The sequence below is a fragment of the Demequina sp. NBRC 110057 genome, assembly GCF_002090175.1.
Taxonomy (GTDB): Bacteria; Actinomycetota; Actinomycetes; order Actinomycetales; family Demequinaceae; genus Demequina.
In genome coordinates this window covers 628382-685386 of the sequence record NZ_BBRN01000003.1, presented here as the reverse complement: position 1 = coordinate 685386, position 57005 = coordinate 628382, and the positions used below count along the sequence as shown (strand labels likewise).

At 72.0% G+C, this 57005-nt stretch carries 50 protein-coding genes and 1 riboswitch (2 of these 51 running past the window's edge); of the genes, 32 read left to right on the top strand and 18 right to left on the bottom strand.

All coding sequences use genetic code 11. The features are described from left to right. The 8 genes from B7K26_RS03085 to B7K26_RS03050 form a co-directional block, all read left to right on the top strand. On the top strand, window positions 1-684 hold the 3' portion of the coding sequence (locus B7K26_RS03085) for an extracellular solute-binding protein (protein ID WP_084077193.1). Its footprint begins 639 nt before the window's first position; 684 of the gene's 1323 nt are visible here — the last part of the coding sequence; its start codon lies off the left edge, out of view; it ends in the stop codon at window positions 682-684. Between the two features lie 112 nt (window positions 685-796). Continuing rightward, complete coding sequence (locus B7K26_RS03080) at window positions 797-1768, top strand: carbohydrate ABC transporter permease (protein ID WP_084077192.1); 972 nt, start codon at window positions 797-799, stop codon at window positions 1766-1768. Then, window positions 1768-2613 (top strand): carbohydrate ABC transporter permease, encoded by an 846-nt coding sequence (locus B7K26_RS03075; protein ID WP_084077191.1) that lies wholly within the window; start codon window positions 1768-1770, stop codon window positions 2611-2613. Before B7K26_RS03080 ends, B7K26_RS03075 begins: the two co-directional genes overlap by 1 nt. Next, window positions 2610-4052, top strand: coding sequence for a beta-N-acetylhexosaminidase (gene nagZ, locus B7K26_RS03070; protein ID WP_084077190.1), 1443 nt, complete (start codon window positions 2610-2612; stop codon window positions 4050-4052). The genes B7K26_RS03075 and nagZ overlap by 4 nt, the downstream gene beginning before the upstream one ends. Further along, window positions 4049-4954: an ROK family protein gene (locus B7K26_RS03065; RefSeq protein WP_084077189.1), complete on the top strand. Its 906-nt coding sequence runs from the start codon at window positions 4049-4051 to the stop codon at window positions 4952-4954. The genes nagZ and B7K26_RS03065 overlap by 4 nt, the downstream gene beginning before the upstream one ends. Then, a complete protein-coding gene (locus B7K26_RS03060; RefSeq protein WP_084077188.1) occupies window positions 4947-5729 on the top strand; it encodes a glucosamine-6-phosphate deaminase in 783 nt (260 codons plus the stop codon). Before B7K26_RS03065 ends, B7K26_RS03060 begins: the two co-directional genes overlap by 8 nt. Window positions 5730-5739: 10 nt before the next feature. Continuing rightward, window positions 5740-6615 (top strand): N-acetylglucosamine-6-phosphate deacetylase, encoded by an 876-nt coding sequence (locus B7K26_RS03055; protein WP_084077187.1) that lies wholly within the window; start codon window positions 5740-5742, stop codon window positions 6613-6615. 36 nt (window positions 6616-6651) lie between these two features. After that, complete coding sequence (locus B7K26_RS03050) at window positions 6652-7539, top strand: glycosyltransferase family 2 protein (RefSeq protein ID WP_084077186.1); 888 nt, start codon at window positions 6652-6654, stop codon at window positions 7537-7539. Between the two features lie 25 nt (window positions 7540-7564). Here B7K26_RS03050 and purU read toward each other — a convergent pair whose 3' ends face one another. The 3 genes from purU to B7K26_RS03035 are packed head-to-tail and all read right to left on the bottom strand — an operon-like array spanning window position 7565 to window position 10453. After that, complete coding sequence (purU, locus tag B7K26_RS03045) at window positions 7565-8416, bottom strand: formyltetrahydrofolate deformylase (RefSeq protein WP_084077185.1); 852 nt, start codon at window positions 8414-8416, stop codon at window positions 7565-7567. Window positions 8417-8451: 35 nt separating this feature from the next. Further along, entirely contained in the window at window positions 8452-9267 is an 816-nt protein-coding gene (locus B7K26_RS03040) for a CDP-alcohol phosphatidyltransferase family protein (RefSeq protein ID WP_084077184.1), read from the bottom strand. After that, the gene (locus B7K26_RS03035) at window positions 9254-10453 is read right to left on the bottom strand and encodes a CDP-glycerol glycerophosphotransferase family protein (RefSeq protein WP_084077183.1); all 1200 of its coding nucleotides are present in this window, start codon (window positions 10451-10453) and stop codon (window positions 9254-9256) included. Before B7K26_RS03035 ends, B7K26_RS03040 begins: the two co-directional genes overlap by 14 nt. 146 nt (window positions 10454-10599) lie before the next feature. Between B7K26_RS03035 and B7K26_RS03030 the strand changes: the two genes are divergently transcribed. The 5 genes from B7K26_RS03030 (at window position 10600) to B7K26_RS03010 (ending at window position 15439) form a co-directional block, all read left to right on the top strand. Continuing rightward, complete coding sequence (locus tag B7K26_RS03030) at window positions 10600-11133, top strand: GNAT family N-acetyltransferase (RefSeq protein WP_084077182.1); 534 nt, start codon at window positions 10600-10602, stop codon at window positions 11131-11133. Between the two features lie 52 nt (window positions 11134-11185). Further along, entirely contained in the window at window positions 11186-12259 is a 1074-nt protein-coding gene (locus tag B7K26_RS03025; RefSeq protein ID WP_084077181.1) for an acyltransferase family protein, read from the top strand. A 58-nt stretch (window positions 12260-12317) separates the two neighbouring features. Next, window positions 12318-12403: riboswitch (ZMP/ZTP riboswitch) on the top strand. 47 nt (window positions 12404-12450) lie between these two features. Continuing rightward, window positions 12451-13749 (top strand): serine hydroxymethyltransferase, encoded by a 1299-nt coding sequence (gene glyA / locus B7K26_RS03020; RefSeq protein WP_084077180.1) that lies wholly within the window; start codon window positions 12451-12453, stop codon window positions 13747-13749. Beyond that, window positions 13749-14636 (top strand): bifunctional methylenetetrahydrofolate dehydrogenase/methenyltetrahydrofolate cyclohydrolase, encoded by an 888-nt coding sequence (locus tag B7K26_RS03015; protein ID WP_084077179.1) that lies wholly within the window; start codon window positions 13749-13751, stop codon window positions 14634-14636. Before glyA ends, B7K26_RS03015 begins: the two co-directional genes overlap by 1 nt. Continuing rightward, window positions 14636-15439, top strand: coding sequence for an exodeoxyribonuclease III (locus B7K26_RS03010; protein WP_084077178.1), 804 nt, complete (start codon window positions 14636-14638; stop codon window positions 15437-15439). Before B7K26_RS03015 ends, B7K26_RS03010 begins: the two co-directional genes overlap by 1 nt. 22 nt (window positions 15440-15461) lie before the next feature. On the opposite strand, the gene B7K26_RS03005 is transcribed toward B7K26_RS03010, so the two are convergent. After that, complete coding sequence (locus B7K26_RS03005; RefSeq protein WP_084077177.1) at window positions 15462-16691, bottom strand: galactokinase family protein; 1230 nt, start codon at window positions 16689-16691, stop codon at window positions 15462-15464. 86 nt (window positions 16692-16777) lie between these two features. On the opposite strand from B7K26_RS03005, the gene B7K26_RS03000 reads away from it, so the two are divergent. Beyond that, the gene (locus B7K26_RS03000) at window positions 16778-17242 is read left to right on the top strand and encodes a hypothetical protein (RefSeq protein WP_084077176.1); all 465 of its coding nucleotides are present in this window, start codon (window positions 16778-16780) and stop codon (window positions 17240-17242) included. 36 nt (window positions 17243-17278) lie between these two features. Here B7K26_RS03000 and B7K26_RS02995 read toward each other — a convergent pair whose 3' ends face one another. Beyond that, a complete protein-coding gene (locus B7K26_RS02995; protein WP_084077175.1) occupies window positions 17279-18406 on the bottom strand; it encodes an Mrp/NBP35 family ATP-binding protein in 1128 nt (375 codons plus the stop codon). A 167-nt stretch (window positions 18407-18573) separates the two neighbouring features. Between B7K26_RS02995 and B7K26_RS12925 the strand changes: the two genes are divergently transcribed. After that, window positions 18574-19155 carry a hypothetical protein gene (locus B7K26_RS12925; protein ID WP_159449592.1) on the top strand — a complete coding sequence of 194 codons (582 nt, stop codon included), beginning with the start codon at window positions 18574-18576 and terminating at the stop codon, window positions 19153-19155. 3 nt (window positions 19156-19158) lie between these two features. Here B7K26_RS12925 and B7K26_RS02985 read toward each other — a convergent pair whose 3' ends face one another. From B7K26_RS02985 to B7K26_RS02975, 3 genes are read right to left on the bottom strand one after another with little or no spacing between them, the layout of a single operon-like run. After that, window positions 19159-19686 (bottom strand): DUF1003 domain-containing protein, encoded by a 528-nt coding sequence (locus B7K26_RS02985; protein ID WP_084077173.1) that lies wholly within the window; start codon window positions 19684-19686, stop codon window positions 19159-19161. Continuing rightward, complete coding sequence (locus B7K26_RS02980) at window positions 19683-20957, bottom strand: magnesium transporter MgtE N-terminal domain-containing protein (RefSeq protein ID WP_084077172.1); 1275 nt, start codon at window positions 20955-20957, stop codon at window positions 19683-19685. The genes B7K26_RS02985 and B7K26_RS02980 overlap by 4 nt, the downstream gene beginning before the upstream one ends. A gap of 40 nt (window positions 20958-20997) precedes the next feature. After that, window positions 20998-22410 (bottom strand): pyridoxal-dependent decarboxylase, encoded by a 1413-nt coding sequence (locus B7K26_RS02975; RefSeq protein WP_159449591.1) that lies wholly within the window; start codon window positions 22408-22410, stop codon window positions 20998-21000. A 97-nt stretch (window positions 22411-22507) separates the two neighbouring features. Between B7K26_RS02975 and B7K26_RS02970 the strand changes: the two genes are divergently transcribed. Continuing rightward, window positions 22508-23908, top strand: coding sequence for a PLP-dependent aminotransferase family protein (locus tag B7K26_RS02970; protein WP_159449590.1), 1401 nt, complete (start codon window positions 22508-22510; stop codon window positions 23906-23908). Between the two features lie 24 nt (window positions 23909-23932). Here B7K26_RS02970 and B7K26_RS02965 read toward each other — a convergent pair whose 3' ends face one another. The 3 genes from B7K26_RS02965 to B7K26_RS02960 all read right to left on the bottom strand — a co-directional run bounded on the left by B7K26_RS02965 (window position 23933) and on the right by B7K26_RS02960 (window position 26644). Continuing rightward, the gene (locus B7K26_RS02965) at window positions 23933-24913 is read right to left on the bottom strand and encodes an LLM class flavin-dependent oxidoreductase (protein ID WP_084077170.1); all 981 of its coding nucleotides are present in this window, start codon (window positions 24911-24913) and stop codon (window positions 23933-23935) included. Window positions 24914-24966: 53 nt separating this feature from the next. Continuing rightward, window positions 24967-25134: a hypothetical protein gene (locus tag B7K26_RS12920; protein WP_159449589.1), complete on the bottom strand. Its 168-nt coding sequence runs from the start codon at window positions 25132-25134 to the stop codon at window positions 24967-24969. Window positions 25135-25273: 139 nt separating this feature from the next. After that, entirely contained in the window at window positions 25274-26644 is a 1371-nt protein-coding gene (locus B7K26_RS02960) for an aminopeptidase P family protein (RefSeq protein ID WP_234998669.1), read from the bottom strand. 68 nt (window positions 26645-26712) lie between these two features. Here B7K26_RS02960 and B7K26_RS02955 point away from each other — a divergent pair, with 68 nt between their 5' ends. Next, the gene (locus tag B7K26_RS02955) at window positions 26713-27537 is read left to right on the top strand and encodes a PHP domain-containing protein (protein WP_084077168.1); all 825 of its coding nucleotides are present in this window, start codon (window positions 26713-26715) and stop codon (window positions 27535-27537) included. Between the two features lie 93 nt (window positions 27538-27630). On the opposite strand, the gene B7K26_RS02950 is transcribed toward B7K26_RS02955, so the two are convergent. Beyond that, a complete protein-coding gene (locus B7K26_RS02950; protein ID WP_234998668.1) occupies window positions 27631-29226 on the bottom strand; it encodes a DEAD/DEAH box helicase in 1596 nt (531 codons plus the stop codon). Window positions 29227-29432: 206 nt separating this feature from the next. After that, window positions 29433-30068 carry a TetR/AcrR family transcriptional regulator gene (locus B7K26_RS02945; RefSeq protein ID WP_084077167.1) on the bottom strand — a complete coding sequence of 212 codons (636 nt, stop codon included), beginning with the start codon at window positions 30066-30068 and terminating at the stop codon, window positions 29433-29435. Between the two features lie 215 nt (window positions 30069-30283). Here B7K26_RS02945 and B7K26_RS02940 point away from each other — a divergent pair, with 215 nt between their 5' ends. From B7K26_RS02940 to B7K26_RS02910, 7 genes are all read left to right on the top strand, one after another. Beyond that, on the top strand, window positions 30284-32737 hold the full coding sequence (locus tag B7K26_RS02940; RefSeq protein WP_200810933.1) for a glycoside hydrolase family 3 protein: 2454 nt from the start codon (window positions 30284-30286) through the stop codon (window positions 32735-32737). Window positions 32738-32830: 93 nt separating this feature from the next. After that, entirely contained in the window at window positions 32831-34528 is a 1698-nt protein-coding gene (locus tag B7K26_RS02935) for an ABC transporter substrate-binding protein (RefSeq protein WP_084077166.1), read from the top strand. A 70-nt stretch (window positions 34529-34598) separates the two neighbouring features. Next, window positions 34599-35471: an ABC transporter ATP-binding protein gene (locus B7K26_RS02930; RefSeq protein WP_234998667.1), complete on the top strand. Its 873-nt coding sequence runs from the start codon at window positions 34599-34601 to the stop codon at window positions 35469-35471. After that, the gene (locus tag B7K26_RS02925) at window positions 35468-36286 is read left to right on the top strand and encodes an ABC transporter ATP-binding protein (protein ID WP_084077164.1); all 819 of its coding nucleotides are present in this window, start codon (window positions 35468-35470) and stop codon (window positions 36284-36286) included. The genes B7K26_RS02930 and B7K26_RS02925 overlap by 4 nt, the downstream gene beginning before the upstream one ends. Continuing rightward, window positions 36283-37266, top strand: coding sequence for an ABC transporter permease (locus B7K26_RS02920; protein ID WP_234998666.1), 984 nt, complete (start codon window positions 36283-36285; stop codon window positions 37264-37266). The genes B7K26_RS02925 and B7K26_RS02920 overlap by 4 nt, the downstream gene beginning before the upstream one ends. Before the next feature lies 1 nt (window position 37267). Continuing rightward, complete coding sequence (locus tag B7K26_RS02915) at window positions 37268-38266, top strand: ABC transporter permease (protein ID WP_084077163.1); 999 nt, start codon at window positions 37268-37270, stop codon at window positions 38264-38266. Between the two features lie 20 nt (window positions 38267-38286). Next, on the top strand, window positions 38287-38793 hold the full coding sequence (locus B7K26_RS02910; protein WP_084077162.1) for a gluconokinase: 507 nt from the start codon (window positions 38287-38289) through the stop codon (window positions 38791-38793). A gap of 25 nt (window positions 38794-38818) precedes the next feature. Here the strand turns inward: B7K26_RS02910 and B7K26_RS02905 are convergent, their stop codons facing one another. After that, window positions 38819-39037 carry a DUF3107 domain-containing protein gene (locus B7K26_RS02905; protein WP_084077161.1) on the bottom strand — a complete coding sequence of 73 codons (219 nt, stop codon included), beginning with the start codon at window positions 39035-39037 and terminating at the stop codon, window positions 38819-38821. A gap of 49 nt (window positions 39038-39086) precedes the next feature. Between B7K26_RS02905 and B7K26_RS02900 the strand changes: the two genes are divergently transcribed. The 4 genes from B7K26_RS02900 to B7K26_RS02885 are packed head-to-tail and all read left to right on the top strand — an operon-like array spanning window position 39087 to window position 46816. Beyond that, window positions 39087-40010, top strand: coding sequence for a DUF3152 domain-containing protein (locus tag B7K26_RS02900; RefSeq protein WP_159449588.1), 924 nt, complete (start codon window positions 39087-39089; stop codon window positions 40008-40010). Window positions 40011-40059: 49 nt separating this feature from the next. Then, window positions 40060-43209: an ATP-dependent DNA helicase gene (locus B7K26_RS02895; protein WP_159449587.1), complete on the top strand. Its 3150-nt coding sequence runs from the start codon at window positions 40060-40062 to the stop codon at window positions 43207-43209. Next, complete coding sequence (locus B7K26_RS02890; protein WP_084077158.1) at window positions 43206-46484, top strand: ATP-dependent DNA helicase; 3279 nt, start codon at window positions 43206-43208, stop codon at window positions 46482-46484. Before B7K26_RS02895 ends, B7K26_RS02890 begins: the two co-directional genes overlap by 4 nt. Before the next feature lie 2 nt (window positions 46485-46486). Then, the gene (locus B7K26_RS02885) at window positions 46487-46816 is read left to right on the top strand and encodes a biopolymer transporter Tol (RefSeq protein WP_084077548.1); all 330 of its coding nucleotides are present in this window, start codon (window positions 46487-46489) and stop codon (window positions 46814-46816) included. Window positions 46817-46820: 4 nt separating this feature from the next. Here B7K26_RS02885 and B7K26_RS02880 read toward each other — a convergent pair whose 3' ends face one another. Beyond that, entirely contained in the window at window positions 46821-47759 is a 939-nt protein-coding gene (locus tag B7K26_RS02880) for a phosphotransferase (RefSeq protein ID WP_084077157.1), read from the bottom strand. Between the two features lie 84 nt (window positions 47760-47843). On the opposite strand from B7K26_RS02880, the gene nudC reads away from it, so the two are divergent. Both nudC and B7K26_RS02870 read left to right on the top strand, forming a co-directional pair. After that, on the top strand, window positions 47844-48749 hold the full coding sequence (nudC, locus tag B7K26_RS02875) for an NAD(+) diphosphatase (RefSeq protein ID WP_084077156.1): 906 nt from the start codon (window positions 47844-47846) through the stop codon (window positions 48747-48749). Between the two features lie 13 nt (window positions 48750-48762). Then, window positions 48763-50745, top strand: a complete 1983-nt coding sequence (locus B7K26_RS02870; protein WP_143340432.1) for an ATP-dependent helicase — start codon at window positions 48763-48765, stop codon at window positions 50743-50745. A gap of 18 nt (window positions 50746-50763) precedes the next feature. On the opposite strand, the gene B7K26_RS02865 is transcribed toward B7K26_RS02870, so the two are convergent. The 3 genes from B7K26_RS02865 to B7K26_RS02860 all read right to left on the bottom strand — a co-directional run bounded on the left by B7K26_RS02865 (window position 50764) and on the right by B7K26_RS02860 (window position 53469). Beyond that, window positions 50764-51615 (bottom strand): hypothetical protein, encoded by an 852-nt coding sequence (locus tag B7K26_RS02865; protein WP_143340431.1) that lies wholly within the window; start codon window positions 51613-51615, stop codon window positions 50764-50766. Between the two features lie 147 nt (window positions 51616-51762). Next, entirely contained in the window at window positions 51763-51921 is a 159-nt protein-coding gene (locus tag B7K26_RS13005; protein WP_143340430.1) for a DUF5679 domain-containing protein, read from the bottom strand. Window positions 51922-52056: 135 nt separating this feature from the next. Then, window positions 52057-53469: a zinc-dependent metalloprotease gene (locus B7K26_RS02860; protein ID WP_234998665.1), complete on the bottom strand. Its 1413-nt coding sequence runs from the start codon at window positions 53467-53469 to the stop codon at window positions 52057-52059. 108 nt (window positions 53470-53577) lie between these two features. Here B7K26_RS02860 and B7K26_RS02855 point away from each other — a divergent pair, with 108 nt between their 5' ends. Next, entirely contained in the window at window positions 53578-54681 is a 1104-nt protein-coding gene (locus B7K26_RS02855) for a PDZ domain-containing protein (RefSeq protein WP_234998664.1), read from the top strand. A gap of 46 nt (window positions 54682-54727) precedes the next feature. Further along, a protein-coding gene (locus B7K26_RS02850) for a UPF0182 family protein (RefSeq protein ID WP_234998663.1) crosses the window boundary here: on the top strand, window positions 54728-57005 show its 5' portion. Its footprint extends 749 nt past the window's final position; the window shows 2278 of its 3027 coding nt (coding positions 1-2278); its start codon is at window positions 54728-54730; its stop codon lies beyond the right edge, outside the window.

The following is a 57005-nucleotide window of genomic DNA, read 5'->3' as shown; positions in this document are numbered from 1 at the left end:
GTGTCGTGGATCTTCGCCAACGGCGGCGACCTCGCCACCTACGACGGCTCCGCGTGGGCCGGCTCGCTGTCCTCGCCCGAGGCCATCGAGGGCATGGAGCAGTGGCAGGAGCTCTTCACCACCGCGTCCGTCGCGCAGTCGACCGACACGGACGAGATCTACCAGGCCATCAACGACGACATGCTCTCCGGCACCCCCGCCGCGACCGAGATGGCGCCGAGCTGGGCGGCCTGCTGCCTCGGTGACGTGAACGACGACGACACCTTCACCTGGAACGACGAGAAGTTCGGCTACTTCGCCCTCCCGGGTGTCGACGGCGACTTCGCCCCCGTCTTCGCCGGTGGCTCCAACATCGGCATCTCGGCCGCCTCGCAGCACGTCGAGGGTGCCAAGGACCTGATGCGCATCATCTTCTCCGAGGACTACCAGCTCATGCTGTCGGAGAACGGCCTCGGCCCGGCCAACCTCGACTACACCGACGCGTACGTCGAGCTCGCCCCGCAGAACCAGGCCGCGCTGGACGCCGCCTCGAACTCGAAGCTCACTCCGGCCGCGCCGGGCTGGGCCGCCATCGAGGAGGCCCAGATCCTGGAGGACTACTTCCAGGCCGTGTCTGAGGGTGGCGACGTCACCAAGCTGGCCGCTGAGTACGACTCGAAGATCAACGAGCTCATCAACGGCTAACACCGCGACGGCCTAGCCGTCCCCGCGTGGGCCCGGGTGCCGCCCCGGCGCCCGGGCCCACGCCATGCCACCCCATCGCGTCCCCCTCCTTGAAACCCGCGAGGCACCCCTCATGACTTCCCCCGTGACCGCGCCGTCGGACCTCGACGCGCCGCCGCCACTGGCGGCCGACGAGCCGCGCACCCCCTCGAAGCGCCCCCTCAGCCGGCGCCTCATTCCCTACTTCCTCGTCATCCCCGCGCTCATCACCCTGCTCGTGGGCATGGGTTACCCCGTGGGATGGCAGATCCTCAACTCGTTCCGCGAGTACGGCCTCGCGCAGCAGTTCGGTCAGGCGCCCGAGTGGGTGGGCCTCGACAACTACATCGGCCTGCTCACCGGCAGCGAGTTCTGGACCGTCCTGATCCGTTCCGTCGTGTTCATGGGCGCCACCGCCCTGGCGACGATGATCATCGGCATCGGCCTGGCGCTGCTCATGAAGGCGATCCCGACTGTGCCGCGCATCATCCTGCAGATCTCGATGCTGCTGGCGTGGGCCATGCCCATCGTCGCCCAGATGACCGTCTGGAACTGGCTGATCGACGACCGCAACGGCGTCCTGAACTGGGCGCTCAGCCAGCTGCCCGGCGTGGACTTCATCGGCCACGACTGGCTCCAGAACCCCCTGAGCTTCTTCGCGATCGCGTCCATCATCATCACGTGGGCATCGGTGCCCTTCGTGGCGCTGTCGGTCTACGCGGGCCTCACCCAGGTTTCCGAGGAGGTCGTGGAGGCCGCGCAGCTGGACGGCGCGCACGGCCTGTCGATGCTGCGCCGCATCACGCTTCCCATCATCCGCCCCGTGCTCGTCATCCTCCTGCTGCTGCAGATGATCTGGGACCTGCGCGTGTACGCGCAGATCCAGCTGCTCCAGGGCTTCGGCGCCGCGGGCATCCGTTACGACCTGCTCGGCACGTACGTGTACGGGCTCGGCGTGGGCCAAGGAAAGTTCGGCGTCGCCGCCGCCGCCGCGATGATCGTGATGATCTTCACCATCGGGCTGTCCTGGTTTTACGTGCGTGAGCTCCTCAAGGAGGACGACTGATGAAGACCAAGGCCTCCACCGGACGGCGCGTCGGCGCCGTCGTCGCGATCATCCTCGCCGTGATGTGGGCATTCCCCGTCTACTGGATGATCAACTCGTCCTTCCTCCCCGCCTCCAAGATCACGTCGCTCACCCCCACCTGGGTGCCCTTCGGCGGATCCTGGGACAACTACAAGGCAGTGCTTGACGGCTCGACAGGCTTCGGCGCCGCCATGCGCATCTCGCTGTCGGTGACGGCGATCGCGCTCGTCATCTGCATCGTCGTGGCGTTCCTCGGAGCGCTCGCCGTGTCCCGCTTCAGGTTCAAGGGCCGCAAGTCGTTCGTACTCGCGGTGATCCTGGTGCAGATGCTTCCCGCCGAGGCGATGTTCATCGCGCAGTACAAGATGATCGCCGGCCTCAACCTGCTGAACACCATCGCGGGTCTGTCCATCATCTACGTCGCCATGGTGGTGCCCTTCACGCTGTGGATGCTGCGCGGCTTCGTCGCCGGCGTGCCGGCGGACCTCGAGGAGGCGGCCATGATCGACGGCTGCACCCGCTTCCAGGCGTTCATGCGGATCACCTTCCCGCTGCTCGCGCCCGGCCTCGTCGCCTCCGGCGTCTACGCGTTCCTGCAGGTGTGGAACGAATTCGCCCTGGCCTCGGTGCTGATGACGTCGGAGAGCTCCGAGACGCTACCGCTGTGGCTACGTGGATTCTCCGAGCCCACCCAGTTCGGCGCGGTCCAGTGGGGCCAGGTCATGGCCGGCTCCGTGCTGGTCGCGGTGCCCGTCATCGTGTTCTTCATGATCGTCCAGAACCGCATGACGTCCGGCATGGTCGGCGGGGCGGTGAAGGGATGACCGCGACAGCGAGCCCGCTCGCCGTGCTCATGCCCGGCTTCGAGGGCCCCACGCTTCCCGAGTGGGTCGACAGGCGGCTGCGTGAGGGAATGGGCGGCGTGTGCCTGTTCGCCACCAACGTCGAGTCGCCCGCGCAGCTGCGCGAGCTCACCGCGGCGATCCGCGCGGCCAACCCCGATGCTGTCATCTCGATCGACGAGGAGGGCGGCGACGTCTCCCGCCTGTACCAGGCGCAGGGGTCGCCGTTTCCCGGCAACGCCCTCCTGGGTCGCCTCGACGACGCCGACCTCACCCGCGCCGTCGGCGCCCAGGTGGGGTGGGAACTGCGCGACGCAGGAGTGAACCTGACCCTCGCGCCCGATGTGGACGTGAACTCGAACAAGGCCAACCCCGTCATCGGCGTGCGGTCCTTCGGGGCCACGCCCTCCCTGGTGGGCGAGCACGGCGTGGCCTGGACCGCGGGAGTGCAGTCGACCGGGGTGGCGGCCAACGCCAAGCACTTCCCCGGCCACGGCGACACCGCTCAGGACTCGCACGTGTCGCTGCCCACCGTCGAGGTGGACGAGGCGACCCTCGCCGAGCGTGAGCTGGCGCCCTTCCAGGCGCTCATCGACGCCGGCGTGGCAAGCATCATGAGCTCGCACATCATGGTTCCGGCCATCGACGCCGAGCACCCCGCGACGTTCTCGCACGCGATCCTCACCGACCTGCTGCGCGGGAAGATGGGCTTCGACGGCGCGATCGTCTCGGACGCCCTCGACATGGTGGGGGCGTCCGGCGAGATCGGCATCCCCGCCGCCGCCGCCCGCGCGCTCGCCGCGGGATGCGACCTGCTGTGCATCGGCACCAGGAACACCGACGCGCAGATCGGCGAGATCGTGGATGCCATCGAGGCGGCGCTCGAGGCGGGAACCCTCCCGTCCGAGCGTCTCGCCGATGCCGCCACGCGCATCGGCCGCCTTGTCGCCACCACGAAGACGGCGCCCGCCGTGCCGACGGACCTGACCAGGGGAGAGATCGCCGGCCTCACGGCCGAGCGCATCCGCGCGGCGTTCCACGTCGCTCCCGAGGCGTCCGACGCGCTCGCCGGCCGCGGCGGCGTGAAGTCCCTCGCCTGGGTGCGGCTCGAGCCCGCCGCCAACATCGCGGTGGGGCCCTCCCCGTGGGGACCCTTCGCGTCGGGTGTCACGGCCGATGCCGTGGTGACGCCGGAGCAGGGCCTCGGCTCGTGGGCCCCCGGCCCCGATCGCCAGGTCATCGTGGTGGGCAAGGACAACCACCGGCACGCCTGGGCGCGCGACGCGATCGACGCGCTGCGCTCCAGCGGCGCGATCGTTGTCGACATGGGCTGGCCTGACCTCGACGACGCGTACGCCGACGTCGCCACCTTCGGTGCCTCGCGCGCCGTCGGTGCCGCGCTCCTGGAGCTGGTGTCATGACCGGCGTCAGCATCGGCGTCGACATCGGCGGCACCAAGATCGATGCCGTCGCGGTGGACGAGCGCCTGCAGATCCTGCACCGCCACCGCGTCCCCGTCGAGCGTGGCCCCGAGGGGGTCGTGCGCTCCGCGCAGGCCGCCGTGGAGGTTGTCACCCGCAAGTGTGCGATCGACATCACCGAGGCGCACAGCGTCGGCGTGGGCATCCCCGGCGCCGTCAGCGGGGGAGTGGTGCGCCACGCCCTCAACCTCGACCTCACGGAGCTCGACCTCGCCGCGGCGCTGGGCGACGCGTGGGGCCGGCCGGTGCAGGTGGAGAACGACGTGAACGCGGCGGCCGTGGGCGCGTGGCGCCTTGTCGGCACCGACGCTCGCTCGGTCGCGTACCTGAACCTCGGCACCGGCCTGGCCGCCGGCATCATCCTCGACGGCCAGCTGTGGCGCGGCTCGCGGGGCACCTCGGGCGAGGTGGGCCACATTTCGGTCGACCCGCTGGGTCCGGCCGATGCCGAGGGCAACCCCGGCGGCCTCGAGACCTACGCGTCCGGTTCCGGCATCGTCCGCCAGTGGGGAGACCCCACCGCCGACGCGCGGGACGTCATGGCGCTTGCCGCCAAGGGCGACCCGCGCGCGATGGAGATCCGCGAGCGCCTGTTCCTTGGCGTCGCGCACTCGATCCGCGTCCTCGTGCTGGCCTACGACGTCGAGGAGGTGATCGTCGGCGGCGGCCTCACCGGCCTCGGCGACGTGCTGCTCGACGGCACCGCCGGCGTGCTCAAGGGATGGGCGGACGGCTCGCGCTTCCTCGCCTCGCTCGAGCTCGCCGCGCGCACCCGCATCCTCGAAGGACATCGACCCGTCGCCGCCATGGGCGCGGCGCTGTTGGGAGTGGCCCATGGCTGAAGTACTGATCGTCGACAGCAAGGAGGCGGCCGGCGCGCTGGTCGCCGACCACATCGCGGCGCTCGTGGCCGCCGACCCGCAGTTCACGCTCGGAGTCGCGACGGGCTCCACGCCGCTGCCGGTCTACCAGGCCCTCGCGGCGCATGCCGCCGCCGGCGTCGACTTCACCCGCATGTCAGCCTTCGCGCTCGATGAGTACGTGGGGCTCGCCGAGGACCACCCCGAGAGCTACCACTCGGTCATCGCACGCGAGGTGACGGTCCCGCTGGGCCTCGACCCCGCGCGCGTCCACGTGCCGGACGGCACCGGCGGGGACGTCGCGACCGCCGGCGAGCGCTACGAGGCGGCCATGACGGAGCACGGCGGCGTCGGCCTGCAGTTGCTCGGCATCGGCACCGACGGCCACATCGCCTTCAACGAGCCCGGCTCGTCCTTTGGGTCGCTGACGCGCATCAAGACGCTCACGGAGCAGACCCGCGTGGACAACGCGCGCTTCTTCGACTCCCTCGACGACGTCCCCATCCACTGCGTCACGCAGGGGCTCGGGACCATCCTGCGCGCCGGTCACCTCGTTATGCTCGCCTTCGGCGAGGGAAAGGCCGAGGCCGTCGCCGCGTCGGTGGAGGGGCCGCTCAGCGCCGGCATGCCGGGCTCGGCCATCCAGCTGCACTCGCACGTGACGGTCGTGGTGGACGAGGCGGCCGCCTCGCGCCTGCAGCACGCCGACTACTACCGCTACTCGCAGGCGAACAAGCCGGCGTGGCAGGGGCTGTGACACTGAAGCCATGACGATCCTCACCGACATCCACGGTCACGGCGGCGGCGGGCACGCCTTCGGCGACTCCGTCGAGGGCACGCTCGCGGCCGCCGCCGCGCACCGCTCGCACGGCACCGGGGCGATGGTGGCGTCGCTCGTATCGCTCCCCACTGCGGTGCTGCGCGAGCAGATGGCAGTGGTGCGCGAGGCGATGGCGGAGGACCCGTCCCTCCTCGGCGTGCACCTGGAGGGACCGTTCCTTGCCCCCGCGCGCAAGGGCGCCCACGCGCTGGGCAACCTCCTGGACCCCAGCCCCGAGGTCGTCGACGGCCTGATCACCGCGGCGGACGGCCTGGTGCGCCAGGTGACGATAGCCCCCGAGCTTCCCGGAGCGCTCGACGCGATCGAACGCTTCGTGGGCGCGGGCATCGTGGTGGCCGTGGGTCACACGGAGGCCGATGCCGCCCTCGCGCGGCAGGCCTTCGACCGCGGCGCGACGCTGCTCACCCACGGCTTCAACGCGATGCGCGGCATTGTCGGCAGGGAGATCGGACCCGTGGGCGCCGCGATGGACGACCCCCGCGTCTCGATCGAACTCATCGCCGACGGGATCCACCTCGACCCGGCCCTCATCGCCGCCGTGTTCCGCGCCGCCCCCGGCCGCGTGGTGCTGGTGACCGATGCGATGGCCGCCGCCGCGGCATCGGACGGCGACTATGTGCTGGGCGACCTTGCCGTCGAGGTGAGGGACGGCAAGGCGGTGCTCGCCGGCACCGACACGATCGCCGGATCCACCCTCACGCTCGCCCGGGCCATCGAGGTGTGCGTGGCCGCCGGGGTGGAGCGCCATGATGCCGTCGCGGCGGCATCGGCCGTCCCCAGGGCAGTGCTGGGCCTGGACTGACGCCCGGCCACCGCGGCGCCTCGTAGGATTCACGGCATGCCCGCACCGCTCCAGCCGGACTTCGGCGTCGTCATCCTCACCATGGGGAAGCGACGCAAGCGGCTGGTGCGCGCCATCGAGTCCGTGCTCAAGCAGCGCGACGTGACCACCGACATCCTCGTGGTGGGCAACGGGTGGGACCCGGCCACGTTCCCCGACCTCCCCGCCGCGGCGCGCACGCTCGCGCTGCCTCACAACCTGGGAATCCCGGCGGGCCGCAATGCCGGCATCGACCACGTCTCCGGCGAGATGGTGTTCTTCCTCGACGACGACGCCGAGGTGGTGGACGACGACTTCCTCGCCGAGGTGCGAGACCGCTTCGAGGACGATCCCGCGCTGGGCGCTCTCCAGGGGCGGGTGTTCGACCCCAAGGGCAAGGGCGCACCATCGCGCTGGGTTCCGCGCCTGGGCTCGCGGCCCGTGGACGCTCCGTTCGCCGCGTTCTCGCTGTGGGAGGGGGCCGTCGCGATTCGCCGCGACGTGCTCGAGGCCGCGGGCCGATGGCCGGGGGACTTCTTCTACGCGCACGAGGGGATCGAGCTCGCGTGGCGCGTGTGGGAACAGCGCAAGAAGGTCATCTACGACCCCGACCTGCGCATCTATCACCCGGTGAAGAAGCCCACCCGGCACGCGGACTACTACCGGCTGTCAGCACGCAACCGGGTGTGGGTGGCGCGCAGGAACCTTCCCGTGCCCCTGTCCATGGTCTACGCCAGCACGTGGGCGGTGCTGCAAGTGGCGCGGTCGCTGCGCTCGCCGCGGGGCCTGCGCGCGTGGTTCGGCGGATTCCGCGAGGGGTGGCGCGAGTGCCCCCGCGACCAGCGGCCGATGTCGTGGACGACGGTCGTGTACATCGCCCGCAAGGGGCGACTCCTCGTCGTCTAAGCGAGCCCGCGCCGGCCGCTCGTGACTACCGGAAGACGATGGTGCGGTGGCCGTCCAGCAGCACGCGGTGCTCGGCGTGCCACCTGACCGCCCGGGCGAGCGCGCGGCGCTCCACGTCGGCGCCGACCGCGGTGAGGGACTCGGGCGTGTGGGTGTGGTCCACGCGCTCGACCTCCTGCTCGATGATGGGCCCCTCGTCGAGGTCGCTCGTCACGTAGTGGGCGGTCGCGCCGATGAGCTTCACGCCGCGGTCGTGAGCCTGGAAGTAGGGGCGCGCACCCTTGAACGACGGCAGGAACGAGTGGTGGATGTTGATCGCCCTGCCGCGCAGCGCCTCCGACAGCTCGGGGGACAGGATCTGCATGTAGCGCGCGAGGACCACGAGCTCCACGTCAAGGTCGTCCACCAGCGCCAGCAGCTGGCGCTCCGCGTCGGCCTTGGTCTCGGCGGTCACGGGCACGTGGTGGAACGGCTTGCCGTAGAACGAGGCAAGCGGCTCGAGCGTCGCGTGATTGCCCGCGACGGCGACGATGTCGATGGGGAGGGTGCGCGCGCGCTCGCGGAAGAGCAGGTCGTTGGCGCAGTGGGCGGACTTCGAGACCAGCACCAGCGTGCGCATGGCGCGTCCGGCGATATCGAGGTTCCACTCCATGCGGAAGCGCTCGGCAAGCGGCGTGACGGCCGCCTCGATCTGGTCGCGTCCGGCGGGGCTGGTGACCTCCACGCGCATGAAGAACAGCCCGGTGTCGGGGTCCCCGAACTGCTGCGACTCAGTGATGTTGCCGTCGAGCGCGGCGAGGGCTCCGGAGACGGCGTGGACGATGCCGGGGCCGTCGGGGCAGGACAGGCTGAGCACGTAGCGCGAGGCGTCGGACATGGCGGTCAGTGTATCGACGCCGCGCCCGTCGCTCGTCAGGACGATGGCGGCGGCGCCTTCAGCTGGGCGGAGGTGAGGATCGCCAGGGTGTGGCCAGCGATGACGACCGGGGCGGCGACCAGCAGGACCACCACGGCGACGGCGACGCCGTCGAACCCCGCGACGAGCCCGACGGTCGCGAGGACGAGCATCACGAGGGTCTGCTCCACGGAGTGATAGGCCCGGTGGATGGGGACCAGGTTGGCGGCGCGGCGCGCCCGCGCGACCCATCCCACGGTGGGTACCTTGATGCCGGTCTCTTCCTTGGCAAGCGGCAGCCCGCCCTGGACCCGCGCGAGCCGCGAGCCGTCGTTGAGGGACTTGTTCCACAGCACGAGCATGCCCAGCAGCACGCCGGCGAAGGCCCAGCGCCAGTCCAGCGGGTCCGTTTCGAGCGCGATCCTGAGCCCCGCGGCCATGGGGATCAGCGATTCGGTGGTGGTGTGGGCGATGCGGTCGAGGAAGATGCCGCGCGGCCCCATCTTCCTTGTCCACCTGGCGACCTCGCCGTCGGACGCATCGAGCAGCATCTGACCCATGGCGAGGACGGCGGCGAGTAGCGGGCCCCACCAGCCGGGGATGAGGAGCGCCGCCGCGGCGGCCCAGCCGCACGCGATCATCGCGACCGTGACGGCGTTGGCGCTGATCCCCGCCGTAACGAACGCGCGCGTGAGGTAGGGAGAGATGGAGCGGGTGAATACGTCACCCGTCCAGTGCTCGGAGTTCTTGCGGCCGCGAATCTCCGGGGGCTGGCACACCTCGCGGATCTCGTCGATGCCGGGACGCTGCGGGCGCGGCTCAGGGGTGGGCATGCCCGGATTCTCTCACCCGCACGGCCTCGTCCCTCTCGGCGGCGATGCGCGCGCACGTCGTGATGAAGGCCGCGAGCGACTCCTCGCCGCTCATGCCGCCCAGGTAGTGCGCCGCGAGGCGGTCGAGCAGCGGCCGATGCGCGGGGTCCCCCACCGTCGCCGTCACCAACGCGGCGGCCTCGTCGGCCGCGTCCGCGGCGAGGCGCGGCACGGACGAGTGCAACAGCGATCCGGTGGTGGGGAGGGCCCGAGGGTCGGTGGGCTCGGCGACGATCAGGGGCCGGCGCTGCGACAGCCAGTCGGTGCTCATGGCAGACACGTCGGTGATGAGCACGTCGGCCTCGCGCATGGCCGCCCCCGCATCGGGGGTGAGGTCCACAGTGCCGCCGCCGGCCTCGATCGCGGCGCGAATCCGCGCATCGGCCTCGCGGAAGCGCGCGTCCGACTTGCCCAGCCGCGGGTGCGGCCGGTACCGCACCTGCCAGCCCCCCGCGAGGAGCGAGGCGACGATGGCCTCGCCGTGGCTCACCACGGACGAGTAGGCGTTCGCCGCCTGCGAGCCCTCCCACGTGGGGGCGTACATGACGGTGGTGCCGGAGCGGTGCGAGCCCTCCGGCAGCTGCGGGCGGCCGATGACGCGCAGCCGGGCGTCGGCGTCGAAGAACAGCATCGACGCGCGGTAGCGGTCGATCGCCGCCTGGCCGGCGACGAGGGTGACGTCGAACCCCTTGACCTGGTTGGACACCGAGACGGCCTTGTCCGAGTCGCCGTGGGCGAGGAACACGTGCGCCACCTCGATGGACCGCAGGGCGACAGCGTTGGTGTGCGCGTGCCCCACGTACAGCACGACCCGCACCTCGCCGTCGCGCAGGAGCGCGTCGACGGTGCGGGTGCGCGCGGCGACGACCACGTCGAGGCCGGTCTCCTCGCGCACCGCGCGCGCGGTGCGGCTGTCCTGTGTGACGACGGTGACGCCCATCTCGGCGTCGAGCGCGTCGAGTGCGCCGTACCACTGGCGCAGTTGATAGAGGTTTTCAGGCGGGTCGGGGAAGAACACCGCGACGCGCGAGGCGAGCACGCGACCCGCGAGGGAGTCGTCCTCGCCGAGTCCGTCGGCGACGCCGCCGGGAAGCAGCCCCAGGCGGCGGATGACGACGCCACCCACGCGCCTCACGGCGCTCAGCACGCGCCGTCCCGGTGCCGGTTCGCGCCCGCGGCGCCAATGCTCGTGGCCATCGGGCCAGCGTAGTCGCTGGCCCCCGTGGCCCACCCGGGCGGCGGCCGAGCGCGTCGCGTGGGCGCGGGCGTGCGGGATCGTGCCAGGATGGCCCCATGGCTGAGACCGAGAACGCGCGCATCGATGTCGTCGGCACTGACCACGCGGGGGAACTCCTCACCGTGAGACGTGCCGCCTTCGTGACCGAGGCGCAGCTCTACGGCGACCCGAGCATCCCCGCGCTGACGCAGACCCTCGAGGAGCTCATCGTCGACCTCGAGTCCGACGAGGTCATCACCCTGGGCGCGTGGGAGGGCCACCGCCTCATCGGCTCGATCCGCGTGGGCCTCGAGGACGACAAGGCGACCATCGGGCGCCTGGCCGTCGTGCCCGACAAGCAGGGCCACGGCGTCGGCACGCAGCTCCTGTTTGCCGTCCTCGGCTACCTCCCCGAGTCCACCCGCGAGGTGTGGGTGTTTACCGGCCAGAACTCGAAGCACAACATCGCGATGTACAACAAGGCCGGCTACGAGCACCAGTTCGACCAGGTCAACGGCGACCTCACCTACGCATACCTGCGCAAGGTGCTCGAGTCGGGAGCGATCGTGGACGACGACGCCGATCTGGACGCGGTCCACGGCGACCGCTAGCCCCCTCGCCACCTGAGCGATTGCTCAGAATCGGCGAGCGCACAATGAGGGGATGGTGCAGACCGCTCATTCCGCGCGCCCCGACGCCGACGTTGATGCGACGGCGAAGGCCGCGCCCGCCGCGCGCCCCGAGCGCGACCGTTCGATCGACAGTGCTGTGGGACTGCTCATCGTGCTTGTCGTGTGGGGACACGCGATCGCCCCGCTGTCGGGGCCCGTGGCGGAGACGATCGAGCAGTGGCTCTACATGTTCCACATGCCCGCGTTCGTCTTCCTGTCGGGCTACCTGACGCGCAAGTCGGCCCACTGGTCGCCGGGCAAGATCGCGACTCGCCTGCTGTTCCCCTACGCGGTGTTCCAGGTGCTGCACGCGGTGGTGCTCTCCCTCACGCTCGGTGAGGTCAGCGCTCCCCACCTGCTGGTGCCCGCGTGGACCACCTGGTACCTGCTGTCGCTGCTCGCATGGCGCCTCGCCGCGCCCTGGGTCGCACGCCTGCGGTATGCGGTTCCCGTGACGTTCGCCGCGGCGCTCGGTGCCGGCACCATCGCCGTCATCGGCCCCGACTTCTCGCTCGCGAGGACACTGGGCTTCCTGCCGTTCTTCGCGCTCGGACTGGTGTGGCGCGACGACTGGTTCGCCCGCCTGCGCGTCCTCCCCGTGAGGATGGCCGCCTTCGCCGCCTTCACGGGCGCCCTGGTCTTCGCCTTCATTACTCAGGACGGCGTGAGCCGCCGCATCTTCTTCCTCCACGAGGACTACGCGGACCTCGATTACACGGACGTCGACGGCATCCTTGTGCGCGCGGGAGTGCTCCTCGCGGGCTTCGTCCTGACCCTCGCCTTCGTGTCGCTCACGGGATGGTCGCGCCGATGGCTCGCACAGGCGGGGGCGGCATCACTCGTCATCTACCTGGTGCACCCGCTGTTCCTGTACCCCGGCCGCGAACACGGCTACACGACCGCGCTGAGCGAGGGAACCTGGCTCCTGCTGCTGACCCTGGCGGTGCCGCTTTTCGCCTTCCTGGTGTCGCGTCCCGCGGTCATCGCGGCGACGCGCCCGCTCATGGATCTTGCCTGGTGGCGCGAGCGCCGGACGGCCGCCCACCACGCCGCGCCGCGGCACTGACGAGGCACCGGGGGAGGGCGCAGCGCCACGTGACCCAGGCTCCCGGCTTGGGTAGACTGGCGCGCGTCGCGACTGGCGCAGTGGGTCACCACGAGGGAGCGGCACGCATTCACCGACTGTTGGTCGTACGCCTGGGCCAAGGTCACCGGACCACCGGCGGCCCCGTGCCGCCAGACACGTAAGGGAATGACATGACGACGGACTCCAGCGCCACCCACGAGGTCATGAACGCCTCGCTTCAGGACTTCGACCCCGAGATCGCCCAGGTCCTCGACCGTGAGCTCGGCCGCCAGCGCACCTACCTCGAGATGATCGCCTCCGAGAACTTCGTGCCCCGCGCCGTGCTCCAGGCGCAGGGCTCGGTCCTCACCAACAAGTACGCCGAGGGCTACCCCGGCCGCCGCTACTACGGCGGCTGCGAGGAGGTCGACGTCGCGGAGACCATCGCGATCGAGCGCGCCAAGAGCCTCTTCGGCGCCGAGTACGCCAACGTTCAGCCGCACTCGGGCGCGACCGCCAACGCTGCCGTCCTGCACGCGCTGATCTCCGCCGGCCAGAAGATCATGGGCCTGTCGCTCGCGCACGGCGGGCACCTCACCCACGGCATGAAGCTCAACTTCTCGGGCAAGCTCTACGAGGTCGCCGCCTATGGCCTCGACGAGAAGACCCACCGCATCGAGATGGACCAGGTGCGCGAGCAGGCGCTTGCCGAGCGCCCCGACGTCATCATCGCCGGCTGGTCCGCCTACCCGCGCCACCTCGACTTCGAGGCATTCCGCTCGATCGCCGACGAGGTGGGCGCCAAGCTGTGGACCGACATGGCGCACTTCGCCGGCCTCGTCGCGGCCGGCCTGCACCCGAGCCCCGTGCCGCACTCGGACGTGGTCTCGACCACCATCCACAAGACCATCGGCGGCCCCCGCTCCGGCATGATCCTGTCGCGCGACACCGAGCTCGCCAAGAAGCTCAACTCGGCGGTGTTCCCCGGACAGCAGGGCGGCCCGCTCATGCACGTCATCGCCGCCAAGGCCGTGGCGCTGAAGGCAGCCGCGCAGGACGAGTTCAAGGAGCGCCAGGCGCGCGTGCTCGAGGGCGCGCGCATCATCGCCGACCGCCTCACGGCCGCCGACGCGACCGAGGCCGGCGTCAACGTCGTCACCGGCGGCACCGACGTGCACCTGGTGCTCGCCGACCTGCGTCACTCCGAGCTGACCGGCCAGGACGCCGAGGACCTGCTCCACGAGGTCGGCATCACGGTCAACCGCAACGCGGTGCCCTTCGACCCCCGTCCCCCGATGGTCACGTCCGGCCTGCGCATCGGCACCCCCGCACTCGCCTCCCGCGGCTTCGGCGCCGAGGAGTTCACCGAGGTCGCCGAGGTCATCGCCCAGGCGCTGATTGGCGGAAAGGCGGCCGATGTCGAGGGCCTGCGGGCGCGCGTCAAGCGCCTCGCGGACGACTTCCCGCTGTACGAGGGCCTGGCGCAGTAATGGCGCCGCAGAAGCTCGACGGCACCGCCACCGCCGCAGCCATCAAGGCCGAGCTCGCCGAGAGGGTCGCCGCGCTCGCCGAGCGCGGCGTCACCCCCGGCCTCGGCACGCTGCTGGTCGGCGAGGACCCGGGGTCCACCTGGTACGTGGCGGGCAAGCACCGCGACTGCGCCGAGGTGGGCATCGCCTCGATCCGCGAGGACCTTCCCGAGTCGGCGACGCAGGAGGACATCGAGGCCGCGGTGACGCGCCTCAACGAGGACCCCGCCTGCACCGGCTTCATCGTGCAGCTGCCGCTGCCGCAGGGCATCGACACGCACCGCGTGCTCGAGCTCATCGACCCCGACAAGGACGCCGACGGCCTCCACCCGACCAACCTTGGCCGGCTGGTGCTGCGCATCGCCGAGCCCGTCGAGTCGAGCCTGCCGTGCACGCCCAAGGGCATCATCGAGCTCATCGAGCGCCACGGCGTCGACCTCGCCGGCAAGCACGTGGTCGTGGTGGGCCGCGGCACGACAGTGGGCCGCAGCATCGGCCTGCTGCTCACCCGCAAGGACGTCAACGCGACCGTCACCCTGTGCCACACCGGCACCGCGGACCTGGCGTCGCACACCCGCGAGGCCGACGTCATCGTCGCCGCCGCGGGCGTCCCCGGCATCATCTCCGGGGACATGGTCAAGGACGGCGCCGTGCTGGTCGACGTGGGAGTGTCCCGCGTCACCGACCCGGACACCGGCAAGTCGAAGGTCGCTGGCGACATCGCGTCCGATGCCGTGGAGCGCTCGTCCTGGTACTCGCCCAACCCTGGGGGAGTAGGCCCGATGACCAGGGCGATGCTGCTGGCGAACGTCGTCGAGGCAAGCGAGAGGAAGGCGGGGATTCGCTGATGCGGATCGTGTCGGTCAACGTCAACGGGGTGCGCGCCGCCCTGCGCAAGGGCATGCTCGAGTGGCTCGACGAGGTCGGGGCCGATGTGGTGTGCCTGCAGGAGGTGCGCGCGCCTCAGGACCTGGTCGCCGCCCAGCTGGGCGAGACCTGGCATGTGGCCGACCACATCAGCGAGCAGAAGGGGCGCAACGGCGTCGCCATCCTGTCCCGCACCGACCTCAGTGACGTGCACGTGGGCGCCGAGGCGCTCGGCGACAGCGCGACCGCGGCGACCCACACGGGCCGCTGGGTCGAGGCCACCGTCGAGTCCGCCTCGGGCCCCGTGCGCATCGTCAGCGTCTACGTCCACTCGGGAAACGTCGAGAAGCCCGAGTCGATGGCCGACAAGTATGCCTTCCTTGAGCTCATGACGGCGCGGCTCGAGCAGCTCGCCGCCGCCCACGAGCGCGTCGTGGTGATGGGCGACATCAACATCGCCCACACCAACAACGACATCAAGAATTGGAAGGGCAACCTCAAGTCGGCGGGCTTCCTTCCCGAGGAGCGCGCCTACGTTGACCGCTGGATCGACGCCGGCTGGGTGGACGTGCACCGCGTCCACGCGGGCGACCGGCCCGGGCCGTACACGTGGTGGTCGCAGCGCGGCAAGGCGTTCGACAACGACTCGGGCTGGCGCATCGACTATCAGCTGACCTCTCCCGCGCTCGCCGCGGCGGTCACCGACGTCCGCGTGGATCGCGCCCCGTCGTACGACACGCGATGGTCGGACCACGCCCCCCTGGTGGTCGACTACTCGCTGTAGCCTCGCGCCGCGCGCGCCGGGGTCACACCAGGACGAAGGCCGGGCGCGGGTCGCCCGCGGCCAACAGGTCTTCCTGAATGCGCGCCGCGGTGCGCTCGGCCTCGGCCCGGCGCACGAGCGCGAGCACGGAGCCGCCGCGGCCCGCCCCGAACATGCGCGCGCCGAGCGCGCCGGAGCGGTAGGCGGCGTCGACAGCGCGGTTGAGGGCCGGCGTCGACACGTCGAAGTCGAGCTCGAGTGACGCGTGCGAGCGGTACAGCAGCCTGCCGATCTCGGTGAAGCGTTCGTGCGCGGGCCCGAGCCCTGACAGCGCCTGGCCGATGCCGCGGACGCGTCCGATTTCGGTGATGAGGTGGCGCGCGCGCCGCCTCAGGACGGGGTCGGCGAGGGCTGCCACCCTCGCCAGCGCGTCGTCCTGCTCGGCAAGCTGGCCCACCCACCGCACGCCGAGAGCGCGCGCTGCCGCCCGGCATTCGGCCTGACGGGCGAGGAACAGCGGGTCGGCGATGGGGTAGACGTCGGCGGTCTTCACGACCAGGAGGCCCAGCCCGTACTCCCGGAAGGGCAGCGGGAAGCGCGTGGCGGGAGGCGGCTGGCGGGAGAAGTCGAGCGAGATGGCCTCACCGTCGCGGCACCTCAGCGCCGTGTGCTGGTCGGTGCCGCCGAAGGGGGAGCCGATGAAACGCTGCTCCGCCTCGAAACACACCTCGGCCAGCTCGAGCCTTCCCTCCTGGGTGTCGGACAGCGCGAGGCCCCAGAGCCCATCGGCCGCCTGCACCGTCGCCGCCTCGAGCGCCGCCCAGCCGGCGAGCCCGCCGCCGGGAGGGAGGCAGCTGGTGGCGGCGATGTCGAGGCCGGGGCCGTCGTAGCCGCGTTCGCGCAGCGTCCACAGGATCGCGGCGATGTAGGTAGGCCAGCCCGGCGCGGCGCCCGGCTCGAGGTCGGACAGGTCCGCCTCCCACACGCCATCGGGACCCACCAGCTGGGCTGCCTGGCCCTCGACGGCTCGCACCAGGAAGTCCCTGCGCGGGCGCGCGGCGACGTACAGCCGATGCGGGGTGGCGGTGGCGAGCGTGGCGCCGCCGTTGTAGTCGGCGTGCTCGCCGATGATCATGACGCGCCCCGGCGCCGACCAGACGCCGGCGGGTTCGCCCCCGAACGTGGCGGAGAAGAGCTCGCGCACCTGGTGCTCGCCGTGGCCGCGGGTCCACGGCTCGGCCCACTCGAGCGCGGGGGTCTCGGCGGTCGGCATGGCCCCAGTATCGGGCACCGTCACCCCCGGAGCGCAACCCCCTACGATGGGCGAAGCACGCCGCAGCCCAACCCGAGGAGCCCATCATGGCCGAGCAGCCCGTGGAGCCCGCGCCCGTCGCGACCCCGTCCGCCCTGGAGCACGTGAGGCGCACGCCCATGGCGCCGTTCACCGCCGCGCTGGCGGTGGGCATCCTGCTGGGCCTGCTGCTGTCGTTCCTGGTGCCGGACGATCCCGGCGCCCTCGCGCTGGTGGTGCTCGGCGCCGCCGTGGCCGCCGCCGTGGGCTACACCGCGCGCCTGCTGAGCAGCGACGCCTCGTGGTGGACGCTGGGCGCCGCGGGGATCGCCGCGGCGGTCGGGGTGCACCTCATGGCCGTGACCGGCACCGTGGGTGGAGGCAATGCCGTCCTCGAGATGCTGGGCGGCGAGGCGCCGGGCTTCAACGACGCGCTGCTGACCGCCCTTGCGACGCCGCCGCTGAGCGCCGGCACGCTGCTGGCCGGGGTAGTGGCCGCGATCATTGCCGGGTGGGGACGACAGCGGGCCTGAGCCCCGGCATCGGCCACCGAGGGTGGCCGCCCCCCGTCAGCGCTTGACGGGGGTGACGCCGAGCGAGCGACCCGCGAGGCCGCGCTGGCGGCCCGCGAGGGACCGCGCGACGGCCGTGATGGCCTGCGCCGCGCTCGACTCGGGGTCGGAGATCACCACGGGAGTCCCGGCGTCGCCGGCCTCGCGTGCGGTGATGTCGAGAGGCACCTGGCCGAGCACGGGAACGTTGGTGCCCAGCGTCTTGGTGAGGCGGTCGGCCACCACCTGGCCGCCGCCCTCGCCGAACACGTGAAGGCGCGAGCCGTCTGGCTGCTCGAGCCACGCCATGTTCTCCACGACTCCCACGACGTTCTGCGAGGTCTGGGTGGCGATCGAGCCGGCGCGCTCCGCGACGCCCGCGGCAGCCGACTGGGGGGTCGTGACGACCACCAGCTCGGCGTGGGGAAGCAGCTGCGCGACCGAGATCGCGATGTCGCCGGTGCCGGGCGGCAGGTCGAGCAGGAGCACGTCGAGGTCGCCCCAGTAGACGTCGGCGAGGAACTGCTCGATGGCGCGGTGGAGCATGGGGCCGCGCCACACGACGGGCTGGCCCGCCGGCACGAACATGCCGATGGAGACGGCCTTCACCTCGTGGGCGATGGGCGGCAGCAGCATGTCGTCAAGGCGCGTGGGCTGGCCCGTGACGCCGAGCATGCCGGGGATCGAGAAGCCGAAGATGTCGGCGTCGAGGACGCCCACCTTGAGGCCGTCCTTCGCCATGGCCGCCGCGAGGTTCGCGGTGACGGTCGACTTGCCGACGCCGCCCTTGCCGGAGGCGATGGCGTAGACGCGGGTCATGTTGCCCGGCTGGGTGAACTGGATGACGGGCTCGGGCTTGCCGCCGCGCAGCTTGGAGCGCAGGTTGAGGCGCTGCTCCTCGTCCATCACGCCCAGCTCGATGCGCACCTCGGTGACGCCGGCCACCTTCGCGGCGGCGTCGGTGACGTCCCCGGTGATGCGCTCCTTCATTGGACACCCCTGCGTGGTGAGGTCGATGCCGATGGTGGCGAGACCGGCGTCGTCGACGTCAACCGAGCGGACCATGCCGATCTCGGTGATGGGACGGCGGATTTCGGGGTCGATGACCTTGCTAAGGGCGTCGCGGACGAGCTCGACGGTAGGCATGGCATCCATCGTAGGCGGTGAGTCGGGGGCATCCCGACGGGTCGTTTGTCCCGTTCGTGGGGGTCTGGCCTGTGGTGTGTGCCACACGGGGGTCCCTATCCATTGCCGTCGGAGGTGCGCGGTGGGACTCTGGCGCGCATCGGTGCTGGTGAGGGGGAGGTGGCCCGATGACTGACCGCGATGAGGCGCGCCCGGGGGGATCGCCTGGCGACGCGACGTTTCGGCCGGAGGAGTGGGGCCGGGGACGGGCCGCGCCGACATGGATGCGCGCGCTGCCCCCGCCGCCGTTGTCGCCCGATGCGGAGCCGGTGCCGCCGCGCCCCGTGCGCGGGAGGTGGCTCGCGTCGATCGCCGCGGGCCTGGGCTTCGGTGTGATGGGTGCCGTCATGTATGCGGCCCTCGCGATCCTCGTGGGCCAGGAGGTGCAGGCGTCGGCCGTGGTCGTGGGGGTGCTGGTGGGGTCGGGGCTGCGGCTGGGCGGGCGTCCGGCCGGCTGGGCCACGGGCCTTGTCGCCGCGGTCATCGCGGTGGCGGCGCTGGTGGTCGGCGCGGTCATCGGCGCTGCCTGCGTCGACGCCATCGCGATTCCGGCGCCCCTCGGCCAGACGCTCGGCGACGCGGCTGGGGACCCGCTCGCGAGCGCGGGGGACTACCTGACGGGGGCGCCGCTGACCGCAGGGATCGCGGTCGCGCTCGCGGCGTGCGGGGCGCTGCTCGCGACCCTGACGTTCAGGCCGCCCGAGAGGTAGGGGTCAGTCGCGGCGGCGGTGACGCTCGTCGCGGCGTTCCGCGTCGTCCTCCCGCTGCAGCTCCTCGAGGAGCGCGCGCAGTTCGGAGCGCACGAAGTCACGGGTGGCCGTCTCGTTGATGGCCTGACGCAGCGACGCGACCTCGCGGGCCAGGTACTCGGTGTCTGCGAGCGAGCGCTCGGCGCGCTGGCGGTCCTGCTCGGCGGCCACGCGGTCGCGGTCGTCCTGCCGGTTCTGCGCCAACAGGATGAGGGGGGCGGCGTACGAGGCCTGGAGCGACAGCATGAGGGTCAGCGCTGTGTAGCCGTTCGACGCCGAGTCGAAGCGCACCGACTCGGGCGCCCACGTGTTCCACACGAGCCATACGATGCAGAAGACCGTGAGGTAGATGAGGAACCGGGTGGTGCCGAGGAAGCGGGCGATGCCCTCGGTGGCGGCGCCCATGCGGTCGGGGTCGGAGCGTCGGGACTTGCGCGGCAGGAAGCCCAGTCGGCGCTGCTCCTCCTTGGGGCGGTCGAGGCGATCGCTCATGAGGCGGCCTCCTCGTCGTCATCGTCGATGTGTTCGCGCCAGTCGCTGGGCAGGAGGTGGTCGAGGACGTCGTCGATCGACACTGCGCCCAGCAGGCGGTGCGCGGGGTCCACCACTGGCATCGCGAGGATGTCGTAGGCGGCCATGCGTCGCGACACCTCCTGGAGCGAATCGCCTGCCTCGAGGGGCTCGATCGCCGCGTCCGTGTAGCTGCCCACGGGCTCGTGGGGGGCCTCGCGCAGCAGTCGCTGGATGTGGACGAGGCCGATGTAGCGGCCGGTCGGCGTCTCCGTGGGGGGACGCACCACGAACACCATGGACGCGAGCGCGGGCGGCAACTTCTCCTTGCGCACCATGGCGAGGCACGTCGCCACGGACGTCTCGGGGCTGACGATGACGGGCTCGGTCGTCATCAGGCCGCCCGCCGTGTCGTCCTCATAGTGGAGCAGCTGGCGCACCTGGTCGGCGTCGTCCGGCTCCATCAGCTCGAGCAGCGCCTGCGCCTGGTCGTCGGGAAGGTCGCCAAGGAGGTCGGCCGCGTCGTCGGGGTCCATCGCCTCGAGAACGTCGGCGGCGCGGTCCGAACGCAGCGTGCCGAGCAGCTCGATCTGGTCCTCCTCCGGCAGCTCCTCGAGCACGTCGGCGAGGCGCTCGTCGTCGAGGGCCGCGGCGATCTCGGCCGAGCGCGAGGGAGACATCTCCATGAGGGCCGCCGCGAGGTCTGCCGGCTTGTGGTCGGCGAAGGACTGAATGACCAGCTGGGCGCCCTGAAGCTCGTCGCGCTTCCACACCCCGGTGACCTCATCGAGGCCCACCACGACTGCCTCGCCGCGCCGTGAGAAGCCGAGCACGCCCTTGCGTCGCTCGGCCTTGCGCACGTACAGCTTTCTGACCTCCCACGTGCCGTCCCGCGCGGGCTCGATGGCGAGGTCCTCGATGAAGGCGGGCACCCGGCCGTTCTTGATGTTGACCGAGCGCTCGAGCAGCTCGGCGATCGCGAGCGTCTCCGACGTGCGGGCCTTGAAGCGTCGCAGGTTGAGCACGCCGGTGCAGATCACCTGGCCGGGGGCGATAGACGTCACGCGGGTGAGCGGCAGGAACACGCGGCGGCGCCCGGGGACCTCGACCACGAGGCCCACCGCGACGGGGGCGTTGCCGCGGCGCATGAGCAGCACGACATCGCGCACGCGGCCCACCGCGTCGCCCAGCGGGTCGAAGACGGTGGTGCCCGCGAGGCGCGCGACGTACACCCTCTCCGCTGCCTGGCTCATGGGCTCAGCCTAGCCCCGGACCTGGGAGTTTCCTGGCGCGTCAGCCGCGGGTGGCGGCCCAGCACTCCAGGATGGCCGATGCGGCGGCGGCCACGTCGTCCGCGGTGGTGGCCGCGTCGGACACTGACAGCCGCATCGCGTGGGTGCCGTGCCACACCGTGCCGCTTGCCCACGTGGTGCCCTCTGCCTGGACGGCGGCGACGACGGCATCGGTCGCCGCGTGGGTGCCGAACGACACGAGCACCTGGTTGAGGGTGACGGGCGCGAGCAGCGTGGCGCCGCCCTCGGTCAGCAGGCGGGCGAGGAGTGCGGCGTGCATGCAGGAGGCCTCGACGAGAGCGGCGAGCCCCTCGCGGCCGTGTGACGCGAGCATTGCCCACGCCTCGACTCCGCGGGCCCGCTGGGAGATCTGAATTCCCCTGCCGCGCAACGCCGCGGGGTCGGACGGGAGGTAGGCGGCGTCCGTGCGCATGGCGCGCGCGAGGTCGGCGGGGTCGCGCACCACGACGATTCCCGAGTCGTAGGGGAGGTTAAGCCACTTGTGGCCGTCGGTGGCCCAGGAGTCGGCGCCCTCCACTCCCGCCACGCGGGAGCGCAGCGCGGGAGATGCCGCCGCCCACAGCCCGAACGCGCCGTCCACGTGCACCCAGCCGCCGCGCTCGCGGACGCCGGGGATGACCGCGGCGAACGGGTCGCTCGCCCCGGTGTCAACGTTGCCTGCCTGCAGCACCACGAGGGTGAGGTCGTCGGTGTCGGCGGGGAAGCAAGAGGCGTCGATCGCGCCGGACGCGTCGGTGGGCACGCGCTCGATCTGCACGGCCCCGAACCCCGCCAGCCGCAGCGCCTTCACCGCCGACACGTGCGCCTCGTCCCCGATGACGACGCGCAGCGCTGGCGCCCCCGCGAGGCCCTGTTCTCCCACGTCCCAGCCGCGGCGCGCCAGCAGCGCGTCGCGGGCGGCGATGATGCCGGTGAGGTTGGCGACCGTCGCGCCGCCGTTGAACGACGCCGCCGCGGTGGACGGCAGCCCGAGCGCCTCGACCACCCACGCACAGGCCACCCGATCGAGGGCCTCGGCGACGGGGGAGAACGCGCCGGGGTTCTGGTCCCACGCCCCCGCCAGGATGGCGGCCGCCGCCGCGGCGGGGTCGGTGCCGCCCGTCACGAAGCCGAAGTGCCTGCCGTGTCCCGTGACGACCGTCGCGGGGGAGCCGAACGCGTCGAGCTCGGCGAGCACCTCGCGCGCCGGGCGAGGCGAGTCCGGCAGGGGGTGACCGAACGCGCCGAGGCCCGCCACAGCATCGGCCGTGGGGGCGACGCCGCGTGAGCCGGCCCCCGCGACGTAGGCGCCGGCACGCCGCGCTGCCTCGGTGATGAGGCCGATGCGCTCGCGGGTGCGGGCGAGCGTGGCCGGGTGGGTGTGGGCCCTGTCGAGCGGGGTGAGCGCGGTCATGGGACGAGCCTCGCGCCCACTGGCACCTCCTGGACAGGGCCACTGGCACCGCGACTGGCCCTTGTCGCGGGGGTCCAGTTGGGGCTTGGATGGCACCATGCGCACCACCGCCGAGCAGCTCCGCGACGTCCTCGACCACTGGCAGTCGGGCACCGGCCCGCTGTATCAGCAGCTCGCCGACGCGATCGTCTCGCTCGCGGAGGCGGGCTCGCTCGAGCACGGCACGCGGCTGCCGTCCGAACGCGCGCTCGCGACAAGCCTTCACCTGTCCCGCAACACCGTCACCGCCGCGTACCAGCGGCTCCGCGATGACGAGTGGCTCGACGTGCGTCCCGGTGCGGCGCCGCGCCTGGGCTCGCGGGCCCGCGGGCTCGACGGCATGAGCCATCAGGACAGGTTCTCGAAGATCCTTCCCGGCGTGCAAGTGCCGCTCGTGGGCCTGTCGTCCGCGTGCCCCGGACCCGCGCCGGTGGTGACCGAGGCCTTCTCCGACCCCGGCCTCATGCTCGACGGAGTGCCCACGCCCGGCACGGGTTATGCGGCGCTCGGCGACCCCGACCTCGTGGCGGCGATCGTCGAGCGGCTGCGCCTGCAGGGGATCCCCGCGCGGCCCGAGGAGGTCGTCGTCACCTCCGGCGGTCAGCAGGCGCTGTGGCTCGCGGTAACGGGAGTCGCCGGCGCCGGAGGCCCCGTCGCGATGGAGGCGGTGACGTATCCGGGGGTGTTCGATGCCGTCGCCTCGGCAGGTGCGCGCACCCTCGCGCTGCCGTTCGGCCCCGACGGGCTCGACGTCGCCTCCTCGCTGAAGCTGCTGCGCGCCGGGCGCCCGAGCGCCGCGTACGTCACGACGTTCCACAACCCCACGGGCACTGCCATGAGCGAGGACGACGCGCGCCTGCTTGCCGAGACGGCCGCCGCGTGCGGCACCACGGTGATCGACGACCGCATCACGGGCGAGCTCGCGCTCACCGGCGCCCCCTCGCGGCCCCTCGCGACGCTCGGCACCGGCGCCTCGGTGGTGACCATCGGCGGGCTGTCGAAGATCTTCTGGGGTGGCATGCGCATCGGCTGGCTCCACGCCAACGCGACCCTCGCCGCCCAGCTGCGCCAGCGCAAGGCGGCGATGGACCTGGGCAGCCCCGCCTTCCTGCAGCGGCTCGCGCGCGTGTTCCTCGAGGAGCACTACGACGCGACCTTGGAGTGGCGCATCGGCGCGATGCGGGAGTCGCTCGAGGCGACCGTCGACGCGCTGCGCGAGTTCGCGCCCGACTGGGAGTACCGGATGCCGGACGGCGGGCCCTGCCTGTGGGTGCGGGTGCCTGGCGCGAACGCCGACCGTTTCGCGGCGCGGGCGGCCGATGCCGGGGTCCCCGTCGCCCCCGGCTCCGCCTTCGAGGTGGTGCCGGGGGGCGGGGCCTCGCGCTTCAGGCTGCCGTTCTACCTGTCGCCGGAGGAGATGCGGCTGGGCGTGAAGACCCTCGCGCAGCACGCCGCGTGACCGGCTGCGCCCACCCGCGACGCGTCAGCCGGCCGCGGTGAGCTCGACCGACGCGATGCGGGCGGCGGGAGATAGGGCGCCGTGCGCGGTGATGACCTCGTCAGCGCCGAGCGCCGAGCCGAACTCCTCGAGCCAGGCGCGCGTCTCGGCGCCCGTGCCGACGGCGGTGCAGCGCATCATGTCGGCGAGCTGGGAGCCCTGCGGCGAGGCGAGGTAGGCGTCGATCTCGGCGTCCGAGTAGGTGGGGGCCGAGGGCGTGCGCTGCATCATCATGCGCACGCGCGAGCGGCGAGCGGCAGCGAACTGCTCGGCGGCCTCGTCGGTGGTGGCGGCGGCGAACACGTTGGCCCCCACGATCGCGTAGGGCTCGGCAAGCTGCTCCGACGGCTGGAACTCGCCCCGGTACACGGCGAGCGCCTGCTCGAGCGCGGCGGGCGCAAAGTGGGACGCGAACGCGTACGGAAGCCCCAGCTGCGCCGCGAGCCTGGCGCCGAACAGCGACGAGCCGAGGATGTACAGCGGCACGTGGGAGCCCTTGCCGGGGGTGGCCTCCACGCCGTGGATGCGGGAGTCGTCGCCGAGGAACGCCTGCAGCTCGAGGACGTCCTGGGGGAACGCGTCGGAAGCGGACGGCTCGCGCCGAAGCGCCACCAGCATGGCGCGGTCGCCGCCGGGGGCGCGGCCCAGGCCGAGGTCGATGCGCCCCGGGTGGAGGGCGGCGAGGGTGCCGAACTGCTCGGCGATGGTCAACGGCGAGTGGTTGGGGAGCATGACGCCGCCGGCCCCGAGGTGGATGGTCTCGGTGTGGGCGGCCACGTGAGCGATGAGCACCGAGGTGGCCGACGACGCGATGGTCGGCATGTTGTGGTGCTCGGCGTACCAGACGCGCTCATACCCGGAGCGCTCGGCGGTGCGGGCCAGGTCGACGGAGTGGGCGAGTGCCTGCGAGGCGGTCTCGTGCGCGGCGATGGGGGCGAGGTCAAGGACGGAGAGTCGAACGGTCACGACTGACCAACGTACCCGCGCCCGGGATCATGCCCGGCGGCGCAGGCGAATGCTCAGGACAGGACGGCGAGGACCGCGTGGCTGCCCGCGATCAGCAGGATGCCCGCCGCGATGCCGGTGCCCGCCAGGGCCGCGCCGATCGCCGCGCCGCGCGACAGCGGCTCCGCTTCCACGCGCGCCGTGGTGGTGGGGGCGTGCTCAATAGGCGTGGTGGCAGGCATGGGGTCTCCTCGGGTCCGGGGTTCCCTCCACGCTACGTCGCGGTTCGCGGCCGACCCTGGGCCTCAGGTCCCGGCCGTACCAGGAGAAAGGGCCGGGTTCCGTACGGAACCCGGCCCCTGCATCGGCCACTCAGACGGCTCAGCGCGAGTGCTTGACCATCCACGCCTCGATGGCGTCGGGGTCGCGCGGCAGGGCCGACGAGAGGTTCTCGACGCCCTCCTCGGTCACCAGCACGTCGTCCTCGATGCGCACGCCGATGCCGCGCAACTCGGCGGGCACCGCGAGGTCGTCGGCCTTGAAGTACAGGCCGGGCTCGATGGTGAACACCATGCCGGGCTCCAGCGGGCCGTCCATGTACGTGTCGCGCTTGGCGGCGGCGCAGTCGTGGACGTCGAGTCCCAGGTGGTGCGACGTCGAGTGCACCATCCAGCGGCGGAACAGCTTGGACTCCTCCGCCTCGGCCTCGGGCACGATTCCCCACTCGGTAAGGCGGGCCTCGATGACGTCCATCGCTGCCTCGTGCACGTCGCGCAGCGTCGCGCCGGGACGGGCGACGGCGAAGGCGGCGTCGGCGGCCTCGAGGACCACGTCGTAGACCTTGCGCTGGGCGGGGGAGTACTCGCCGTTGATGGGCATGGTGCGGGTGATGTCGGCCGTGTACAGCGACTCGACCTCCACGCCGGCGTCCAGCAGCAGCAGGTCGCCAGAGCGAACCTGGCCGTGGTTGGTGATCCAGTGCAGCGTGGTGGCGTGGTCGCCGGCGGCGGCGATGGTCTCGTAGCCCACCGCGTTGCCCTCCTCGCGCGCGTGGCCGTCGAAGGTGGCCTCGATGACGCGCTCGCCGCGCTTGTGCTCGACCGCGCGAGGGAGCTCTCCCACCACGCGCTCGAAGCCCGCGATCGTCGCGTCCACGGCGTCGCGCAGCTGCTGCACCTCCCACTCGTCCTTCACCAGGCGCATCTGGTGAAGGGCCGCGCGGACCTTCTTCTTGGGGTGCTTGGCGAGGTCGATGCCGCCGGGAAGGTCGGCCAGCGGCGCCGTCGCGATGCCGGTCAGCGCCGCGAACTCCTCGAGGCCGGGGCGGCGGCCGATCCAGAACTCTCCGGTGCGCGGGTCGGTGTAGAAGCCGTCGTCGTCCTTGCCGGCCGGGGGCTCGAGGAACAGGGTCGCCTCGTGGCCGTCCGCCGTGGGCTCCATGACGAGCACTGCGCCGGGCTCGCGGTCCGTGCCGAGGCCCGTGAGGTACGCGAAGTCGCGGTCGGGGGAGAAGCGGTAGTCGGTGTCGTTCGAGCGCACCTTGAGGTCGCCGGCGGGGGCGACGATGCGCTTGCCGGGGAACTGAGCCGACAGTCGCGCGCGGCGCTCGGCGGCGAAGGGCGCTGACGCGGCAGCGGTGGTCTCCAGGTCCTCGGGCTCGGCCCACTGGGAGCCGATCCAGGCCTTGAATTCGTCGTTGTCGGGGCGCAGGGCGCGCGCCTTGTTGGTCTTGTCGGTGGTCTCGTCGCTCACCCGCCTATCGTCGCACGGCGGGTGCGGGACCAGCGTCCGCCCTCGGGGCGCCGCCGTAGGCTGGCGGGATGCGTATCGATCTGCACACCCACTCGACCGTCTCGGACGGCACGGGGACGCCCGCGCAGGTGATGCGGGAGGCGGCGGAGGCCGGCCTCGATGTGGTGGCCCTCACGGATCACGACTCGATCCTGGGATGGGAGGAGGCCTCCGCCGAGGCCGATGCCGTGGGCGTCCGGTTTGTGCCAGGCATCGAGGTGTCCTGCAAGCACCGGGGGATCTCCATCCACCTGCTCAGCTACTGGCACGACCGCGCCGATGCCGACGTGCGCGACATGCTCGCGCTCACCCGCGAGGCGCGCGTGCACCGTGCCAGGGCCATCGTCGACGTGCTGGCGGCGGACTTCCCCCTGACCTGGGGTGCGGTCGCCGATCGCGCCGGCGCCGCGACGGTGGGGCGGCCCCATATCGCCGATGCGCTTGTCGACCTGGGAGTCGTCCCCACCAGGGACGCGGCCTTCGACCGCATCCTCGCTCCCGGGTCTCGGTATTACGTTCCCCACTTTGCGCCCGAGGTCACGGCGGCCGTCGCGACAATGCGCCGCGCCGGCGGCGTCACCGTCTTCGCCCACCCCGGCGCGACAGCGCGGGGACGGGTGGTGGGCGATGCGGTGGTCGCCGAGATGGCGCACGCGGGCCTCGTGGGGGTCGAGGTGGACCACCGCGACCACGACGACGCGCAGCGCGGCAGGCTCGGCGCGCTCGCGGACGGGCTGGGGCTCGTGCGCACCGGTGCGAGCGACTATCACGGCACGGGCAAGCGCAACCGGTTGGGGGAGAACCTCACCAGCCCGGCGGCCTTCGCCGCGCTCGAAGCGGCGCGACAGCGGTAGGCGCCGGCGGCATCGGCCGCCTCCCGGAAACGACAGCGGGTGGCATCTCGTCGCCGAGATGCCACCCGCTGCCTTCACGCGTGAGGTGAGGGCCTACGACTCCTGAGCCGGAGCCGCCTGACCCGCGCCGCCCTGGCCGCCGGAGCGGCGACGACGACGGTTGCGGTTGCGACGCGGCTTGGCCTCGCCGTCCGCCGCCGCGCCTTCGGCGCGGGGCTGACGCTCGCCGGAGCCGCCCTCGGACGAGCCCTGGCCCGAGCCGCCGGAGCGACGACGGTTGCCGCCCTGGCCGCCGCGTCCACCGTCGCGGCCGCCACGGCCACCGGAGCGCTCGCCGCGGCCGCCGTCGCGACCCCCGCGCCCGCCGCCGGACGGCTTCTTGCCGGTCTCGCCAAGGTCCTCGAGAGCCTCTCCCTCGAGCCCCTCGAGCGTGCGCTTGTCGCGCGGGAGGCGGCCCTTGGTGCCCTCGGGGATCTCGAGGTCGGTGTACAGGTGCGCGGACGACGAGTAGGTCTCGACGGGCTCAGGGAACCCGAGGTCGAGCGCCTTGTTGATGAGCGACCAGCGGGGGACGTCGTCCCAGTCGACGAACGTGATGGCGGTACCGGTCTTGCCCGCGCGGCCCGTGCGGCCAATGCGGTGCAGGTACGTCTTCTCGTCCTCGGGGCACTGGTAGTTGACCACGTGGGTGACGTCCTCGACGTCGATGCCGCGCGCCGCGACGTCGGTCGCGACGAGCACGTCGATCTTCGAGTGGCGGAACGCGCGCAGCGCCTGCTCGCGGGCTCCCTGGCCCAGGTCGCCGTGGATGGCGCCGGCGGCGAAGCCGCGGTCGCGCAGCTCATCCGAGACCTTCGCGGCGGTGCGCTTGGTGCGCGCGAACACGACGGTGCGGCCACGGCCGTTGGCCTGCAGGATGCGGGCGAGGACCTCGATCTTGTCCAGCGCGTGGGCGCGGTAGACGACCTGCTTGATGGCCTTGACGGTGGCGCCATCGTCATCAGGGTCCGCGGCGCGGATGTGGGTGGGCTGCGTCATGTAGCGGCGCGCGAGGGCGACGACCGCGCCCGGCATGGTGGCCGAGAACAGCATGGTGTGGCGCGAGGCGGGAGTGGCGGCGAGCAGGCGCTCGACGTCGGGGAGGAAGCCGAGGTCGAGCATCTCGTCGGCCTCGTCGAGCACCACTGTCTTGATGAAGCGCAGGTCGAGGTGGCCCTGGTTGAGCAGGTCGATCATGCGGCCGGGGGTGCCGACCACCACCTCGGCGCCGCGCTGGAGCGCCTCGATCTGGGGCTCGTAGGCGCGGCCACCGTAGATCTGGACGATGCGCGTCGAGCGCTTCTTCGAGGCGGTCTCGAGGTCGCCCGCCACCTGGACGGCGAGCTCACGCGTGGGGGCGACGATCAGCGCCTGCGGCTTGCCGGGCTCCGCGAGGTCGTCCCAGCCGGGCTCGCCGGGGGAGACGGTCCGGTGCAGGGCGGGGACGCCGAAGCCGAGCGTCTTGCCCGTACCGGTCTTGGCCTGGCCGATGATGTCGTGGCCACCGAGCGCGACGGGAAGCGTCATCGCCTGGATCGGGAAGGGCGCGACGATGCCGGAGTCGGACAGCGCCTCGACGATCAGGGGGTTGACGGCGAAGTCGGCGAAGGTCTGGTCGGGGGTATGCACGCTGGCATGCGTGTCTGTCATGTGTTCCTCAATCGGGAGTGCGTGCGCGAGGGGTCGCGCGGAATCGGCGGGCAGCCGATCGCGAACCATCCAACGCATACGGCCTTCGCTGTCTGCAGCGGCGCCGCGCTTCACATGACGACCGGTCAGCCCCGGGTCGCGCCCCAGTCTACGCGTACGCCCCCGAACGGGCCAGGACCCTCTCGGAGGCCGATGCGGTGGCCGGTTTAGGCGTCGAAGGGCGAGGGGCGCGGGTCGAGGGCCTGGAGCGCGATCGCCTCGATCGCGAACGCGCTCGTGGCGGCCAGCTCCACCTGGGTGGGGTCGAGCAGCCACTGCACCTGCAGGCCGTCCATGACGGCGAGCACCGACGTGGCGGCGCGCTCGACGTGAGCGGGGTCGTCGACGCCGCGCTCGGCGCACATGGCGCGGAACGCCTCCGCCACCTCGCCGCGCAGCACGCGGTAGCGGTCCTCGAAGTATTCGCGGCCGGGGTTGGAGTCGGTGACGGACTCCGCGGACAGCACCGCGTAGGCCTGGACGATGCCGGGGCGCTCCTCGTTGGCGAAGGCGGTGCGGATGAGGTGGCGGAACAACTCCGTGCCGCCGGGGATGTGCTGTCCCTCGATTCCCTCGACGTCGGACTCGTCGCGGTAGCGCAGCACCTCGACCAGCAGCCGGTCCTTGGAGCCAAAGTGGTGAAGGATCCCCGCGTGGGTCATCCCCACCTGCTCGGCGATCTCGGCGAGGGGCCCGTTGTTGTAGCCCTTCGCGCCGAAGATCTCGAGGGCGGCGGCGAGGATCTCCCGGCGCCGTGCGGCCGTCTCCGGTCGCGGGGGGAGCTGTCGTCTGGTGGTCGCCATCGTGGTCCTCGTCGCGGTGGTCCTTGGGTGCGCGGCGGGTGCCGCGTGCCACAGGGGCCGAGTCTAGGGCGGCGCCGCGCGGAGGGGCCCCGCGTTGCGCCCAGGTCACGAAACGGTATCGATGCCCGTCCCGGTGTTGCTACTTACTGACTGCATTGTAAGTTACTGCTCATCGAGACCGCCAGGTCCCGTTCCCCGACGACGAGGAGCCACCCGTGACGACGACGTCCGAGCCCACGAGCGCCACGCTCGAGGGCTGCCGCGCGCTAGCCGAGCGCCTGCCGCTCGAGCGCAAGGTCGAGCTGCTGACCGGCGCGACGATGTGGCGCCTGATCGCCCTCCCCGAGCTCGGCATGCGGTCCCTGACCTTCTCCGACGGCCCCGTTGGCGTGCGCGGGCTCGGCGAGACCGAGGGCGAGACGTCGATCCTGCTGCCCACACCATCGGGCATCGCCGCCGCCTGGGACCTCGACCTCGCCCGCGAGGTGGGGGAGGCCTTCGCGCAGGAGGCCAGGGCGCACGGCGTCGACGTGGTGCTCGCGCCGCAGGTCAACATCCAGCGCACCCCGGTGGGAGGGCGCCACTTCGAATGCTTCTCCGAGGACCCCTGGCTGACCGCCGACATCGGCGCGGCGCTCGTGGGCGGCATCCAGGGCAGCGGCGTCGCGGCGTGCATGAAGCACTACGTGGCGAACGACTCGGAGACCGAGCGCACGTCGATGGTGTCCCGCGTGGGCGCGCAGGCGCTGCGCGAGGTGTACCTCGCCCCCTTCGCCGCGGCGATCGAGGCCGGGGTGTGGTCGCTGATGGCCGCCTACAACGGCGTCGACGACGGCGTGGAGACCTCGCCCATGACCGAGCACCGGCACCTCAACGTGGACGTCGTCAAGGGCGAGCTCGGCTTCGACGGCGTGCTGGTGTCCGACTGGGAGGCCACGCGCCGCGCCGTCGAGGCGGCGACCGGCGGCCTCGACCTCGTGATGCCGGGGCCGGGGGGCCCGTGGGCCGAGGGGCTCCTCGCCGCGGTGCGCGGGGGTCGGGTGGCCGAGGCCGAGGTCGACGACAAGGTGGCGCGCATCCTGCTGCTCGGTCGCCGCGTGGGAGCCTTCGACGAGGCTCCGCGCCCCATCGTCGAGCGCGACCTCGCGGGCCTCGCTCGCCGCGCCGCGGCCGCCGGGACCGTGGTGCTGCGCGCCCCCGAGTCTGGCGCCCCGTGGGACCGCCCCGCCCCCTCCACCATCGCCCTCATCGGTGCCAACGCCGAGCGCCCCCACGTCCTCGGCGGCGGCTCCTCGACCGTCCACCCCGAGCACGTCGTCACCCCTCACGAGGGCCTCGCGGCGCGCTGGCCGGAGGCGAGCATCGTCTCCGAGCGCGGCGGCGACCCGCGCGAGTTCTCCCCGCGGCTCGACCTCGACCGTGTCCCGGCGGGCCTCGCCGCGGCGTGGCTTGATCCCGACGGCGTCACGGTCCGCGAGGACGTCATGAGCGCCTACGACGGCTGGGCGCGCGACATCCCCGAGACGGCCGTCGAGGTGGTGCTGACCGCCGAGGTCGTGCTGACCGAGCCCGGCGTCCACCGCCTCTCCGTGGGCACGGTGGGCATCCACCAGACCACCATCGACGGAGCCGTGGCCTCCACTGGCACGCGCCGCGTGGGCGTGGACTGCGTGCTCGACTCGTCCGTCAACACCCCCGTCGGGGTGCCCGTCGAGGTAAGCGTCGACGCCGCGCGCTCCGTCGTCGTCTCGAGCCGCCATCAGGTGATCGACGCCGCCGGCTACGGCCGCATGGTGCGTGCCGAGATCCGCCACGCCCTCCCGCGCCGCAGCGACGAGCAGGAGATCGCCGATGCGGTGGCCGCCGCCCGAGCCGCCGACCTCGCCGTCGTGGTGGTCGGCACCAACGAGGAGTGCGAGTCAGAGGGATGGGACCGCGTCACGCTGGCCCTCCCCGGCCGCCAGGACGAGCTGGTGAGCCGCGTGCTGGCGGAGGTGCCCGACGCCGTGATCGTCGTCAACGCCGGCGCTCCGGTGCTGTTGCCGTGGCTCGACGAGGCAAGCACGGTGCTGTGGGCCTGGTTCCCCGGCCAGGAGGCGGGTCACGCGCTCGCCGACGTCCTCGCCGGCGCCGCCGAGCCCGCCGGGCGCCTGCCCTGGACGCTTCCCGCGAGCGAGGCCGACGTCCCCGTCCCCCACGCGGTGCCGGTCGCCGGGATCGTCGACTACGCCGACGGCGTGCACGTGGGGTACCGCGGCTGGGAGCGGTCGGGCGCCGCGCCCGCCGCGCCCTTCGGTCACGGCATGGGCTGGACCCGGTGGGAGCACACGACGGGTGAGGCACGCGTCACTGCCGCGGGTGTCGAGGTCGACGTCACGGTGCGCAACGTGGGCGACAGGGCAGGGCGCGAGGTGGTCCAGGCCTACGTCGAGGCCCCCGCGAGCGAGCACGACCGTCCGGTGCGCTGGCTCGGCGGTCACGCCGCCGCCACCGTCGCGCCGGGCGACGAGGCGAGCGTCACGGTGCGGATCCCGCGCCGGGCGCTCGAGACATGGGATGTGCGGCAGGACGCATGGGTCCTGCCGAAGGGCGACTACCGCCTGCACACGGGACGGTCGGTGCGAGATATCCGAGGGGTGGTCTGCGTACCCCTCGGCGAGGCGCCCTGACCCGACCACGAGGTTCAGCCAGCACGACTCACCGCCGGTGAGTCACCCACCCACGGCATCGGCCCCGCCGGTCCGTTCTTCAAGGAGGAAGACATGAGGATGAGGAAGTCCTCGATCGTGGCGCTCAGCATGGCCACCGCGCTGACGCTCACCGCGTGCAGCGGCAATGACAACCCCGAGACCGACCCGAGCACGAGCGGGTCGAACGGCGGCGACGCCACCGCGACCCAGGGCACGGCGGCGCTCACCATCGCCAAGCCCGACGGCGCGATCACCACGGAGTCCAACAACCCCTGGATCGGCGACTCGTCGGCCCTCAAGCTGGGCTACATCAACGCGCTGTACGAGCCCCTCGCGATCGTCAACCTGGTGGACCCCACGGCGGACGTGGAGCCGTGGCTGGCCGACACCATCGAGTGGTCCGACGACTACACCCAGCTCACGCTGACCGCCAAGGACGGCGTGACCTGGTCCGACGGCGAGCCCTTCACCGTCGAGGACATCGCCTTCACGTTCCAGCTGTTCATCGACCACCCGGAGCTCGACGCCGCCGCCATCGGCCTGGACTCGGTGGCCGTCGACGGTGATGCCGTCACGCTGACGTTCCAGGCGCCGATGTACGTGAAGCAGGACAAGGTGCTGCACAAGCTCATCGTGCCGAAGCACATCTGGGAGGGCGTCGCCGACCCCACCGCGGAGACCAACATGGACCCCGTCGGCACCGGCCCGTACACGCTCACCCAGTTCACGTCGCAGTCGGTGCAGCTCGACGCTCGCGACGACTACTGGGGCGGCGAGCTTGCCGTGCCGACCCTGTTCTACGTGTCGTACAACGACAACACCGCGCTCACGACGGCGCTCGCGAACGGCGATGCCGACTGGGCGCAGGCGTTCATCCCCAACGTCCAGTCCGCGTACCTCGACAAGGACGAGAACAACGTCTACTGGGCTCCCGCGGGACTCGGCATCGACACCATGTTCGTCAACACGACCACGGCGCCGTTCGACGACGTCGCCTTCCGCCAGGCCGTCAACATGGTGGTGGACCGCACCCAGCACCAGGCGATCGCCCGCGAGGGTGGCGTGCCGGAGCTGACCTCGGTCACCGGCCTTCCGACCCCCGCCGGTGACCCGTTCATCAACGACGAATACCAGGGCGTGAACTACACGGTCGACGTCGACGGCGCCAAGGCCGTCCTCGAGGACGCCGGCTACACCTGGGAGGGCGAGACCCTCATGAACCCCGACGGCGAGGCTGTCACGTTCACCATCCAGGTGCCGCAGGGCTGGAACGACTACGTCACCGGCATCTCGCTCATCGCTGACGAGGTCGCGGCGCTCGGCGTCGAGGCCACCGTGGCCACGCCCGACGTCGACACCTGGTGGGCCGACCGCTCCAACGGTGACTTCCAGGCGGTCCTCAACTGGACCGACACGGGAGCGACGCCGTACGACATCTACAGCAACATCATGGATGGCCGCTGGCTGATGCCGATCGGGGAGGCCGCGAACTACAACTTCGGCCGCTACGACAACCCCGAGGCGACCGAGGCTCTCAACGCCTACGCCACGGCCACCGACGACGACTCTCGCGCCGCCGCCCTTGAGACGGTCCAGCAGATCTTCGTCGAGGACGTGCCCGCGATCCCCGTGGGTACCCGCCCCTTCATCAGCGAGTTCAACACCCGCAACTACGTGGGATGGCCGTCGGACGAGGACCCCTACGTCAACGCCGACCCCACCCAGCCCACCACCGTCAAGATCCTCACGAGCCTGACGCCCGCGAGCTGACAGACGCCCGATGCGGTGGGGCCGGGGATGGCACCCGGCCCCACCGCCCGCTTCACACTGGGAGACCCGAGTGACCCCCGACCCCCTGCTCACCATCGAGCGGTTCAGCGTCGTGTACGACGTGGAGCCGCCCGTCGAGGCCGTCCGTGACGTGTCGCTCGAGCTCGCCCGCGGCGAGATCCTCGGCCTCGCGGGCGAGTCCGGCTGCGGCAAGACCACCCTCGCCTACGGCGTCCAGCGGCTGTTGAAGCCGCCCGCTGTCATCACCTCGGGTTCCGTCGTCTTCCACGACGCCGACGGCGACGACGTCGAGGTCAACGCCCTCGACGAGGATCAGATGAGGGCCTTCCGCTGGGACAAGGTCTCGATGGTCTTCCAGGGCGCCATGAACGCGCTCAACCCCGTCCTCGCCATCGGCCGCCAGCTCGACGACGTGTTCACCACGCATCGGCCAGGAATGTCGAAGGCGGAGCGGCGCGACGAGTGCGGCCGACTGCTCGACGTGGTCGGCGTCGGGCGCGACAGGTTGCGCTCGTACCCCCACGAGCTCTCTGGCGGCATGCGTCAGCGCGTCATGATCGCGATGGCCATGGCGCTGCGCCCGCAACTGATGATCATGGACGAGCCCACGACCGCGCTCGACGTGCTGGTCCAGCGGGAGATCCTGCAGCAGATCAGCGCGCTACGTCACGAGCTGGGCTTCTCCGTCATCTTCATCACCCATGACCTCCCGCTGCTGCTGGAGATCTCCGACCGCATCGCCGTCATGAAGGACGGGCAGATTGTCGAGATCGGCGCGGCGGAGAGCCTGTACCGCGACCCCCAGCACGCCTATACCAAGCGCCTACTCGGCTCCTTCCCGAGCCTCACCGGCGAGCGCGGCGACTTTGTGCGCGGCGCCGAGGCCCCAGCATCGGCCACTCCCGAGGAGGACGCCTCATGACCACCCTGGAGTTCAAGGGCGTCACCAAGCGCTATCACGTGCGCGGCTCGGGCGACATGCTCGCGCTGGACGACGTGAGCTTCACCCTCACGTCCGGCCAGACCATCGCCCTCGTGGGCCAGTCCGGCTCGGGAAAATCGACCATCGCGAAGATCCTCACCCAGCTCGAGCGCGCGACCAGCGGCGAGGTGCTGCTGGACGGCCAGCCCATCCCGCACCGCGGCCCCGGCCTGCGCCGCTACCGCCAGCGCGTGAGGATGGTCTTCCAGGACCCCTTCGCATCGCTGAATCCGTATCACACCATCCGTCACCACCTCGCGCGTCCCCTCGCGCTCGACAAGGTGGTGCCCAAGGACAAGATCGAGGACGAGGTGCGGTCGCTGCTGACGCGCGTGCGGCTCGATGCAGACGCCACTATCGACCGGCGCCCCCACGAACTCTCGGGAGGCCAGCGCCAGCGCGTCGCCATCGCGCGTGCTCTCGCGTCGCGTCCCGAGCTGCTCATCGCGGACGAGCCGGTGTCGATGCTCGACGTGTCGATCCGTTTGGGGGTGCTCAACCTGCTTGCCGACCTGCAGCGCGAGTCGAACCTCGGCGTCCTCTACATCACCCACGACCTCGCCACCGCGCGGCACTTCTCCGACGAGATCATGGTGCTTCACCACGGCGTCGTGGTGGAGCGCGGCCCTGCCGACGACGTGATCCTGAACCCCCAACACGAGTACACGAGGGCGCTGCGCGACGCGTCGCCCGACCCCGACAAGCACTTCGCCGGCCCCGCCGGCGAGGCGACCACGAGGAGCGATGCGTCGTGAGATTCCTCCTGCGCCGCCTGGCGTTCTACCTGTTCACCGCCTGGGCGGCGATCACCATCAACTTCTTCCTTCCGCGCATGCTGAAGGGCGACCCCGTCACCGCCTACCTGCAGAAGAACCAGGGAAAGGTCAGCCCCGAGGCGATCGACTCGCTGCGCACGCTGTTCGGACTCGACTCCGACGCGTCGCTGTGGCAGCAGTACGTCGACTACTGGGGTCAGCTCCTGCGCGGCGACCTGGGGGTGTCCTTCTCCAACGGCCTCGCGCCGGTGTCAGAGGTCATCGCGTCGGCCATCCCGTGGACGGTGGGGCTCGTGGGGCTCGCCACCATTATCAGCTTCCTGCTGGGGACGACGCTGGGTTCCATCGTGGGCTGGCGGCGCGGCTCCCGCGCCGACTACGTGGTGCCGTTCGCCACCTTCTTCTCGACGGTGCCGTACTTCTGGATGGCGCTCGTGGTGATCGCGCTGTTCTCGACCACGCTCGGCTGGCTGCCCGCCTCGCACGCCTACGACAAGGGCTCGGTGCCCGCCTGGTCGTGGGACTTCATCGGCGAGGTCATCGCCCACGGCACCCTGCCGGCGCTGACCATCATCGTGTCCTCGCTCGGCGGCTGGATCCTCGGCATGCGCAACATGATGGTGACGGTCCTCGACGAGGACTACGTCACCGTCGCCCAGGCCAAGGGCCTGCGCCAGCGCCGCGTCCTCACCCAGTACGCCTCGCGCAACGCCGTCCTTCCGCAGCTGCAGTCCTTCGCTCTGTCGCTGGGCTTCATCGTGGGCGGCACGCTCGTCATGGAGATGGTGTTCTCCTATCCGGGCCTCGGCAAGCTCCTGCTCGACGCGACGAATGCGAAGGACTACCCGCTCATGCAGGGCCTGTTCCTCGTGATCACCCTGGCGGTGCTCGTCGCGAACATCCTCGCGGACGTCGCCTACGCCGTCCTCGATCCCCGCACCCGGCAGATGGAGTCCTGACATGACCTTCACCTCCATTCCCGAGGCGTCCGACGGCGCCCTCCCCACCGAGCCCAAGCGCCCCACCATGGCGAGCCGCGTGAGCGCCTCGTTCGCGATGTTCCGCAACGGCAAGTCCATCGCGGGCCTCATCATCGTGGGCTTCTTCGTGATCCTCGCGGTGTTCGCCGACTGGATCGCGCCGTACGACCCGCTCGAGAAGGACTTCCAGGCGCTGCGTCAGGGGCCGTCCGCCCAGCACTGGCTGGGCACCACCCACATGGGCGAGGACGTCTTCAGTCAGATCGTCTACGGCACGCGCGGCGTCCTCATCGTGGGCCTCGTCGCTGGCGTGCTTGCCACGCTGGTGGCCGTCATCATCGGCGTCACAGCCGGGTACGTGTCCGGCTGGAAGTCCGAGTCGCTGTCCGCTCTCACCAACGTGTTCCTGGTCATCCCCGGCCTGCCGCTCATCATCATCGTGGCCTCGCAGTACGAGGACCCGTCGATCGTGCTGATCTCCGCTGTCATCGCGATCACCGGCTGGGCATGGGGAGCGCGCGTGCTGCGCGCGCAGACCATGTCGCTGCGCCACCGCGACTTCGTCCAGGCAGCCAAGGCCAACGGCGAGCGCCTGCACCGCATCATCGCCGTGGAGATGCTTCCCAACCTCACCGCCATCATCGCCTCGAGCTTCGTGGGCACCGTGACGGCAGCCGTCCTGGGCCTCACCACGCTGGCGTTCATCGGCGTGATCCCCATCACCAACCTCAACTGGGGAACCATCCTGTTCTGGGCGCAGCAGAACGGCGCCTTCCCCGATTACTGGTGGTGGTACATCCCCGCCGGCGTCTGCATCGCCCTGCTGGGCATGGCGCTGTCGCTCATCAACTTCGGCATCGACGAGTACGTGAACCCACGACTGCGTTCCGCCGGCGAGCGTGCCAGGGCGATGCGTAAGAAGGGGCTGTCCGCGTCCTCCGGCGTCACCGCCGTGCGGACGGCTCCCACCGACGAGTGAGCGCCGCTACGGTGGCACCCATGCGAGTAGTGGTCATGGGTGTCACCGGGTGCGGCAAGACGACGGTGGGCATGCGCCTGGCCGATGCGGTGAAGGCCGAGTTCATGGATGCCGACGACCTTCACTCGGCCGATGCTGTGGCGCAGATGGCAGCCGGGGTTCCTCTCACCGACGACGACAGGTGGCCGTGGCTCGCCCGCGTGGGGGAGTGGCTCGAGGGGACCGAGCGCGGCGTCATCGCCTGCTCGGCGCTGCGCCGCGTCTACCGCGACTGCATTAGGGACATCGCCGGCGAGGACGTCGTCTTCGTCCACCTCGCCGCGCCGCAGAGCGTGCTCGAGCCCCGGGTGCGCCTGCGTGCCAAGCGCGATGGACACTTCGCCGGCGCGGGACTGCTGGACTCCCAGTACTCCACGCTCGAGCCGCTCGAGGCGGACGAGGTGGGGGGAGAGGTCAGGGTCGAGAATTACGACCCCGCGGGCGCCGCGCTCGTGGCGCGGTCGATCGTGGAGTCCGCGCGGCGGTAGGCCCTGCCGCGCGGCTCAGCGACCGTTACGCCCCGAAGCCGACGCGGCGCTTGGACTCCTCGCCGATCTCCACGTAGCCGAGCGAGCCGGCGGGAACCACCACGCGGCGACCCTTGGCGTCGGTGAGGTCGAGCGTGGCTCCGGCCACGGCATCGGCCACCTTCGCGGCAACCTCGTCGCCGGACAGGTCGGTCTCGATGACGATCTCTCGCGCCACGTTCTGCACGCCGATGCGAATCTCCACGATGTCCTCCAGGGTCAGGGTGTTGAGGTCTGGCAACTATCGTAGGGGCGTGACCGACGACAAAAAGCGGCTGTTCGCGGGCAGGGGAATCACGCCCAAGGGGGGCCTCGTGGTCGCCGGCATCGTCGTCGGGGCCTTCGCGCTCGGCATCGGCGTGGGGTGGGGAACCTCCCTCGTGGGCGGCGAACTTGCCGCTCCCGCGCCCTCCGTCACCGCATCTCCCACCGCGTCCGAGACGGCGACGCCCGAGGTGTCGCTCGACCCCATGGAGCCCATCGACCGTGAGCTCGACGAGGCCGATGCCGCGGCGGGCCTCGTGTCGCTCGAGGTGCCGACGCAGGCGGACGGCACCTTCCACACGGTGAACGGTGACGCGCAACCCACGGGCGACGCGAAGTCGGTCAAGTGGGTCCGCGTCGAGACGGAGGACGGCCTCACCCTCGACGGCGACGCGCTCGCGACCTTCGTGATCGACACCCTGAACGACCCCCGCGGCTGGGGAGCCAAGGGCCTGTACGAGTTCGTGCCGACGACGGGAGCGCCCGACGTGCGCATCGTCGTGGCGAGCCCCACGACAGCCGCGGTGCGCTGCCCCACGCCCCACGTCGCCGCCCGCATCGGCGCGGTGACCGATGCCACAGCATCGGCGTCCCCCAGCCCCACCCCCGAGGCGAGCGCCGCCACGTCGTGCGCCGACGAGGGGCTCGTGGTGGTGTCCCTGTACGACTGGGCCGCGGGCCTGGACGGCTACGGCGACGACCGCACCGGGGCAAGGGAGTACCTGGTCAACCACGGGCTGGGACACGTCCTCGGCGAGGAGGACGTCACCTGCACGTCGGGCCGCGCCCCCGTCATGGCGGACCAGGCCGACCTCGACGACGCCTGCGACCCGAACCCGTGGCCGTCGCCGGACGAGCCGGTCGGGACGGATGAGCCCTCCGCCGACGCCTCGGCGACCGCCAAGGACGAGTAGCGCGCGTGCCTCCCGCGTCGATGTCGGTGGCGTGTGGTGGGGTGGGGCCATGTCGATGATCGACCTCGTCCCACCCGCGTCCCGGGCCTCCCGTGTGCTGCTCGACGCGGACCAGGAGGCGGCGGTCGAACGCATCGTCGCCGGCCCCGGCAACGTCGTAGTCGTCGGTCCTCCCGGGGCTGGCAAGACGTCGGTTGTGGCGGCCGCCGCGGCCCGGGCCGTCGCGCGCGGCGTGACCACCGACCGGCTGCTGGTGCTCGCGCCCACGCGCGCCGCCGCCGCCGACCTGCGCGACGTGGTGTCCGCCGGCGTTGACCGCGCCACGGGTGTGCCGGTGGTGCGGACCGCGGCGTCCGTGGCCCACACCATCCTCGCCGCGCGGGCCGAGAGCGCGGGAGAGCCGCCGCCCAGCCTCATCACCGGCGCCGACCAGGACGCCATCCTGCGCGACCTCCTCGCGGGCCACACGCGGGGCCAGGGCGCCCGCCCCGACTGGACGGGGGTCGTGCCCCAGGAGGCGACCGCGCTGCCGGGGTTTCGCGCCGAGCTGCGCGACCTCATCATGCGGGCCACGGAGGCGGGTCTCGACCCCGACGGGCTGCGCGACATGGCCGAGCGCACCGGGCGGCGCGAGTGGCACGCTGCCGCGCAGGTGCTCGAGGAATACCTCGACAACGTGATGTGGCGCACCCTGCTCGAGGGGCAGGGCCTGCGCTACGACCCCGCGGGAGTCGCGCGCGAGGCGGCGGTCGCCCTCGACACGTGGGAGCCCGCGTGGGGGCCCGCACCCGAGTGGGACCTCGTCATCGTCGACGACTACCAGGACGCCACCGCTGCCGTGATCGCGCTCATCGACGCGATCGCCGCCCGCGGGGCTCGGGTCGCCCTCGTGGGCAACGCCGACGAATCGGTCCAGGGCTACCGCGGCGCGGTGCCCGCCGCGCTCGCGGAGGCGACCGCGCCGACCGGGCGGCACGCCTTCGACGCCTCGCTGGTGAGGCTGACCGCGAGCCACCGCCAGCCCGCCGCCCTCGCCGGCGCCGTCGACGAGGTCACCGCGCGCATCGGCACCCAGTCCGTGGGCTCCGCCAGGCGGCCCGCCGCGGCCAGGGAGGATGGCCCCGCGCCCGTCGAGATCCTCGTCGCGCCCCACCGGTACGCGCAGTCGCGCGCCATCGCCGCTTCGCTGCGGCGCGCCAGGCACGGGCTCGACGGCCCGGCGACGCCGTGGAACCGGATGGTGGTGATCGCCCGGTCGAACGGGCATCTGCGGGCGCTGCGCTCCGACCTGCTGTCCGCGGACATCCCCTGCGAGTCGCTGGGAGACGGCGTCGCGCTGCACGAGCAGTCCGTCGTCGAGCCGCTGCTGGGCATGATGCTCGTCGCGGCGGGCGCGCGCGAGTGGGACGAGGAGCTGGCGACGCAGGCCCTCGCCTCGCGGCTCGTGGGGCTGGACCCCGTCGCGCTGCGACGGCTGCGCCGCGCGCTGGTGAGGGAGGACCGGATCGCGGGAGGCATGCGCGCCGCGGGAGAGCTACTCGTCGAGGCGCTCGCGGACCCCGCGCGGCTCGCGAGCCTCGGGGGCGAGGAGGCCCGTCTCGCGTCGCGCGCGGCCGCGGCGGTGGCCGCGGCGCGGACCGCGGCCTCCGAGGGGCAGACGTCGCCCCGCCGACTGATCTGGACCCTCTGGGAGTCGCTGGATGTCGCCGAGCGCTGGCGCGCGGCGGCCCTCGCGGGCTCCGCGCGCGACGACGCCGACCTCGACGCCGTGATCGCGCTCCTGCGGGAGGCGCAGAACGTCGAAGAGCGCATGCGTGGCGTCACCGCCCAGGGCTTCGTCGACCACCTGACGTCCCAGGAGTTTGCGATCGACAGCCTCGGCGCTCGCGCCCAGGGGTCCGATGCCGTGGCCTTCGCGACCCCGGCCTCCGCCGCCGGGCGCGAATGGGACGTCGCGGTCGTGGCCGGGGTGGAGGAGGGCGTCTGGCCCAACCTGCGCCTGCGCGATTCGGTGCTCGGCGCGCAGCACCTCGCCGAGATCCTCGCCTTCCGCGCCCAGCCCGAGCCGCTCGACGCCGAGCGCCGGTCGGCGCTCGCCGCCGCCGCCAGGCGCAGCGTCCTCGACGACGAGGCGCGCGCCTTTGCCGTCGCCGTGTCGCGACCCCGACGCGGCCTCGTGCTCGCCTGTGTGGAGGACGAGGACACGCGGCCCTCGCGCTTCATCGACTGGGTCGCGAGCGCGACCGGCGTCGAACCCCAGGCCACCGGGACCGTGCCGCGCGTCGCCGACCTTCGCCACGCCGTCGCCACGCTCCGTGCCGAGGGGGCCGCCGCGACCGGGGACGACAGGACGTCGTACGCGACGGCGCTCGCCGCGCTCGCCGACCTCGACGTGCCGGGCGCCCACCCGCGCGCCTGGAGCGGGGTGGCGGAGCCGTCCACCGCCGCCGGATACTTCGAGGGCGGCGACCCCGTGCGGGTGTCGCCGTCGCGCGTCGAGGGCGTCGAGCGCTGCGCGCTCAGGTGGGCGCTCGAGAGCGCGGGAGGGGTGGGCGCCGACAGCGACAAGCAGCAGCTGGGCACGCTCATCCACGAGCTCGCGCAGCAGCACCCCGAGGGCGACCTCGACGAACTGAGGACGGCGCTCGACGAGCGCTGGCACGAGATCGCCGGGACCGACACCCTTCCCGACCGCGCCCTGCGCGAGCGCGCGGACGCGATGGTGACGAGGCTCGCGGGCTACCTCACGTCCAACCCCGTCGACGCCGTCGAGCTCGAGGAGCGCTTCGAGGTCGTCATCGACGACGCGCTGCTGACCGGCAGCGCTGACCGTGTGGAGCACCGGGGAGACGCGACCCGCATCGTCGACCTCAAGACGGGAAGCGCCACGTACGCTGGCGACCCCGCGACCCACGCGCAGCTCGCGATGTACCAGCTGGCCGCCGCGCACGCCGCCTTCGCCGGCGTCGAACGCGCCGACGGGGCCGCCCTGGTGTTTGTGGGCGGCTCGACCAAGGGCCACGCGGTGCGCGAACAGCTGCCGATCGACGTCGAGGAGCAGCGGGCGCGCCTGGGAGACGTGGTCACGACCATGCGCGCCTCGGCCTTCGAGGCGACAGTGAACGACATGTGCGACCACTGCCCCGTGCGGCGCGCCTGCCCGGTGCAGGCGGAGGGACGCCAGGTGAGCGAGGCATGACGGACACCGCACTTCAGGCCGGCCGAGTGGCGGGCCTGGCCCGCAGCGTCGAGGACCTGTCAGCGATCATCGACGCCCGCACCACCCCGACTCCCGAGCAGGCGCGGATCATCGGCGCGGGCCTGGCCCCGACCCTCATCGTGGCCGGCGCCGGCTCGGGCAAGACCGAGACGCTGTCGATGCGCATGGTCTACCTGTTGGATCACGCCGAGGAGCTCTTCGGGAGGGCGCTCAGCCCCGACGAGATCCTCTGCCTCACCTTCACTCGCAAGGCCGCGGCCGAGATCGCGGAGCGGGCCGAGGCGCGCATCTCCGCCGTCTTCGGCGAGGACCCGGCGCGGCCCCCCGTCAGCGTCGCGACCTACAACGGCTACGCCGCGTCGCTCGTGTCAGAGCACGGCCTGCGGCTCGGCGTCGACCCCGACGCCGCGACAGTGACCGATGCCGCGCTGTGGCAGATCGCCGACGACATCGTCACGTACTGGGACGAGCCCGTCGACACGAGTGCCGCGATGAGTACGCTCACCGCCGCGATCACCCGCCTCGCGGGCCAGACCCGCGAACATCTGACGGACCCGGCCGCGGTGCGCGACTGGGCCGCGCGTACGCTCGCGAGCCTCGAGGGGCTCCCCGGCGCCAGGGGCGGCACCGCGCTCGTGAACGCGAATGGCAACCCCACCCCAGAGGCCGCCTCGCTCAAGCAGCTCGCCACCCTCGTCGACCTCGCCCCCATGGCCCAGGAGTTCCTTCGCCGCAAGCGCGACGGCTCGCTCCTGGACTTCTCGGACCAGGTCGCCTACGGCGTCGCCCTCGCGGACCTCGACGCCGTCCAGGCGATCGAGCGCAGCCGCTTCCGAGTGGTGCTGCTCGACGAGTTCCAGGACACGTCGCCCGCGCAGCTGCGGCTGTTCGCGCGCATGTTCGGCCCCGGCCACCCGGTCATGGCGGTCGGCGACCCCAATCAGGCCATCTACGGCTTCCGCGGCGCCTCGGCTAGCGCCCTGTCCTCGTTCGCGACGGAGTTCGGAGGGCCCGATGCCGTCGTGAGCCGCACCCTGTCCGTCTCGTGGCGCAACGAGGCCTCGATCCTCGCCGCCGCCAACGCCGTGGCGCGCGCGCTCCCCGCCCACCCCACCGTTCACGTCGAGCCGCTGCGCTCCACCGGCCAGTACCTGGGCCGCGAGGAGCCGCGCCGGGCCTTCCCCGGCGTGGCAGCGCACATGGCGGCCGACCTGCCGGCGGAGGCCGACGCTGTCGCGGACTTCATCGTCGCGCGGCGCGCGGAACTCGCCCGGGGCGGATCCGTGCCGACGGCGGCAGTGCTGTGCCGCCGTCGCGTCCAGTTCGGGCCCATCGTGGAGGCGCTGACCCGCGCGGGCCTCGACTACGAGGTGGTGGGCCTCGGCGGCCTCATCGACACCCCCGAGGTGGCGGAGCTCATCGCGCTGCTGCAGGTGGCGCACGACCCGTCGCGAGGCGACTCGCTCATGCGCCTCCTGACGGGGGAGCGGCTCGCGCTCGGGCCCGGCGACCTGATGGCGCTCAAGGACTGGTCCGACCGCGACCGCGACACCAGGGACCCGCGCGAACACGCGCCCACCATCGTCGACGGCGTGGACACGCTCCCCGGCCCCGGATGGGTCTCCGATGCCGGGCGCGCGCTGTCGGATGCCGCGCTGTCGCGCCTCGCCGTGTTGCGCGGCGTGATTCGCGCGATCCGCGAGCACACGTACCTGCCGCTGACGGAGCTCATCGTGTTCGCCGAGCGCGCGTGGGGCCTCGACATCGAGGCCGAGGTGGCGCGCCCTGACGGGCGTGCAGCACGCAACGTCGACGCGTTCCTCGACGCCGCCAGGTCCTTCGGGGCCGGGGCCGAACGCGCCACCCTTGGCGCCTTCCTCACCTGGCTCGAGGCCGCCAGGCGGGAGGAGCGCGGCCTCAGCGCGCCGGTCAAGGAGCCGGAGCCCGGCGCCGTCCAGATCCTCACCGCGCACAGCGCCAAGGGGCTCGAGTGGGACATCGTCGCGATTCCCGGCATGACACAGGGCACCGGTAGCGGCGCGAAGAGCCAGTTCCCGTCGGGAGCCGTGCCGTCCCTCGGGGAGGACGAGGACGGGCGCCAGCGGGTGACCGCGAACGACAGCGCCTGGCTGTCCGAGGCGGGAGCCTTGCCCTACCCGCTGCGCCTCGACCGCGAGGACCTTCCCCTGTTCGACCTCGGCGACGTGGGCGACCGCGCCTCGCTCAAGGAGGCCGTCGCCGCGTTCAAGGCCGAGGCGGGGGAGCACCGCATCGACGAGGAGCGGCGGCTGTTCTACGTCGCGATCACACGGGCACGTTCGCACGTGTTGCTGACCGGATCCTGGTGGACCACCTCCCGGTCGCCGTCGGCGCCGTCACTGTTCCTCGGCGGGCTCCGCGACGCGGGCATCGTCGACGAGGCCGGCTGGGCTCCACGCCCCGACCCCGAGGACGAGCGGCCCGTGGCGCCCGCCGCGGTGGGCGTCTGGCCGCGGCCCGCGACGCCCGAGCAGGAGCGCAGGCGCGCCCTCGCGGCGGACGTGGTCGCGGTGATGCCCGACATCGCAGCCTCGCCCCCCGACTGGGACACGCTGCCGTGGGGTCGCGACATCCAGGCCATGCTTGCCGAACGCGCGCTGCGCGCGGGAACCAGGGCGAGCGTGCCGCTTCCTGGCCACCTCACCACCTCCCAACTGGTGTGGATGCACCGGGACCGTGACGGGTTCGCCGAGCAGTTGCGTCGGCCCCTCCCGCAGGAGCCGACGCTCGCCTCCGCCCGCGGCACGGCGCTGCATTCGTGGATCGAGGCGCACTTCGGCCATCCCACGCTGCTGACCCCCGAGGACCTGATGCCGGAGGACGCCGTCGACGCGGCGGACGTCGAGGCCCTGCGTGAGACGTTCGCCGCCTCCCCCTGGGCGCGGCGCAGCCCCACCGACATCGAGGTGCGGGTGGAGCTCCCCGTCGACGGCGTGACGCTGCGCTCCCGCATCGACGCGGTGTTCCCGCCCGGTGGAGGCCTCGAGCGCGTCACCGTGGTCGACTGGAAGTCGGGGCGTCCGCCGCGCGACGACGCCGAGCGTGCCGCCCGCGAGGTGCAGCTCGCCGTGTACCGGCTCGCATGGTCGGAGTGGAAGGGCATCCCGCTCGAGGACGTGGACGCCGCGTTCTACTATGTGGCGGCCGACCAGACGGTGTGGCCCGAGCGGCTCCTCGGCCGCGACGAGATCGTCGCGCTGCTGCGCGGGACGTGACGGTGTCCGGCCGCGCGCGAGACAACGAGGACGACGCCGAGCGGTGGATCGTCGTCGACGGCCGTCGCTGGCGCCGCACCGATCCCGCGCTTCCCGACGACGTCGTCGCCCGGCTCACCTCTCACCTCGGTCGGGCACGCTCCGCCGTGGGGCGTGCGTCGAGGGCCGGGGACGACGATGCCGTGGCGGCGGCCCGCGCGCGGGTGTCGCTTGCCAAGCACGGCCTGGGCGAGCGGGGGCCGGCCTGGTGGGACGAGCGGGAGGCCGACCGCGTGGCGCGTGCGCGCGAGGCGCTGGACAGGCTCGACGAGATCGCTCCCGTCGAGGGCTGAGGGGCTAAGCCTCGTCGTCCGCGTCGTCGAACAGCATGGTCTCGAGGTCGGCGAGCATTCCCTCGCCGTCCGAGACCACATCGGCGTTGTCGGTGCGCACGCCGTACATGAGCCACCGCAGCAGCGCCATCTCCGAGGACAGCCTGGCGCGGTCGATCAGGTGCGGGTCGCGTGTCTCGCGGCGACGCATCCGGTAGGCCTCGAGCACCGACTCCATGATGTCGTCGGGGGCGGCGGCCACCAGCCAGGCGAGGTCGTCCGCGGGGTCGGCCACCCGCGCGTCCATCCAGTCGATGACGCCCCGTACCGTGTCCCCGGACACCATGATCTGGTGTTCGCCCAGGTCGCCGTGGACGACAGTCGGCTCGAATCGCCACCAGGCGACGTTCTCGAGCTGCTGCTCCCAGCGGTCCGCCAGGCGCGGCGGGACCTTGCCGGTCTGCATCCCCGCGTCGAGCTCCGACAGGCGGCGCTGGCGGTACTCCTCGGCGTCGTAGGCGGGAAGGCCCTCGTCCTCGACCAACGACGGCGGCAGCTCATGGATCTCGCCGATGGCGCGGCCCAGCGCTGCCGTCAGGCCGGGACCGGGCTCGAGGCGCGACAGGACCAGGGGAGCGCCGGGAACCTCGCTGTAGACGATGGCGCGGCCGTCGCCTGCGGGCTCCATCTGGGCGGCTCCGCGCGGGCGCGGCACGTCAAAGGACAGCAGCCCGGTGTCGTGGGCCCTGCCGAGCGCCTTCAGCAGCGAGCGCTCTGCCTCCAAGGCGGCGCCGGCCGCCGCGCGACGGGGCGCGCGCACGATCCACCTGGTGCCCGTGCCGTCCTTGACCACCACGACGTCAAAGTCGGCGTCCGAGTGAGGGCTACGCAGCACGTCGTAGACGTCGAGGCCGGGGACGGCCGCCGACGCGAGCGCTGCCAGCGCGAGGGGAGAACGAGGCACGCCCTCACGCTAGAGGAACAACGGGGGCGGGCGCCACGCTCCACGCCGTCATCGGTCGTTCACCCGTGCCGTAGCGTGGGAGGAGTGAGTGCCCCCGTCTTCCTTGACCAGCCCCTTCTCGTCGATCGCGCCGCCGAGCGTCGCGGCGACGCGGACCTTGCCAGGGCCGATGCCGTGGTCGTCGTGGACGGCGCGGTGCTCGCCCGCGACGGCGCGCCGGTGCTGCTCGCGCCGGGGGAGCACCCGGAGGCCTCGCTCGTCGCGTACCTGGGGGCGGCGGACGGCCGCGATCTTGCCCTCCTCGTGCCCGCCGACGGGGAGGCGGGAGTCTCCGCGGCGCTCGAGGCGGGCGCCGCGCTGGTGCCGCTGCGCCCGCTGCTGGCCAGCCTCGACGCCCGCCCCGACGGCGCGCGCGACCGCGAACTCGTCACCACCGCCGTGGCGCTCCAACGCTGGCACGCCAACCACCCGCGCTGTGCCCACTGCGGCGAGGCCACCGTCGCCATCAGCGGCGGCTGGGTGCGCCGCTGCGAGGCGGAGGGGCGCGACCACTATCCGCGTACCGACCCGGCGATCATCGTCGCGGTCACCGACGACCAGGACAGGCTGCTCGTCGCGCACGCCGCCACCTTCTCCGCGGGCCGCTACTCGCACCTCGCGGGCTACGTGGAGCCCGGAGAGAGCTTCGAGCAGGCAGTCCACCGCGAGGTGGCAGAGGAGGTCGGCCTCGCCGTGACCGACGTCGCGTACGTGGGGTCGCAGCCGTGGCCCTTCCCCGCCTCGGTGATGGTGGGATTCACGGCGCGTGCAGCGTCGGCCGCCCTCACGCCGGACGGCGTGGAGATCACCGACGCCCTGTGGGTGACCAGGGCCGAGCTCGACGAGGCCACCCAGGCCGGGCGCATGGTGCTGCCCCCCGCGGGATCCATCGCGCGCAGCCTCCTCGAGCAGTGGCGCCAGTCCGGCACCGCCGATGTCGGCGCCGCCTGACACCATGGCATCGATGTCAGCAGACCAGATCCTCGAGGCCCTCGACCCCGAACAGCGCCAGGTGGCGACCGCGCTGCACGGGCCCGTGTGCGTACTCGCCGGCGCGGGCACGGGCAAGACGCGTGCCATCACCCATCGCATCGCGTACGGCGTGCAGGTCGACGCGTACAACCCGCAGTCGGTGCTCGCCGTCACGTTCACCGCCCGCGCGGCGGGGGAGATGCGTCAGCGGCTGCGCGCGCTCGGAGCCCCCGGCGTTCAGGCGCGCACCTTTCACGCGGCCGCGCTGCGCCAGCTCAGCTACTTCTGGCCGCAGGTGGTCGGCGGGCAGATCCCTCAGCTCGTCGAACACAAGGCGCCGCTCGTGGGCCGCGCCGCACGCGTGGCCGGACTCCAGCCGGACCGCCTCACCGTGCGCGACCTCGCCAGCGAGATCGAGTGGGCCAAGGTGTCGCTCGTGTCGCCCGACGACTACGTGAGGGTGACGGCCGATGCTGGCCGGCCGGCCCCCGCTGGCGTCGAGCGCCGACAGGTGGTGGACGTGATGCGCGCCTACGAGGAGGCGAAGACGGAGTCGGTGGTGCTCGACTTCGAGGACATCCTGCTCCTGCTCGCGGACATCATCGGCCGCCACGGCGAGGTGGGGGAGCAGATCCGCCGCCAGTACCGCCACTTCGTGGTCGACGAGTATCAGGACGTCTCCCCGCTCCAGCAGTTCCTGCTCGAACAGTGGATGGGTGACCGCAACGAGCTGTGCGTGGTCGGCGACCCCGCCCAGACCATCTACTCGTTCGCGGGGGCGAGCCCGCAGCATCTCCTCGGCTTCACGCGCACGCACCCCGGCGCGGCGGTGGTGCGCCTGGTGCGTGATTACCGCTCTACCCCGCAGGTGGTGAACCTCGCGAACGGCCTCATGGCCCAGCGCGGCGCCGCCGGCATGGGCGTCGAGTTGGTGTCGCAGCGCGCCTCGGGGCCCGAGCCCGAGTACACCGCGTATGAGGACGATGCCGCGGAGGCCGCTGGCGTCGCCGACAGGATCGGCAGGCTCGTCGCCGCCGGCACTCCCGCCTCACAGATCGCCGTGCTGTACAGGATGAACACTCAGTCGGAGGTGCTCGAGGAGGCGCTCAGCACGCGCGGCATCGGCTACCTGGTGCGCGGCGGCCAGCGCTTCTTCGACCGCGAAGAGGTACGCAAGGCGATGGTGCTGCTGCGTGGCGCCGCCGTGGCGCCCTCGGACGAGCCGCTCGGCTCGCAGGTGAGGTCGGCGCTGTCCGACGCCGGCTGGTCGGAGGAGCCGCCCGCCGCGCGCGGCGCCGTGCGCGAGCGGTGGGACTCCCTTCAGTCGCTCGTGCAGCTCGCCGACGACGTGGACGAGGACGCGGGCGGGTCGGCGACCATGCGCGAGTTCGTCGAGCACATGGTCGAACGCGCGCAGGCGCAGCACGCTCCCGCGGTCGACGGGGTCACCCTCACCACCATGCACGCCGCGAAGGGCCTCGAGTGGGACGCCGTGTTCGTCATCGGCTGCTCCGAGGGGCTGCTCCCCGTGAAGATGGCCGAGACCCCGGAGGCCGTCGAGGAGGAGCGCCGCCTGCTGTACGTGGCGATTACCCGCGCCCGTGAGCACCTGCACCTGAGTTTTGCCCGTTCTCGCAAGGAGGGAGGCCGCGCGACGCGCAAGCGCACCCGGTTCCTCGATAAGTGGTGGCCGGACGCCGTGCGGCCCCGGGAGCGGCGCGCGTCGACCAAGGACGCCCTGCGGGAACTCGATGCGGACCAGGTGCGGCTCTACGAGGCGCTCAAGGCGTGGCGCCTCGCGATCGCCCAGAGGGATTCGAAGCCCGCCTTCACGGTCCTCGTGGACACGACGCTTGTGGAGATCGCGCAGCGACGGCCAGGCACGCTCGGCGAGCTTGCCCAGGTGCGCGGCATCGGCGCGTCCAAGCTCGACGCCTATGGGCAGCAGGTGTTGGAGGTGGTCGCCGAGGCGTGAGCGGCATCGCGCGCGGGCTCAGCCCAGGCGCGTCCGGCGCGCGGTGACCTCGTCGCCCACGGCGCCGGCCGCCCCGCAGTCGCAGGCGGGGTGGGGAGCCACGTCGGCCCGCGTGGCGAGACCGGAGCGCGGCACCCGCCATGCGGTGCCGGCCGCGGCATCGGCCGCCGCACAGAGGTGCGCGGCAAGCGCCGCCACGAGGGCGAGGGGCGCCGCGGGGGCCCCGGTGGGCCGGGCCGCGCACTGCGCCGCGAGCCACGGAAACTCGGGGTCGGCATCGACCCTGGTGAGGTCGGCGCACGTCCCGCACGCGCCCTCCCCGGGGCGAACCAGCGGGCCGACGGTGACTCCCTCGTCGTCGGTGGTCACGACGAGGTGGGGGAGGTCGCGTGCCACGAGCGCGAGGGCGAGCGGCGGGCTCGCGCCGACGCCCACGACCACGTCGATGTCCGCCTCGGCGTGAGCCATGAGCGGCACCGCGCGCGGGGAGAGGACATGCAGGCGGCGCAGCGCCGCGGTGCGCGCGGGTCCGGGAAGGTCCCCGGCCTCACGGGCAGCGAAGCCCGCCCTGCCTCCCGCGGCGATCACGCCCGCGACGATCGCCACGCCGAGCGGCCCGGTATCGCGCACCCTGACCCGGACGGGGGCGGGCGCCGCGTCCCCGTCCAGGGCGCCGTGAGCCTCGAGGGCACGCCATAGGGGAGCGTGCGCGGCGCGCTCGGCGGGCGTGGGCTCGCGGCCGTGCTCGAGGCGTCCGACGAACTCCCGGGCCTCGTCCCCGAGGCCACGCAGCACGAGCGGCCTGGAGAGCCCCACCTGCAGCGCGCCATCAGAGCGGGCAAGCACGGGTACCCCGGTCCTCAGGCGCATTCCCCGAGCCTGCCAGCCGCGGGGGGCCCGCAGGCGTTGTCCACAGGGGTGCCCTGCGGCGCCTGACGAGCAGGGGCCGGGAACGACGACGGCGGGCCGCCCCCCGAAGGGGCGACCCGCCGTGACGTGTAGTCCGCGGTGAGGCGATTAGGCCTTGCCGAGGATGCGGTTGAGCTTGGTGCCGCACTCGGGGCACACAGCCTTCGCCATACGGCGGCCGTTCTCCGAGACGACGACGTCACCCTCGGTGGTGCGCTTGTCCTTGCACTTCACGCAGTAGAACTCGCCCTGGTACTTGTCGGCCATTCGGCTTCTCCTTCTCGTAGTCGCATGGCGCCTGAGCGCCGTGCAGTTCTGGTGGCCCAGTGGGCCGATCAGGACCCAGCGTAGACGGGGATGATGGTTTTTCGGCACATGCCGCCCTCCCCGTGTCGCGCCGGATCACACCTGGGGGGTTGCGGGCCCGTTCTCGTCGTCGTCGGACGGGGGCCGCTGCGAGTCCTCGACGGCGCCGCGCAGGAGCGCCTCGAGCTCGCGGTCGACGTCGTCCGCCTCGCCGCCGCCGTCGACCCAGCGGGTCACCCAGGCGGCGCGGTCGTCGAGGTCCGTGCTGGTGGGAAGCATGTCGGGGTGCGACCAGACGCGGTCGCGGGACTCGGCGCCTGCACGGGTGGTGACCTCGCGCCACAGCGCCGCGGCCTCCCGCATGCGGCGCGGCCGCAGCTCGAGGCCGAGCAGGGTCTTGAAGGCGTCCTCGGCGGGTCCGCCGGCAGCGCGGCGACGCCGCAGCATCTCGCTCAACGCGCCGATGGAGCCCAGGTGCGGGGCGGCCGCGCGCAGCGTCACCTCGTCGACCCACCCCTCGATGAGCGCGAGCAGCGTCTCGATGGACGCGAGCGTCTCCTCCTGCGACTCGGAGTGACGCGGGTTGAAGATGCCCTCGGTGAGTGCGGCCTGCAGCTTGGCGGGGTCCGTGACGCCGATCTCGGACACCGCGGAGTCGAGCGCCTCCAGGTCGATGCTGATGCCAGCCGCATAGCGTTCGATGAGGTTGTGAAGGTGTCCGGGAAGCCACGGCGCGGCGGCGAAGAGACGCACGTGTGCCGCCTCGCGCAGCGCCAGGAACGTCAGCACCTCATCGTCGGGAAGGTCAAGGCCAGCCGCGAACTCGCGGATGACGGTCGGCACCAGGGTGACGCGCGGCTCCGCGAGCAAGGGGAAGCCAAGGTCGGTCACGCCGAAGGTCTCGCGAGACATCTGGCCCGCCGCCTGACCCATGTGCATGCCGCACACTGTCGGACTCACCGACTGCACCAGCGCACCCGCCTCGTCGCCGTTGAGGCCCATCGCCTCCATGGCGGAGCCGGAGCCGTCCTCGCCGCGCAGGATGGTGCCCAGCGCCTTCGACACGCTCACGGCCACGGGGCCGGCGATGACGCGCCAGGTGGGCAGGGTCGCCTCCACCCACTCGGCGCGGCTGACGACGCGCGGCTCGAGCGAGGTGGGGTCGAAGTCCGTGGCGGCGTCGAGCCAGAGTTCCGCGCGCGAGATCGCGGCCCGATGGGCCTGGGCGACGGCAGCGGTGATAGACGGATCGCCCCCCTGGGCGGCGACGCCGCGGGCGACGTCGTGGGCAAGGGTCCAGTTGACGTCCTCGCCCTGCGACTGAGAAATGAGGGAACGGATCTGACCCAGGACGTGGTCCATCATCGCCGGGTTGCCGAGCATCCCCGAGGCCTGCGCGAGCGCGCTCGGATCCATCCCCATGCGCTCGAGCTCCGCGAGGGCCGCCTCCGCATCGTCGCCAAACAGCTCGCGCAGCAGGCGCATCCAGGGGGTGTTGTCGTCGGTCACGAAGGCTCCCGGGGTCGTGCCGCCCGCGCCGTTCGCGGGCGTCGGGTCAACGGTAACGCGGGCGAACGCGAGTTGGGTCAGCCGTTCGCTATGAGCAATGATGGCCCGGTGACGAACGAGCCGGACCCCTTCGCCCCCGTCGAGGATGTCGTCGAGCCGACCACCCGAAGGGACATGGTCCTCGCGGTCACCGGGCTCGGTTCCGCGCTCCTCCTGGCGCTGCTGTCGATCCTTCCGGCGCAGTTCGCGATCGGCGCCCCGGGACCGACGTTCAACACCCTCGGCGAGGAGGACGACGGCACCCCCGTCGTCGAAATCTCGGGCGCGGACACGTATCCCGCCTCTGGTGAACTGCGGCTGACGACAGTCTCCGTGGCCAGCGCCAGCTCCACCTGGTTCTCGCTCGGCCAGGTGCTGCGCGGCTGGGTGTCCGACGCTCGCTACGTGCAGCCGGAGGAGGCCGTGCTTGGCGACCCCGACGAGCGCGACGCCGTCGAGCAGCAGTCGGAGCAGCAGTGGGTGACCTCGCAGCAGTCGGCCACCGTCGCCGCGCTCGGCGCCCTGGGACAGGAGGTGCCGGCCACGATCACCGTCGCGGAGCTGACACCCGAGTCGAATGCGCAGGGCCTCCTGCGGGAGGGTGACCTCATCACGGCGATCGACGGCAGTCCCATCGACTCCTACACCGACCTCTTCGACGTGCTCGCGACGGTGGCGCCAGGCGACGACATCACGGTCACCGTCACGCGCGACGGTGAGAGCCTCGACGAGACGTTCGCCACCCTCGACGACGGCGACGGCGGCGCTGTCATGGGTATCTACGTGCGGCCCGACTTCGACATGCCGATCGACGTCACCGTCAACGTGGACCAGGTGGGCGGTCCCTCCGCCGGCCTGATGTTCGCTCTGTCGATCATGGATCAACTCACCGAGGACGACGAGTTAAACGACGCTCACGTCGCCGGCACCGGCGCCATCAGCGCCGACGGCGACGTCGAGCCCATCGGCGGCATCCGCATGAAGCTCCATGGCGCTCGCGACGCGGGCGCCGCCTACTTCCTCGCGCCCGTCGAAAACTGCGATGAGGTCGTGGGGAACATCCCCGACGGCCTATCCGTCTTTGCTGTCGACGACATCGACGACGGCTACGCGGCGATCACGGCCATCGGCTCCGGGGACACCTCCGGGCTGGCCACCTGCGACGCCTCCTGATTACGCTGGACCCCACCGCCACCGCTGACGACCAAGGACACCATCCGTGACGTTCGACGACAGACCCGATCGCCCGCCGCGCCCCGCTGCGCCGGTCCCGCCCAAGCGCCGTTCCCCGCTCCTCATCGCCGGCATTGCCGTCGCGATCCTGGTGGTGGTCACCGTCATCGCCGCTAACGTGTGGACCGAAGTGGCCTGGTACCAGCAGGTCGGGTACACCGGCGTGTTCTGGACCCAGTGGGTAGCGCGACTCGCGGTGTTCGCGATCTTCGGGCTGCTCGCGGCAGGCGCCGTCTTCCTGACGCTGTGGGTCGCCAAGCGCGTGCGCCCCGCCGCGAGGGGACGCCGCGGCGCGCTAGACCAGTATCGCGAGCAGATCGAGCCCGTAGAGCGCGGCATCATGATCGCGCTTCCCCTGTTCGTAGGCCTCATTGCGGGTTTCGCGATGGCCGCACGCTGGCAGGACATCCTCGCCTGGATCAACCGCACCTCCTTCGGTGAGACGGACCCCCAGTTCGGCCTCGACCTGTCGTTCTACGTCTTCACGCTTCCCGTGCTGCAGGCGATCGTGGGCTTCTGGCTCGTGATCACCATCCTGTGCACCCTGCTCGCCGCCTTCGTGCACCTGCTGTACGGCGGCATCTCCGGAGGCGGCCGCGAGTTCGTCGCCTCGGGTGGCGCGCGCATCCAACTGGCAGTCTCCGGCCTCGCGGTCATGATCGGCATCGCGGCCAACTACTGGCTCGATCGATACGCGCTGCTCACCGACACCTCGGGCGACTACGACGGCGCGACCTACACCGACGTCAACGCGATCCTGCCGGCCAAGGGCATCCTGTTCGGCATCGCGCTGGTCGTGGGCCTGCTGTTCCTCGCGGTCATCTGGCGCGGCGACTGGCGCATCCCCGCGGTGGGAGTGTCGATGATGGTGCTGTCCGCCCTCGTGATCGGCGGCATCTACCCGGCCGTGGTGCAGAACTTCCAGGTGGACCCGAACGCGCAGGACCTCGAGTCCGAGTACATCCAGCGCAACATTGACGCCACGCTCGCGGCCTACGACCTTGAGGACGTTGAGACCACTCCGTACGACGCGACCACCGAGGCATCGGCCGATGCCCTGCGTGCCGACGCGGAGACGACCGCGCAGATCCGCCTGCTCGACCCGAACATCGTGTCGCCTGCCTTCCAGCAGTTGCAGCAGAACAAGCAGTACTACAACTTCACCGATCAACTCGCGGTGGACCGCTACGAGGTCGACGGTGAGCTCAACGACACCGTCATCGCGGTGCGTGAGCTCGACCTTGGCGGCCTGGGCACGGAGAACCGCACGTGGGTCAACGACCACACGGTGTACACACACGGTTACGGCGTGGTCGCTGCCTACGGCAACAAGACCACGTCGGACGGCCAGCCCGCCTTCTTCCAGGGTGGCATCCCGTCCGTCGGTGAGCTCGGCAACTACGAGCCCCGCATCTACTTCGGGCAGACGCTGCCGGATTATTCGATCGTGGGCGCCCCGGAGGACACGACCCCGTGGGAGCTCGACTACCCGACCGACGAAGGCGAGACCAGCCAGGTCAACACGACCTACACCGGCGAGGGTGGCCCCTCGATCAGCAACCTCTTCGAGAAGCTGATGTATTCGATCAAGTTCGGCGAGGAGCAGATTCTGTTCTCGGACCGTGTGACGAGCGAGTCGCAGATTCTGTACCACCGCGACCCGCTGGACCGCGTGGCTCGCGTGGCGCCGTACCTCGAGCTCGACTCCACTACCTACCCGGCCGTCGTCGACGATCGCGTCGTGTGGGTTGTCGACGGCTACACGACCACGGACAACTACCCGTACGCCGCGTCGCTGCAGTCGACGGCGCTGTTCGCCGGTTCCGAAGAGTCGCCCCTGCCGACGGTGCTGAACTACATGCGCAACTCGGTCAAGGCGACCGTCGACGCCTATGACGGCACGGTCACCCTGTACGCCTGGGACACCGAGGACCCGATGCTGCAGACCTGGCAGAAGGTGTATCCCACGAACCTCCAGTCCATCTCGGAGATCTCGGGTGACCTGATGAGCCACCTGCGCTACCCCGAGGAGTTCTTCGAGGTGCAGCGCTACCAGCTGCAGCGTTATCACGTCACCGACGCGGCCTCGTTCTACTCGGGCCAGGACACGTGGACGCTTCCCGACGACCCGACGGTCGGCGAGACCACCCTGCAGCCCCCGTACTACCTGACGCTGCAGATGCCGGGCCAGGACGAGCCGTCGTTCTCGCTGTACAGCTCGTACATTCCCGGCGGCGAGACGGACCGCAACATCCTCACGGGAT

Bases quoted from the DNA above. Each gene is read 5' to 3' on its own strand.
- B7K26_RS03080 (WP_084077192.1), top strand. From the start codon at position 797: ATGACTTCCCCCGTGACCGCGCCGTCGGACCTCGACGCGCCGCCGCCA.
- B7K26_RS03075 (WP_084077191.1), top strand. From the start codon at position 1,768: ATGAAGACCAAGGCCTCCACCGGACGGCGCGTCGGCGCCGTCGTCGCG.
- nagZ (WP_084077190.1), top strand. From the start codon at position 2,610: ATGACCGCGACAGCGAGCCCGCTCGCCGTGCTCATGCCCGGCTTCGAG.
- B7K26_RS03065 (WP_084077189.1), top strand. From the start codon at position 4,049: ATGACCGGCGTCAGCATCGGCGTCGACATCGGCGGCACCAAGATCGAT.
- B7K26_RS03060 (WP_084077188.1), top strand. From the start codon at position 4,947: ATGGCTGAAGTACTGATCGTCGACAGCAAGGAGGCGGCCGGCGCGCTG.
- B7K26_RS03055 (WP_084077187.1), top strand. From the start codon at position 5,740: ATGACGATCCTCACCGACATCCACGGTCACGGCGGCGGCGGGCACGCC.
- B7K26_RS03050 (WP_084077186.1), top strand. From the start codon at position 6,652: ATGCCCGCACCGCTCCAGCCGGACTTCGGCGTCGTCATCCTCACCATG.
- purU (WP_084077185.1), bottom strand. From the start codon at position 8,416: ATGTCCGACGCCTCGCGCTACGTGCTCAGCCTGTCCTGCCCCGACGGC.
- B7K26_RS03040 (WP_084077184.1), bottom strand. From the start codon at position 9,267: ATGCCCACCCCTGAGCCGCGCCCGCAGCGTCCCGGCATCGACGAGATC.
- B7K26_RS03030 (WP_084077182.1), top strand. From the start codon at position 10,600: ATGGCTGAGACCGAGAACGCGCGCATCGATGTCGTCGGCACTGACCAC.
- B7K26_RS03025 (WP_084077181.1), top strand. From the start codon at position 11,186: ATGGTGCAGACCGCTCATTCCGCGCGCCCCGACGCCGACGTTGATGCG.
- glyA (WP_084077180.1), top strand. From the start codon at position 12,451: ATGACGACGGACTCCAGCGCCACCCACGAGGTCATGAACGCCTCGCTT.
- B7K26_RS03015 (WP_084077179.1), top strand. From the start codon at position 13,749: ATGGCGCCGCAGAAGCTCGACGGCACCGCCACCGCCGCAGCCATCAAG.
- B7K26_RS03010 (WP_084077178.1), top strand. From the start codon at position 14,636: ATGCGGATCGTGTCGGTCAACGTCAACGGGGTGCGCGCCGCCCTGCGC.
- B7K26_RS03005 (WP_084077177.1), bottom strand. From the start codon at position 16,691: ATGCCGACCGCCGAGACCCCCGCGCTCGAGTGGGCCGAGCCGTGGACC.
- B7K26_RS03000 (WP_084077176.1), top strand. From the start codon at position 16,778: ATGGCCGAGCAGCCCGTGGAGCCCGCGCCCGTCGCGACCCCGTCCGCC.
- B7K26_RS02995 (WP_084077175.1), bottom strand. From the start codon at position 18,406: ATGCCTACCGTCGAGCTCGTCCGCGACGCCCTTAGCAAGGTCATCGAC.
- B7K26_RS12925 (WP_159449592.1), top strand. From the start codon at position 18,574: ATGACTGACCGCGATGAGGCGCGCCCGGGGGGATCGCCTGGCGACGCG.
- B7K26_RS02985 (WP_084077173.1), bottom strand. From the start codon at position 19,686: ATGAGCGATCGCCTCGACCGCCCCAAGGAGGAGCAGCGCCGACTGGGC.
- B7K26_RS02980 (WP_084077172.1), bottom strand. From the start codon at position 20,957: ATGAGCCAGGCAGCGGAGAGGGTGTACGTCGCGCGCCTCGCGGGCACC.
- B7K26_RS02975 (WP_159449591.1), bottom strand. From the start codon at position 22,410: ATGACCGCGCTCACCCCGCTCGACAGGGCCCACACCCACCCGGCCACG.
- B7K26_RS02970 (WP_159449590.1), top strand. From the start codon at position 22,508: ATGCGCACCACCGCCGAGCAGCTCCGCGACGTCCTCGACCACTGGCAG.
- B7K26_RS12920 (WP_159449589.1), bottom strand. From the start codon at position 25,134: ATGCCTGCCACCACGCCTATTGAGCACGCCCCCACCACCACGGCGCGC.
- B7K26_RS02955 (WP_084077168.1), top strand. From the start codon at position 26,713: ATGCGTATCGATCTGCACACCCACTCGACCGTCTCGGACGGCACGGGG.
- B7K26_RS02950 (WP_234998668.1), bottom strand. From the start codon at position 29,226: ATGACAGACACGCATGCCAGCGTGCATACCCCCGACCAGACCTTCGCC.
- B7K26_RS02945 (WP_084077167.1), bottom strand. From the start codon at position 30,068: ATGGCGACCACCAGACGACAGCTCCCCCCGCGACCGGAGACGGCCGCA.
- B7K26_RS02935 (WP_084077166.1), top strand. From the start codon at position 32,831: ATGAGGATGAGGAAGTCCTCGATCGTGGCGCTCAGCATGGCCACCGCG.
- B7K26_RS02925 (WP_084077164.1), top strand. From the start codon at position 35,468: ATGACCACCCTGGAGTTCAAGGGCGTCACCAAGCGCTATCACGTGCGC.
- B7K26_RS02915 (WP_084077163.1), top strand. From the start codon at position 37,268: ATGACCTTCACCTCCATTCCCGAGGCGTCCGACGGCGCCCTCCCCACC.
- B7K26_RS02910 (WP_084077162.1), top strand. From the start codon at position 38,287: ATGCGAGTAGTGGTCATGGGTGTCACCGGGTGCGGCAAGACGACGGTG.
- B7K26_RS02895 (WP_159449587.1), top strand. From the start codon at position 40,060: ATGTCGATGATCGACCTCGTCCCACCCGCGTCCCGGGCCTCCCGTGTG.
- B7K26_RS02890 (WP_084077158.1), top strand. From the start codon at position 43,206: ATGACGGACACCGCACTTCAGGCCGGCCGAGTGGCGGGCCTGGCCCGC.
- B7K26_RS02870 (WP_143340432.1), top strand. From the start codon at position 48,763: ATGTCAGCAGACCAGATCCTCGAGGCCCTCGACCCCGAACAGCGCCAG.
- B7K26_RS02865 (WP_143340431.1), bottom strand. From the start codon at position 51,615: ATGCGCCTGAGGACCGGGGTACCCGTGCTTGCCCGCTCTGATGGCGCG.
- B7K26_RS13005 (WP_143340430.1), bottom strand. From the start codon at position 51,921: ATGGCCGACAAGTACCAGGGCGAGTTCTACTGCGTGAAGTGCAAGGAC.